The organism is Peribacillus deserti (assembly GCF_016909175.1).
Taxonomy (GTDB): domain Bacteria; phylum Bacillota; class Bacilli; order Bacillales; family DSM-1321; genus Paraperibacillus; species Paraperibacillus deserti.
The window spans coordinates 1-57671 of record NZ_JAFBFI010000009.1; the positions used below are offsets into that span (position 1 = coordinate 1).

Below are 57671 nucleotides of genomic sequence, written 5' to 3' on the forward strand. Positions count from 1 at the left end.
AGGCACGCCGCCAGCGTTCGTCCTGAGCCAGGATCAAACTCTCCGAAGAATGTTTGATATAGCTCTTAAAAGTTTAAAACTTGTTTTTGTATTTTTCTCGAAAGAAAAATACGCTTGGCGTCTTGTTTCGTTCAGTTTTCAAAGAACAATCATTAGTCAGTATTAGTCAGTCGCTCGTAAGCAACTTAATAATCATAACACGTTTAAAGTATCAGGTCAACACTTTTTTTAAGAATTTATTTAACTGATATTCAGCCGCTAAAAGCAGCTCAATAAATATAACACGCGTGAAACAAGAAATCAATATCTTTTTCCTAATTCCTTTTTATTTATATTCAAACGAAATAGAATCACACCTAACCGATTAAAAGAACGGGTATATTGAAATACACAAATCGCTTATTAAAGGGTATTGTTTAAATAGTTATTAATAGATAGGAGTTTCAAAAAATGGATTTAAAACGTATGCTTTCACACGTTTATTGGATTGGAGGTTCTCCTTGCGCAGGAAAGACTACCCTTGCACGGAAACTTGCCACTCAATATAACTTTACCTATTACAAATGTGATGACTGTTATGAAGATCATATGTCCAGGAGCACAGCAGACCAACAACCAGCCATGTATAGGATAAAGGATTTAACATGGAGTCAAGTATGGTCAAGTCAATTTTGTTCTCTAACGGTTGATGTGCAGATGCAGGAAGTCATAACCGTGTATCAAGAACAATTCCAGTTCATTTTTAGAGGACTTATTAAAACTTCCGAGTACTTCAAACGTCCTTGCAGAAGGAGCTGCTTTACTTCCCGAAATGGTTGCACCCTTGCGGGTTAAGCCCGATCAGGCTATATGGATGATCCCTTCGCCTGATTTTCAAATTGAACACTATTCTAAACGGGAATGGATTCACAGCATTTTAAACCAATACAAAGAACCTGAAACGGCCTTTTCCAATTGGATGCTCCGAGACATCAAATTTGCTGAAAAAATCAGTAAAGATGCCGATGCACTCGGTTTGTTAACGAAAAAAGTAGACGGCAGAAGATCCATCAGCCAGAATTATGAAGAATTAAAAAACAAGTTCAAGCTAAACTAAGAATCATTGGAAAAAGTAATATGCAGCTCGACAGAGAAAAAGGAGCTAATAGTACTATCCCCTTTAAACCCAGCGGCAATTGGAAAAACAGGATTACCGAAAACAATTATATAAATGAAAAAAGCATCTCACCAATGCGAGATGCTTTCTTTGTTAACCTCTTAGTGTTGCTCCTGTCTTTTCTTCTACGGCTTTTAGAACTTTGTTGTGAGCCTTTGTAACCTCTTCGTCAGTTAAAGTACGCTCTGGATCTAGATATTTTAGAGAGAACGCAACGGACTTTTTCCCTTGTTCCATACGATCTCCTTCATATAGGTCAAATATCGAGACTTCTTTTAACAATTTACCGCCTGCCTCTAAAATAATCCCGTAAATGTCACCAGCCGCAGTTTCACTGTTCACAACTAGGGCAATATCCCGGGTGATGGATGGGAACCTAGGAATTGATTCGTAGGCAATCGGCTCTGCTTGCGCCTGTAAAATGCTTTGAAGAGATAGTTCAAATACGAAGGTATCCTTTAAATCCATTTCCTTTTGCACAGAAGGATGAACCTGACCTACAAAACCAATCGGCTCGCCATTAAGCTTGATTTCTGCTGTTCGTCCCGGATGCATGCCTGCAATATCTGCGGGAAGGTAGGTTACAGTCCCGGCTAAACCAAGCTCAGTAAACAGGCCTTCAAGCACTCCTTTTGCAACATAAAAATCTACAGGCTTTTTCTCGCCCTGCCATAGTTGTGAATGCCATAATCCTGTTAAAGCACCCGCTAGCTGTTCCTTTTCTATTGGCAGTTCGTCTTCTTCGGTTTTTAAGAATACAGAGCCTGTTTCGTATATGGCAATAGAATCATTTTGGCGCGCAAGATTATATTTCAAGATTTCCAGCAGCTGTGGAGTGATGCTCAGCCTTAACGTGCTTCGCTCTTCACTCATGGGCATAGCCAGGCGGATTGTATCAGCCTTTTCTAACGAATACTGCCCTGCTTTTTCATCCGTTGTCAAGGAATAGGTTACAGCCTGGTAAAGCCCGGCTCCTTCAAGAAAACTTCTCACTCTTCTTCTTTTTAATTGATATGGAGTTAACCCTCCTGGAACTGTTTCAGCCACCGGAAGCGTTACGGGAAGATTATCATACCCATATAATCGGGCTACTTCTTCAATTAAATCTTCTTCAATAGTTATATCCCCGCGCCTCGTTGGAACAGTAACGGTGATTTCTTGGCCTTCAACAACAGCAGCAAACTGAAGGCGCTCGAAAATATCCTTGATTTGAGTTATTTGTAACTCCGTCCCCAGAACTTTGTTTATTTTATCAAGAGTTATGGAAACCACTGCTGGTTCAGCCTGCAGCGAGTCTGAGGTTACTGAGCCTTTTAGCACCGTTCCAGCTGCATACTTCGCCATTAAGTCAGCGGCACGTTCTGCAGACTGGCGTACGCGGTTTGGATCTACGCCTTTTTCGTAACGTGAGCTCGCTTCACTTCGCAGTCCATGATCTTTAGACGCTTTACGTATCACTCCTCCAGTAAAATACGCAGATTCCAATAGAACTGTCGTTGTATCGGAACCAACCTCTGAATTAGCACCGCCCATAACACCGGCAAGAGCAATTGGCTCAGATCCATTTGTAATAACGAGGTGATCTGCCTTAAGAGTACGTTCTGTTTCATCTAAAGTTACAATTTTTTCTCCCTCGGACGCTTTTCTTACAAGGATTTCTTTTGATCCAATCTTATCATAATCAAAGGCATGCAGCGGCTGGCCATATTCAAGAAGAACATAATTTGTGATATCTACAATATTATTATGAGGCCTGATTCCGCTATTCATTAATAAAGTCTGCATCCATAATGGGGATGGGCCAATTTTTACATCCTTAATCACTTTAGCTACATATAAGGGGTTATCTTCCTTTGCCTCTACATTTACAGAAATATATTCTGAAGCATCTTCTGCCGAAGCATGTTCTTCTATTTGAGGCCACTTCACTTCTCTGCCAAGGATGGCAGCCACCTCATAAGCAACTCCGAGCATGCTCATGGCATCTGCTCTGTTTGGAGTAAGGCCCAGTTCTAAAATGGAATCATCCAGTCCAAGCAGCGAAAAAGCATCCTGTCCTACTTCTGCATCGCTTGGGAAAACGAAAATACCAGACGAATAATCCTTTGCAACTACTTTCGGTTCAATACCAAGTTCCTGCAGAGAGCAAATCATCCCATTAGATTCTTCACCGCGGAGTTTCGCTTTTTTTATTTTGAAATTCCCAGGGAGTACAGCACCAACAGTTGCAACCGCCACTTTTTGGCCTTTATCGACATTTGCGGCACCACAAATAATCTGGACTGGATTTTCCTGGCCTAGATCGACCAGACACTTATTTAATTTATCTGCTTCAGGATGTTTTTCCTTTTCCAGAACATGCCCTACTACAACACCCTTAAGTCCTTCACTCTTCTTTTCAACACCTTCTACTTCGATACCGCTCTTCGTAATTTTTTCAGCAAGCTCTTCTGGGCTTATTCCTGAAAGGTCTACATATTCTTGTAACCATCTGTAAGATACAAACATGGCTCATCCTCCTTACTTATTCTTCATGCTTGGAAAATTGTTTTAAAAATCGAATATCATTGGTATAGAAATGACGGATATCATCTACGCCATATTTCAGCATGGCAATACGTTCCGGCCCCATTCCAAAAGCAAAACCTGAGTATTTCTTCGAATCAAATCCAGCCATTTCAAGTACATTCGGATGCACCATGCCTGCTCCAAGTATTTCAATCCATCCTGTTCCTTTGCACACACTGCAGCCTCTTCCTCCGCAGACCTTACAAGAAATATCCATTTCTACCGACGGCTCAGTGAAAGGGAAAAAGCTAGGCCTTAATCGGATTTCACGGTCCTCGCCGAACATTTTTTTTGCAAATACATCGAGTGTTCCTTTTAAGTCGCTCATACGGATGTTTTCATCAATGACCAATCCTTCAATCTGCATAAATTGATGTGAATGGGTGGCGTCATCATTATCACGGCGGTAAACTTTCCCAGGACAGATTATTTTAACGGGACCTTTACTTTGATGCTTTTCCATCGTTCTAGCCTGAACAGGAGATGTGTGGGTCCTGAGCAGAATCTCATCAGTTATATAGAAAGAATCCTGCATGTCTCGCGCTGGATGTCCCTTTGGAAGGTTAAGGGCTTCAAAATTATAATAATCCTTTTCCACTTCCGGCCCTTCTGCAACAGCGTATCCCATACTGATAAACAAGTCCTCTATTTCTTCTATTACTTTTGTTAAAGGATGCTTACTGCCAGAACGAACAGGGTTTCCGGGTAAAGTCACATCAATTTTTTCTGCTGCAAGCTTTTCAGCAATGGCTGCTTCCTCAAGGTTTGCTTGCTTCGCTTCGATGTGCTGTGCGATTGCTTCTCGAACTTCATTTGCCAGTGAACCAATTACCGGGCGTTCCTCCGCAGATAGTTTTCCCATCCCCCGGAGCACTTCTGTAATAGGGCCTTTTTTTCCCAGGTATGAAACCCGGATATCATTTAATTCCTTCAGACTTACTGCCTCTTCAACCTTTTGAAGAGCTTCAGCTTGAAGCTCCTGCAAACGTTCCTTCATTCTAAATCCTCCTTTTTATTATGTAGAGCAATTTTAAAAGAAAATAAAAAAACCCCGTCCCCAAAAAAGGGACGAGGTATTATTCGCGGTACCACCCTTGTTAGCGCATATTTCTGCACTCACTTCATTAGGATAACGGCTTATGCCGATGCATCTTTACACTGCTTAACTGCAGTGGTCCCGATGCCGACTCAAGAGGTGAACTTCACACGGCGCCCCTTAAAAATGCTTACAGTCTCAGGCATTTTCTCCCTAGAAAGGAATTCGCACGGCTACTCTTCTCTGTCAATGTCTTTTTCTTATAAAATTTACACCCTATTATAGTATAAATAGGTATGAGTTTCAAACTGAAATTTTAATACTGTATGCAGTTCATATTTTAATGTTTATCATTTTTTCAGATGATATAGAAGGATGCCTGCAGCAACGGCTACATTTAAGGATTCACTGCGCCCGTAAATGGGGATATATAAATTTTTTTCTGTCTGCGCTAATAACATTTTGTCTACACCTTTTCCTTCATTTCCAACTAGCAAGGCAAAGCTGTCCTGTTTATCTGCCTCTTTAAAGGGATCTGCATCTTCAAGAGAAGTTCCATACACTGGAATGCCTTGTTCTTTCAGCTGCCCGATAAAGCTTGATAAACTGGCCTTTATAATCGGAATATGAAAAAGACTGCCCTGTGTCGAACGAATCACTTTCGGATTATACAGATCAGCAGAACCTTCCCCGAGAACAACCGCATCGATTCCCGCTGCATCCGCAGTCCGTATCATCGTGCCAAGATTACCTGGATCCTGAACAGCATCTATTAGTAAAAATTGTTGACCGGACAATCGCTCAATCTGATAAGTTGGCTGCTCACATACGGCTGCAACACCTTGGGGAGCTTCAGTATCAGAAATGGATTTCATTACATCCTGGGATACATAAACAATATCTACGTCATTTAATTCAAATCCGATAGGCAGTTCTATGTTTTCCTGCAAAATAACTTCTGTTACTAAGTTAGTTTCTTTAAGGGCTTCTTCTACTAAATGAAAGCCTTCTATTAAGAATTTCCCCGTCTTGTCCCGGTCTTTTTTAGTTAAAAGCTTTTTCCATTGTTTGACCTGGGGATTTTTGGAGGATTCAATATATTTCAAGCCTGTCTCTCTCCTTCTAATTAAGAAATGATTTACCTATTATATCCTAAACTAAGTACATAATAAATGGAGCGATGAGAAAAGCTATGAAAGTAATCTTGATTATTTGGAGGGATTTTGATGGATATAAACCTGCGCCATGCGGTTATCCACAATGTTACAGGAAAAAACCAGGACCAATTAGAAGAAACAATTGTCGATGCCATCCAGCGGCAAGAAGAAAAAATGCTCCCTGGACTCGGTGTTCTTTTTGAAATTATCTGGCAGGGCACTCCTGAAAATGAAAGAAAAGAAATAGTTCAGCTGCTAGAAAGCGGATTAAATAAATGAACTTATCATTCTTACAAAAAAACCGTGCTGCAGGAGCTTCACGGTTTTTTAGTTCTATATATGAGGCCCTATAGTATAGAAACACATACTTTAGTGAAAGAGAATAGTGCAAAAGCAAAAAAGAGGATTCCCCATATTTGAGCGGGAATCATAGTATATCGGGCTAAATTGGCTGCATCTCCGGCTTCACGAGGGGTTTTAAAGCTGATATATAAAATCATGAATGCTGATTGGATCGACTGAGTTAGTAAAATTCCAGACAGCAGCATCCCCCCATGATTGATCCAGGTTTCACTCCCTTTAGTAATGATCAGCATTAAGATGGCTATAAAAGACAAACACCAAAAAATGCCGTACACATTTCTTACCCAGAGCAGGAGCGCCACTAATGCTGTTGATCCGATTCCATAGATTACCCAGGCAGCGTGCCCATCTGAGATCAGTGTAAAACACAGCAAAGCAAAGGCAGAAGAAAAAGGATACCCGGCAAAACTAGTCATAACTTTGCCGATCCAGCTTCTTGAACCTGTCATAATGAGTCCTTCTGTATTTGAATATAGCGAGATGCTTCTTACCTTCCCATCAAAAAGGAGGGAACAAAGGGCATGGCCTACCTCATGAATCAGTGTATGAACCACACTCAAATACCTGCCAATAACAGGAATACGGCAAAGAAACAGCGCCCCTAGAATATATGACAGAAACACCATAACCGAACACCTCACATGTTAATCTCTTCCTGCTTTCATCATTGTTTACTTTTTTAGTAAAAATGAAACCTATTAATATCCCTGCTGCTGCCGCTCGTAGTTTACTTTGTTTTTAGCCATATAAGATGTCTCTATATCTGCAAAAGAAAAGCCTAGCAAATGTCCAAGCTTTACATACTCCGTGAACATCTCCTTGTATACCTGTTCCCTTGGATCGGCTTTAAAGGTATTTATACTATTATATACAGTTAGGAACTGACTGGTCATACCGCAGTCCCTGCTCTCTGCTTCATCCATATCAGGCCCAATATGCTCATAGGATTTTGTGATACCGAGCGAAAGAATAAAATGTATGCCGTCTACATATTCCTCTAAAATCACTTCCTTAGGAGAGGACTCTTTTAAGCTCCAAAATTTGAAACATCTTGTTTCGTTCGCCAGCTCCCCAACTTCTACAAGAAGCGCCAATACCTTTTTATCGAAGAGCTCCTCTTTCCTCAGTCCATGCATGGTCTCTATGTGCAGATCAAGTGCTTTTTGCATCGCAAACAATTTATCATAATTCATTAATTTCACCCCGTCTTATTTTACTAGGGAAAACAGTAAAAATAGATGTATTACAGCAAGCATTGGAAAGCCGAACTTAAAAGACAAATGCTTAGTTTTATGCCGATATACGTTCATTCCAAGAGTCGCCCCCAATGATCCTCCTGCTGCAGCCATCAGCCATAGAGTACTTTCGGCTATTCTATACTGATGCCTCTTCGCTCTCTCCTTATCTACCTTCATTGTGATAAGCGAAACCACATTTATTATCAAACCATATAGGGCCAAAATATAAAGCCAGTTCATCAATATCGCTACTTTCTTCCTGAGTTTTAACGGAATAGTAATCCACGCTTATGTTTCCTCAATTTCCCTTGATATTCCCGCAATATTCTTCAATAATCCTGCAATTCTCCATGAATTTCACCCAATAATCTATGATAATCACGCGGGTACATGGATAAAGATCTCCACTTGAATAACAACCATTTCACTAACAGAGAACTACTTTTCGCATCTATTATAAATAAAAAAGGATGCTCTGGGAGCATCCTTTTATAACATCCTGCAAGAGGATTTATTATTGATCAAGGTGTTTTTTAGCGATGTTTGCAAATTCAGCAAATGCGTTTACATCAGTGATTGCAAGCTCAGCTAGCATTTTACGGTTCACGTCAACCTCAGCAAGCTTTAAGCCGTGCATTAAACGGCTGTAAGAAAGACCGTTCATACGAGCTGCTGCATTGATACGAGTGATCCAAAGCTTACGGAAATCGCGTTTTTTCTGACGGCGATCACGGAAAGCATATTGTAGAGATTTCATTACTTGTTGGTTAGCTACTTTGAACAAAATGTGTTTTGCACCATAGTAACCTTTAGCTAATTTTATGACTTTTTTACGACGTTTGCGAGTAACAGTACCGCCTTTTACACGTGGCATGTTATTTCCCTCCTATATATAAATCTCGTTAAATTACTTAATGTTGTCTAGCATGTGGCGAATGCGTTTGAAGTCACCTTTGCTTACAAGGCTGGCTTTGCGAAGCTTACGCTTAGCTTTAGTAGATTTGTTAGCGAATAAGTGGCTTGTGTAAGCGTTAGAACGCTTAAGTTTACCTGATCCAGTCTTTTTGAAGCGCTTTGCGGATCCACGGTGAGTTTTCATTTTTGGCATAAGGGATTCCTCCTCATAACATTACTTTTCGTTTTTAGGTGCTAATAGTATAAACATGCTGCGGCCATCCATTTTCGGATGTGTTTCGATTGTAGAAACATCCTTGCATGCCGCTGAAAAACGGTCAAGAACACGTTGTCCAATTTCTTTATGAGTGATCGCACGGCCTTTAAAGCGGATAGATGCTTTTACTTTGTCACCTTTTTCAAGGAACTTAATGGCATTTTTCAGCTTTGTATTGAAGTCATGTTCTTCAATTGTAGGGCTGAGGCGAACCTCTTTTAAATTAATAATCTTTTGGTTTTTGCGTGCTTCTTTATCTTTCTTTTGCTGCTCAAAACGATGTTTTCCATAGTCCATTATACGGGCTACTGGAGGCTTTGCATTTGGAGCAACCAATACGACGTCAAGATTAACACGCGCTGCAATTTCTAAGGCTTCAAATTTAGTTTTGATTCCTAATTGCTCTCCGTTTTGGTCTATGAGACGAAGTTCGCGGGCACGAATACCCTCGTTTACCATCATGTCTTGTTTGCTAATAATTAGCCACCTCCAAGGTAATTTTGGCGAATACAAGGTTTAAGGTCATTTAAAAGCTGTCCTCATTCACCATGATTGCTGTTGGTTTATCTAAAAAGCAAATAAAAAAGTGCGGATGCTGGAAACACCCACACTGATTAATTAAATAGACAAAGTCAGATAATCATCATGAACCTGTTAACTGCAAAATGCGTCAGTCAGGTGAGAAGCGGGTGCCTCTTCTTTTTCTCAAACACGTATTCAATTCACCTTAGAAAATATATCATGGATCACGTTTATCTGTCAACCATTAAACTATTTTCACAACAGAATTTATATTATCAGATATATAGACCGGTTGCAAGGGTATTTACAAAAATTATTTTCAGACATGGCGCTCATATTATAAACTCACTTACTGTCCATCTCCTTTTTTAATAGCATTATAGCTTCTTCTATACTTAATACCACCAATTTTTTATCTTTCCTCCTCCTTATCGACAATGACCTATTCAGCACTTCTTGATCACCTATGACGATCATATAAGGGATTTTTTGCATTTCAGCTTCCCTGATTTTAAGCCCCATTTTCTCTAATCGGCAGTCTACTTCAATTCTGAACCCGGCTTGCTCAAATTGTTGTTTAATTTGATTTCCGTATTCAGCGTGAACTTCAGAAATCGGAATGATTTTCGCCTGCACTGGAGCCAGCCATAACGGAAATTCCCCGGCATAGTGTTCGATGAGAATAGCCATAAAACGCTCAATCGATCCGTAGATTGCCCGATGAATCATAACCGGCTGTTGCGGCTTACTGTCTTCGCCAATGTACGAACAGCCAAATTTCTCAGGCATCTGAAAATCGAGCTGTACTGTTCCGCACTGCCAGCTTCTTCCAAGGGAATCTAAAATGTGAAAGTCTATTTTCGGACCGTAAAAAGCCCCCTCACCATGATTAACTTGATAAGGTAAACCCTTTGCTTCCAGCACGGATTCTAGAGATGCTTCTGCTTTATCCCACATATCAGCGGATCCCATAAAATCTTCCGGCCTAGTGGAGAGCTCCACTTTGTAACTGAACCCAAATCTAGAATAAAATTCATGAATTAAATCGAGAATGCTGTCAATCTCTGGTTCGATTTGATCTTCACGAACAAAAAGGTGGGCATCATCTTGAGTAAAAGATCTGACTCGAAGTAAGCCATTGAGAGAGCCAGATAATTCGTGCCTGTGGACGAGGCCGAGCTCCGCATATCTAACTGGCAGCTCCCTGTAGCTTCTGCGTTTGCTGTTAAAAATAAGGACAGCTCCTGGGCAGCTCATAGGCTTTATGGCATAATCCTGTTCATCTACACGTGAGAAATACATATTTTCATGATAATGATCCCAATGTCCCGATTGTTCCCAGAGAGATTGTTTCATCATGATCGGTGTCTTTATTTCCTGATATCCGGCTGATTGATGCTTTTTCTTCCATAAGCTCTCCAGCTCGTTTCGAATAACCATTCCCTTTGGAAGGAAAACTGGCATTCCCGGAGCCTCTTCCATTGAAGTGAATAACTCTAATTCCTGCCCTAATTTACGATGATTCTGAATTTCAGCTTGATTTGAATTCATCCCTAATTCCTCCTGTATAAATAGTAGTAAATTCTGTACTTTTATCAGCCAATAAGGCTTTAGAACAAAAAACCGCACCCATCCCTATATAAGGGACGAGTGCGGTCGTGGTGCCACCCTAATTCCACTACACCAAAAAGTAGTGTAATGCTCTGGTAAAATAACGGGTTTATCCGATTATGGCTACTCAAATATTCGCCATAATAGCTCTAAGGCGGTAAATTGAAAACTTTCTCCAGGGCTCTCAGCCTATGGCCCTGTTCTCTGTAGAGAAGACATAAACAATTGTTGTCCTTTTCATCGCTTTTTTATATTCGTTTGTTTAGATCCCTTTTCTATGATCCTCTGAGCGAGGCCAATCGTTATCATATATTCATGCAGCAAAAAAACGCACCCATCCCCCATAAAAGGGACGAGTGCGCCGTGGTTCCACCCTTGTTTCATAAAGAGTAAATCAAACTCTCTATGCTCCGGGACAAATAACGGTTTGGACCGATTATGGATACTGTTAGTTCCCCATAATAGCTCAGAAGGCGGTAAAACACTCTGCTTTCTTCAGGGCTTGCAGCCAATGGCCCTGTTCTCTGGAAAGAAAACTCAAGTGATTGTTGTCCTCATCATTGCTTTTTTATTATATAAATCAGTTACATAGTGTTCTAATTCGATAAACTTATTTTTTTATCTCTTTTGAAATCATTCCTTGGAAGTCGCCAAAGCTCATTGTTTCTGATTTTTGTTCACCATATTTGCGTACATTTACAGCATTTTCTTGAATTTCGTTATCCCCTACCACTAACATATAAGGGATTTTTTGCATTTGTGCCTCGCGAATTTTATAACCGATTTTTTCATCACGGTGATCTAGTTCAACACGAAGGCCTTCCTCCTGCAATTTCTCTTGAATCTGCTTAGCATAATCAAGATGCACTTCTGGAGAAACAGGTATAACCTGAACCTGTACAGGTGCAAGCCATGTCGGGAAAGCACCTTTGTATTCTTCAATTAAGAAGGCTACAAAGCGTTCCATTGTAGAGACTACACCGCGGTGAATAACGACCGGACGATGAGGTTTTCCATCTTCCCCTACATAAGATAAGTCAAATCGTTCAGGAAGCAGGAAATCCAGCTGAACGGTAGACAGCGTCTCATCTTTCCCAAGCGCCGTACGAACCTGCACGTCTAGCTTAGGACCGTAGAATGCCGCTTCACCTTCAGCTTCAAAATAATCAAGGCCAAGCTCATCCATTGCTTCCTTCAGCATGCTCTGTGCTCTTTCCCACATTTCATCATCATCGAAGTATTTCTCTGTATCCTGTGGATCGCGGTAAGACAGACGGAATGAATAATCGTTAATATCAAAATCTTTATAAACAGCTAATACTAGATTAACCACGCGCTTGAATTCTTCTTTAATTTGATCAGGGCGTACAAAAATATGAGCATCATTAAGAGTCATCCCTCTAACCCGCTGAAGGCCGGATAGTGCACCTGACATTTCATAGCGGTGCATCGTTCCAAGCTCCGCAATACGGATTGGCAGCTCACGATAGCTGTGGATCGCATTTTTATATACCATCATATGATGCGGACAGTTCATCGGACGAAGAACCAGCTGCTCATTATCCATATCCATTACTGGGAACATGTCTTCACGATAGTGGTCCCAGTGTCCTGATGTTTTATAGAGGTCCACGCTTCCCATGATCGGGGTATAGACGTGATCATAGCCAAGTCTTACTTCTTTGTCGACAATGTAACGCTCTACGATCCGGCGGATTGTGGCACCTTTTGGCAGCCATAGAGGAAGGCCCTGGCCAACCTTTTGTGAATTCGTAAACAAGCTTAGTTCCTTGCCCAGCTTTCGGTGATCGCGTTCTTTTGCTTCTTCAAGCAGCCTTAAATGCTCTGCTAAATCTTCCTTCTTGAAGAAAGCTGTTCCATAGATCCGCTGAAGCATTTTATTGTCGCTGTTGCCTCTCCAGTAAGCACCGGCAATACTAAGGAGTTTAAATTCTTTAATTTTCCCTGTAGATGGTACATGAACTCCTCTGCAAAGGTCGAAGAATTCTCCCTGTCTATATATAGTAACCGTTTCATCCGCTGGGATCGCTTCAATAAGTTCAAGCTTGTATTCATCCGCAATTTCTTTAAACATTTGTATAGCTTCGTCACGGCTTACTTCTTCACGGACTACTTCAAGATTTTCGTTTACAATTTTCTTCATTTCTTTCTCAATTAAAGTAAGACTTTCAGGCGAAAGCGAATCTTCTGTATCGATATCGTAATAAAATCCGCCTTCAATAACCGGCCCGACTCCAAGCTTTACGTGATTATATAAGCGTTTGACTGCCTGAGCCATTAAATGCGCTGTACTGTGCCGCAATATTTCAAGTGCATCTGTGCTGTCTTGAGTTACAATTTCAATTGAACCATCGTTTTCAATGGGTCTTTTCAAGTCATACAGAATTCCGTTCACTTTCCCGGCCAGTGCTTTTTTCTTTAAGCCTGGGCTTATAGAGAATGCAATATCCTCTGTAGTTGTACCTTTTTCGAATTCCTTTACCGCACCATCCGGAAACGTTACTTTTATCATTTCAGACATACCAGCCACTCCTTCAAATTCTAGGATCGAGAGGCGCCCTTTAGGTGCACCTCATTACGAACACATCTTAAAATAAAATACAAAAAAGCCCGTCCCTGTATACACATACAGGGACGAGCTTTATATACATAGTAAGTATTAACCCGCGGTTCCACCCTAGTTCCATTCTGCTGCAATGAGCAAAATGACACTTGTGACCTTTTAACGGCGGTTCTTCCCGTCAGCTATTACTTGATTTCACAGCCGAAGTTCAAAGGCGGTAAGCACTCTATCCGTATTAGGAAGTTTTCAGCGCTAGCCTTCCCTCTCTGGAAACCGGTTTAGAATACCCATGTCCTTATCATTACTTTTAGATATACAGGTTATTATGTAGGATATTATAGAATGTTATGTAAAGAAATGCAAGGGCACATGGAAATTTTTTTCTAAAGAACTTGGTTTCTGTGGTTTTGCTGTTCAAAGTAGTCTTTCTTTTCTTTTGTAAAGCTTTCTTTGGATTTTAGGACTGATCTTTCTTCAAACACTCTAATGATTGTTTGAATAAGGCCATTCTCAATTTCATCTGTATAAACAAAAAGCTTTTGCGGTGCGATGGAAATAAGAGGAGCAATCGTATTCGAATCAATATATAAGGGGTTTTCCGCTAATAATTTTCTATCGATCAGCCTAAAGAGTTCTCCACTATCCATTTTCTTAAAGGAATCATTATAAAAATAAAGAACTTCGTCATGAATAAGATGCAAAGCTTTTAACTTGCTGGGCTGCGAGACCATAAAATCTCTAAGCGACTGGATAAAATTTTGGTAGTCCTGTTCCATTTTATACTCGTCGATTGCCTGCTCAACATAGGGCATTAGGGAATCTCCAATCCCTTTCAGTCTGAACTTGGCAAAAGAATCAAATGAGAAAGAGACATTACTGAGCAGCATGGTCAGCAGGCTTTCAGCAATTGTTTTCTGATCCATATCCAAAATATGAGACTGCCCTGCTTTGCTGCCTGATTCAATAATAGCTCTTGTTATTTCTACAATTTGATCAATTTCCTCCTGTTCTTCATATAAGAACTTAGATTTAATAATGGTCTCCATCCAGCTATAAATTTTAGAGGTGATAATAAAGGTGTGAAGAGCATTGCTAAGCACCTCTAATAAATCTCCCAATTTTTCATCAGTTACGTTTATCACTAATCCTGTGGCAGGTATATATTGAATAAGTTCATTTACTGTTGTGCCTTGCCGGCCTTTTGAAATGAATCCATAGATTTTCAGCGCATCCGCATCATCTTCAAAATAAATCGAAACCAAAGATACCCCCCCCTAATACAACTTTCCTGTATATGTATATGGGATAAGCCTTTGGTTTAGAAGCCTTATAACGCTATAGAAAAAAGAAAAAGCCATCCCATATGCATGGGGTGGCTTGCTTGATTTCATCGTCTTCTATTAGATCCATCCAGCAGGACCGGCTCAGCTAGATATCTTATACGCTCCATAATTCTGGCTGCTTTCACCTCTTCAATTTCTCCCCGCTGCGAGACAGTCAGGTGATTTTTCATCTGGCTGAAGTCAAAGTTTGAAGTGAAAAAAGTCGGCAGATCTTCGAGCATCCTAAATTGAAGAATCGGACCAAATACTTCATCCCTGCCCCAGCTGCTCATTGTTTCTGCCCCTAGATCATCCAGCATAAGAACGGGTGCTTTCTTAACCATTTCTAATTTTTCACCAAGTGTATGGTCAGAAATGGAGTTTTTAATTTCTCTTAGAAAATCTGGTACATATACGAGTAAGGAGGAGATTCTTTTTCTTGCTAATTCATTGGCGATTGCTCCGAGCAAATAGGTTTTTCCAACTCCAAATTTCCCGTATAAGTAGAGCCCCTTCATTTTGCTGCCGGGTGTATATTTTTCCACAAATTCCGTTGCTTTTTCAAGGGCTGCCAGTCTGTCTCCAGAGCTGAAGTCAAAATCTGCAATCGAAGCTGATAAAATTTCCTTAGGAACATAAAGACTTTGAATTAATTTTTCATGTTTCTTTTTTTCGTCAGCATGCTCTTTGCGCGGGCAGCGGTCATAATTGATATCGATATAACTGCCTCTAAGAACGAGATGGGGGTGATAGCCCTGCATCATATTTATACAGCCTTCAAGAGAAGGGCACTTTCCGCATTCTTTGCTTTGTGTGCTATATTCATACAGCTTCCCCATGCTTTTATCAATCATCTCTTTCGTGATTGTAGAACTGTTTTCATTAAGAAAATGAACAATGTTTGGATCACTGAGAATTTCTTCCGAAAGCTCATTGTATCTTTCCCGGAATTGTCCTCTATTGGCCAATTTATTCAGCGTGTCATTTATACGCTCCATTTATCTTCTCACCCCCGGTCCTGATATTTCTTAAGCTTTTCTTCCAGCTTCCGTTTTCGTTCCTCTATGTCTTTGCCTGTTATTTCAGTGTTTGCCGGCGCAGGCTCTTCATCCTTCAGCCAATCAGGAACAATTTCTGTCCTAATGGGTTTTTTCGCACCAGTTTTCTTCGTTTTTTTATCAGCAGCCCACGATTGATATTGCCTATGCTCACTTTTCGCAAGGTCCATTGCCTCTTTCACTGTTTTAATGCCCTTTCGCGCCCAATGGCCGGCAATCTTTTCTACATATGCTTTTGATAATCTCATATCAGACTTCATCATTACATACTCAATTAGAACATTCGTTACTCCTGGAGTAAGCTGCTGGTTCAGTAAAATATCTTCAATAATCTGCAGATCTGACCTGGATGGTTCGGCACCTCCCGATAAATCGATGAGGCGCTGCCTTGGTGAAACATTTTCTAAATATCGGATATGTTTTTCTTCAGGTGTTTTCGGCTCGGCCGACTGCGTATGCAATTGCGGCGGCTGAACATGGCTTGAGAGCGACGGCAGCTGTGCATTATACTCAATCTGATACCAGTCCCTTGCTCTTTTTCTTAATTCTTCAACATCAATTTCATCGCTGCTGTCAATAACATCGAGCAGAAGATTTTTCATATTTAAAGAATCAATTCCATACAAAAAAGAAAGCTTAGCAATCGTTTCGCGGACTTTGGGAGTGAAGGCTTTTATAGAAATGAACGAATCCTTTAATCCTGAAAACAATAATTCAAAATCAAAGTACCCCTCAAATCCGCTGATCTGTTCTGCAGAACTGCGGGTAATAAATTGCTTTTCTTCTTCAAGTGACATGTCCTCCACAGCATCTTCAGGGAGATAGAGAGATTCCGAATGGTCTGAAATGAAAACCTCATGAAAGGATTTAGTTACATCCTGAAAATGCTCATGAGATATGCATTGGTCACTGAATGTTTTTTTCAGTTTAGCATATTGAATTTTACCTACTTTTTTATAAAGATAGATATTAAGCATGCCATCAGTAAAAAATGCTTTCGGAGAGAGAGGCGGCATTAATTCATAAATAAATGAACTTTCTTCTCCTTCTTTTCTTTTCCACGCCTTTAGTAATCCTATACCCTCTAATTTAGTTCTCGCTTCAAATATTTCTCGTAAGTTTACTGCCATAGTAGACATTAATGCATGATGAGAGGAGGAAGCCGACCATAACCTATTGTCTTCAAGCTCACTCAACAGCGTTAAATAAAGACTGAAGCAAACCGGGCCTATTAAAGGCTGATAGAGTAAAGCCAGCACTTTTCTATCATAAGCATGAATAAGTCCGCTTGCACATACCTCATATCGATCTATAGGCAAAATTTGCTGCCAGTGCTTTTGCATACCACTCAAACCTTTACTGTGTATTGATGAATCACAGGGACTGTGTTTACCGTATTCACAGAAAAAGAGCTAAACAGGTTAGCTCCTGGAATGCGATATAGAGATCCTGACGACTAAAAATCATTTTGGAGGAGAAGCTTACTTTTCTTTATTAATAAGCTCCCTAAGTTCTTCGATAAATACATTAATATCTTTAAACTGACGGTAAACAGAGGCAAATCGAACATAAGCCACCTCGTCTACTTCAGCGAGCCTGTCCATAACCATCTCGCCGACATCTTCACTCTGTATCTCAGAAACCCCCTGATTGCGAAGCTCCTTTTCAACATAGTGAGTAATATCTTCAAGCTGTTTTAATGAAACCGGGCGCTTCTCACATGCTTTAATCAGCCCGCGAAGAATTTTGTCCGTGCTGAATTCTTCTCTTGTACCATCTTTCTTTACAACGATCAAAGGGATCTCTTCCACTTTTTCAAAAGTTGTAAAGCGGAAGCTGCATTGTTCGCATTCTCTTCTTCTCCTGATTGAGCGGCTTTCATCAACAGGGCGTGAATCCAGGACACGCGTTCCATTATATTGGCAATTCGGGCATTTCATACTATCAGCTCCGTATCATCTTATCTACTATTAACCTGAATTTACCCCATCAGCCCGTTCGGTCCCTTAACGGGTTTTTATGTGAGGAGGCAGCTGCGTCAGCCAATAAGATTTTCAATCTAATACCTTTATCTTATAAAAAAGCCCTTTTTTGTACAAGAAAAAGAGAATGGAAAAGACACCAGGAATTTTCTCGGATGGCCAAGGGCTTTTAAGTGTATGAATTCAAATAAACATTTGTGGAAATTAATAAGCTTTTCCTGCGGAAAGGTAAGGAAGCTTCTTATCTAAATTATGATAAAGTAAGACAGCCTGTTTTTTTAAGGACGGAAACATTCCTGTAAGAGATGTTTTATCAGAGGAAATGATGAAATCCACGGCTGTTTCATTAGGCTGCACAGCCACTATTGTAACAACTAAAAAAGAATGTGGAGAAGGCAGCTCTGCAGATATTTCGCCATGGTCCTTTGATATGTTCACAATGCGGCAATTATCGATAGATCGCAGGACTTCTTCTACAGCCGCAAAAGCTTTTGCTGAAGACGCTTTGTAATAGTGAGTACGAAGTTCAGGCAGCCTGTTCTTATCACTTGTTTCACAAACTCTACTGTATCTGGTTAGTAATCCCATTGGTAACCCCCGTGCAAGTTTTCTTTTAGTTTACCTAATTTCAATAAAGTGTTCAAATCACAAGAACTAAGCTGATCAGGGGAATACCTAGATATAAATGGCATCCTTCTTGAGCCAGATGCCTGGCTTAAAAATTTCGATGCAATTAAAAAAGAGATGCAGCATGTACATCTCTTGTCTGTTTATGAGTTATTAAGTATTAAAGTGCTTTTACTTTTGATTGCTTTACCTGTACTGGACCCATGCCCCGAGGCAGTTCAATATTCTCGCGAGTTTGAGCGCCTAAAGCCTCTGCAATGTAATCTGCAGCAATATTAGGATCTAATTCGCCGCAAGTGTAAACATCTATGCTGGCATATCCGTGCTCAGGAAAGCTATGAATAGTCAAATGTGATTCAGATATGATAACCACACCGCTTACTCCTTGTGGAGCAAATTTGTGGAATGCAACCTCACGTACTTCAGCACCTGATTTAAGTGCTGCATCAACGAAGATTTGTTCAATCTGTTCCATATTGTTTAATTTTCCAAAGTCACAACCCCAAAGTTCAGAAATGACATGACGACCCATTGTTTCCATGTTCAAGTTTCCCCCTTTAACATGATTAAGTTTTCCAAAATTCTGCAACATAAAAGAATAACCACCACGGGGGAAAGTTAGTCCGAAGAGGTCCTAACCCTTTAAGTAGCTATCCGCTCACTTCATAAGAAGTTCACGAAAGTTAGTATACTAATTTTATATTTGTTTTGCAATATATCTTTTTAAAAAAAATATATATTTAGGATCTTATAGTCAAAACCTCCCATGCTTCTGTTAATCTATTCCCTCTAAAAATTCAAGGCTATCGTGAAAAGCTCCGCTCTTCCCGATAGCTGGCCGGCTTAAAAATTACTTGGGCCAGCAAGGGGACCAGAAAAAAAAGATTCCTGCCATTGAAGGACAGAAATCTTTTCTGACTGTTAATCTTGCCGCGGGCGGTCCGGGAGCGTCCTCACGTTAACGCATGCGGGTTCTACCCTGACCCCTCGCGCAGGACATTGAATCACCATCCTCGAATTCTCACCGCACGAAGGAAATGCTAATGCATTTTCGAGGATCTCCGCCTGCAGCGAAGATCAGCATAGTGCCAAAACAACAATGAACGTTAACATAAGATTAATGATCAGCCTGCTTTTACTTTAAGCTTAGATCTCAATTGTTCCGCAACATGCATAGCTAAATCCACCACTCTGCAGGAGTAGCCCCATTCATTATCATACCAGGCTAATACTTTGACTTTGTTTTCTCCAATAACCATCGTAGATAGTCCATCAACAATGGCAGAATGAGGATCGGTATTAAAATCTACTGATACTAAAGGTTCTAAGGTAAATCCTAAAATTCCTTTTAAGGAGCCTTGTGAGGCCGTATACAAGGCATCGTTTACCTCACTTACAGTAACATCCCTCTTCAGATCCACTACAAGGTCTACAAGTGAGACATTCGGGGTAGGGACTCTTAATGCCATACCATGCAGTTTTCCTTTTAAATGCGGAAGCACAAGAGAAAGGGCCTTGGCTGCACCCGTTGTTGTCGGGATAATGCTTTGGGCGCATGCTCTGGCTCTCCGCAGGTCTTTATGAGGATTATCTATATTTTTTTGGTCATTTGTATAGGCATGGACGCTGGTCATTAAACCGTTTACAATTCCAAACTGCTCATCTAATACTTTTACAAGCGGAGCCAGGCAGTTGGTGGTACAGGAGGCATTAGATATAATCTGATGCATATCAATATCAAGCTTCTCTTCATTTACACCCATTACAATTGTAATGTCTTCATTTTTGCCCGGAGCCGTTAATATGACCTTAGCTGCACCAGCATCCAGGTGGGCTGCTGCCTGCTCTTTTGAATTAAATTTACCTGTTGCTTCAATAACTATATCAATTTGCATTTCTTTCCAGGGAAGCAATTTAGGGTCACGATTATTTAACAGGAGAACTTTCTTTCCATTTACAAGAATGCTGTCCTCTTGGGAAATTACTTCTCCTTCGAATTTTCCATGAGTAGTGTCATACTTTATTAAATGAGCTAATGTTTCAGCAGGATAGCTGGCATTAATCGCGATAATTTCAAGTTCATTCTCTAAAATAGCCTTTCTAAAGACCATTCTTCCAATTCGCCCAAATCCATTGATTGCTACTCTAGCCTTCATATATTCCGGCTCCTCCCGAATTAAGTTATACTTATTAAGTATCTAGTCATGATTAGTATAACATAAATGACTTTAAGTGTGATAATGAAATAGTTGATATTCCATGAGTTTTTTTGGTAATGAAAAGAACTCCAAGAATTAGTCTTGGAGTTTTTCTTCACCTATTATTCCCCACTTCTTCAACAGTTCTCTTACTTGTTTTTTTGATTGTTCTCTAGTTCCTTCATTATGAATAACAGCATCGGAAAGTGCCAATTTTTCCTCAATAGGCAGCTGGGCGTTTATTCTCGACAAGGCTTCCTCTTTTGTGAAATTGTTTCTTTTTATAAGGCGTTCGAGCTGTATATCGTATGGCACATACACCAGTACAGCGGCATCTACCATATGTGTAAGATTGCTTTCATATAATAATGGTATATCCATAAATACGGTTTGCTCGCCTGCTGCAAAGGCTTCCTCTTTTCTTTCAATCATCCAGGCCCTAACTGCAGGATGGACAATACTGTTCAGCGTTTTCCTCTTCTCCTGGTCATTAAAGATAATGGATCCCATTAGCGGTCTATCTATGGTTCCATCAGACAGTAAAATGCTGCTGCCAAAAGCAGATATGATCTGCTTATACGCATTTTGTCCTGGTTCTACCACTTTTCTAGCCGCAGCATCGGCGTCAATGACCGTAAAGCCCAGCTCTTTTAAATAACTGCTGACCATGCTTTTTCCGCTTGCAATGCCGCCTGTTATCCCAATCACTCTATTCATAATCATCCATCCTATTTTTTCTAGTGGCACCAAGCAGGGATGCAGCCCGCCAGGCGCTTATGCTGTTTACTCTAATGTCTGGCATGCCGGACAGATATGAGTGCCTCTGCCGCCCACTGTCAGCTTCATCAAAGGAGTGCTGCATATATTGCAATTTTCCCCTTTTCGGCCATAAACATTTAACTCCAGCTGGAAGCTGCCTGTTTTACCCTGTGAATTTACATAAGAACGAATGGTGCTGCCGCCTTTTTCAATTGCTTCGGTAAGAGTGAGAACAATTTCTTTATGAAGTCTCTTAATTTCATCATCATTTAAATGAGAAGCAATCCTTTCAGGATGAATACCTGCTCTGAAAAGAGCTTCATCTACATATATATTACCTATGCCGACAACAACATTTTGGTCGAGCAGGACAGGTTTGATCTTTCTGCTTGTTTTTGCCAGGCGGCCGCTTAAATATTCTACCGTGAATTCGTTTGATATCGGCTCAGGACCTAAATGGAGAAGCGGAGGATGCAGAAGCTCTTCTCCCCGCTTAAAGAGGTGCATCGTTCCAAATTTACGTACATCTCTATATCTCAGCTCCGAGCCATCTGAAAACATGAAAATCACATGTGTATGTTTATCATAAGGTTCTTCACCCGGAAACAGGCCGTATTTGCCCTCCATGCGAAGATGAGAAACAAGGGCATAATCATCCAGGCCGAAGATTAAAAACTTGCCCCGCCTTCCCACATCACGAATCGTCTGCCCCCGAAGAGCATCAATAAACTGCTGCTGTTCTTCAGGTGCTTTAATGATCTTTGGCCAATGTATTTGGATATTTTCAATTGTTTTTCCTGTTACTAATTCGATCAGTGTTCTTCTAACTGTCTCGACCTCTGGGAGCTCGGGCATGTTGATCCCCCTTTTGTTTTATTTTGCGTCAAACCAGGTTGGGCCATATGCATAATCTACTTTTAAAGGCACGTGCAATTCAACCGCATTTTCCATTTCCTCAGGTACAATCCTCATTAAAATTTCTAATTCTTCTTTAGGTGCTTCAAAAATCAATTCATCGTGAACCTGCAGAAGGAGCTTGGTTTGCAGCTTCTCTTCCTTCAATCTTTCACTCATATTAATCATAGCCTTCTTAATGATGTCAGCTGCACTTCCTTGAATGGGTGTATTCATTGCTGTTCTCTCTGCAAAACTTCTTATATTAAAGTTCCTGCTTGTGATTTCTGGAATATATCTTCTCCTCTGCAGCAGGGTTGTTACAAATCCTTTTTGTTTAGCTTCTTGGATACTCTCGCTCATATATTCTTTCACTTTAGGATAGCTTTCCAGGTAGCGGTCAATAAACAGGCCGGCTTCTTTCCTTGTAATGCCTAGGCTCTGGGAAAGCCCATAATCACTAATGCCATACACAATTCCAAAGTTTACAGCCTTTGCATGACGGCGCATATTTGAGGTGACTTCCTCTTCAGACACATGGAAAACATCCATGGCCGTTTTAGTATGAATATCCATTCCTTTATGGAATGCGTCACTCAAACGCTCATCGTCAGCAATATGGGCAAGGACTCTCAATTCAATTTGCGAATAATCGGCGGCAAAGATAATCCAATCCTTTTCAGAAGGCACAAAAGCCTGCCTTAGCTTTCTTCCTTCTTCGAGGCGGATCGGAATATTCTGCAGATTGGGATCCGTCGAGCTTAACCGGCCTGTCTGGGTGAGGGCTTGGTTAAAGCGTGTGTGAACCTTATGTGTTTCGGGATCTACCACTTTCAGTAATCCTTCTATATAAGTGGATTGGATTTTGCCGAGCTGTCTGTAATGAAGAATTTCTCTTACAATTTCGTGTTCATTCTCTAACTTTTCCAATACATCTGCAGATGTGCTATATCCGGTCTTCGTTTTCTTTGCTGACGGAAGCTGCAGCTTTTCAAAGAGAATCACTCCGAGTTGTTTAGGTGAATTAATATTAAACGCTTCGCCAGCTAATTCGAAGATTTTCCCTTCTATAGCCTTAAGTCTTTCTGAAACTTCGATACCCATTTCATTTAAGCGCTGCAAATCTATTTTCACACCCTGCAGCTCCATGTCTGCAAGTATTAAAGACAGAGGCAGTTCAAGGTCCTTGAAAAGCTCGTACTGACTGTTTTCTTTTAAGGCATCTAAAATTGGTTCAGCAAGTGCTTCAATGGCTTTAGCCTTTCGTCCTAAATGGCCAGCCAGCAAGGCGGTCTCAGGCACCTTTCGCTTGGCACCTTTTCCATAAAAGGCGTCATCAGACTGAATTTGCGAGTAATTATGCCGCATGGCGATTTCCGCAATATCTAAAGAGCTTTCAGCAGGATTTAAAATATACGATGCAATCAATAAATCAAAAGAGATGCCATTTAAATCGATCCCTTTTCTGCCAAGACTTACAATGGAACGTTTGGCGTCGTACACAGCTTTCTTCTTCGTCTCATCAGCTGCCCAATTTTTAAACAGTTCAGAAGCGAACGCTGCTTCCAATGGAATAAAATAGTTTCCTTTTTCATTGACTATCGAGAGGCCTAACGGATCTGTGCGGCTGTAATTTTCTCCTAAAATCTCAACATATAGTATATTCTCATCAGCAAAAATGTCTGATGTAATTTCACTTAGTACGGTTACTTCAATATCCTGCAGCACCTCTGCCTGTCCGGTATCAGGAAGATCCATTTTTTCAAGGAGGGAGTTGAAGCCAAGTTCTTTATAGATGTCAGCAACCTTTCCATGATTAGGTCCAGAATACTCTATATCTTCAACGCTTACCTCAATAGGTGCTTCCCTTGTAATGGTAGCAAGCCGCTTGGATAATACTGCCATATCCTTATTTGCTTCAACTTTTTCCTGCAGTTTCTTTCCACTGATTTCAGGTATAGAATCAATCACATTTTCTACTGTCCCAAACTGCTGCAAGAGCTTAAGTGCAGTCTTTTCGCCTACACCAGGTATACCAGGAATATTATCGGAAGCATCTCCCATTAACCCCTTAAGGTCTATAATCTGAGCCGCAGTAATGCCATATTTCTCCTGGATATGCTCTGGAGTGTATTCTTCTATTTCGGAGATTCCTTTTCTGGTAATTGCAACCGTTGTTTTATCAGACGACAGCTGGGTAAGATCTTTATCACCCGAAATAACCTTTACCTTAAACCCTTCTTTTTCAGCCTGGACAGCAAGAGTACCGATAATATCATCCGCTTCAAAATTCTCCAGTTCATATTGTGAAATTTGAAAGGCATTAAGCAATTCCCTAATGAAAGGAAATTGTTCAGACAGCTCAGGCGGGGTCTTTTGCCGGCCTCCTTTATATTCTGTAAAGTCCGCATGCCTGAATGTGGTCTTTCCCGCGTCGAAAGCCACAAGCATATGAGTTGGCTGCTCTTCCTCCAAAATCCTCGATAGCATCATCGTAAAACCATAAACTGCGTTAGTGTGGACACCTTTATTATTATTTAACAGCGGCAATGCAAAAAAAGCACGATATGCAATACTATTGCCGTCTATTAATACTAATTTTTTCTCCAAAGAATGCTCCTCCTTTTTATCAAAGCGGACATAATACTTCAAACTACGCTTAAAACCTATTAACCATATGTATCAAAAGCATAAAAAAAGCCGTTATTTTTCCCTCTCTATTCTAACATGAGAATATTACGAAAGAAAAATAACGGCAGCTTATATGAATGCAAGAAAGGCGAAAAGACGGAAACGGGGTAGTTTCCGCCTTTTCTAATGGCTCCTTGGATGAAGGGGTCTTTCACAAATGATTCTACCTTTTCTATGTAAAGAAATGATGGGATAAATGTAAAAGGATTGTAAAAACCTTAAAAACCCCTTCAATCAAGGCTGTGCTTATACTTGAATTTTTGATTAAATAACACGGTAAACTCGGTGCCATCACCAGGCTCGCTTTTCACCTGGATATTGCCTTGATGAGCCTCGACCAAATGTTTCACGATAGCCAGTCCAAGGCCCGTTCCGCCAAAATTTCTGCTTCTGGCTTTATCAATACGATAAAACCTTTCAAAAATTCGCGGGAGCTCTTCCTGCGCCATTCCTATTCCTGTATCTTTTACGCTCACTTTTGCATATTTTTTATCTTCCTCCAGGCTGACTTCAACGGATCCGCCGGGAGGAGTGTAAGAGATGGCATTGCTGATAAGATTGATTAGTATTTGTTTTATTCGATCATAATCTCCTTCTATTTCAATCGCGTCTCCAGAGCTGTTATTTGAGAGTTTAATTTGTTTCAAAGCGGCACGCTGTTCAAAAATTGGGAGTGTCTCTTGTAATAATTTAGTTAAGTTCAGGTTTTGAATGGATAGAGAGAAGCCCTGCTGCTCAATTTTAGATAAATCCAGGAGTTCCTGGATAAGCGTCTGCATACGGTCACTTTCTTTTAATACAATGGAAAGGAAATGCTTTAAAGATTTTTCATCATGAAGGGCTCCATCCAGCAATGTTTCTGTAAATCCCTTTATAGAAGTTATTGGTGTTTTTAATTCATGAGAAACATTTGCCACGAAGTCCTTCCTTACCTGTTCAAGCTTTTTAAGCTCCGTGATATCATGAAAAACGAGCAAGATTCCTTTCCATTCATCCTGGCTGCCAATAATGGGTGCTCCGTATACCTCAAAATACTTTCTTTCAAGATGAACCGGCAAAACCAGATGTTTTTTTAGACTTTGTTCAGTCATAAAAATCTGCTCAATCATTAATATGACTTCTTTATGCTGAACGACCTCGTAATAAAGACGATATAAGAAGTAGAGGGGGTCAACACCAAAAAAATTCCGATATGTTTTATTGATCAGCGTGATATAACCTCTGCTGTCAATTAGGAGCACACCGCTCCCCATATTCTCGACGAGAGTTCCCAAGCGGTCCTGCTGCATCTCCCTGAGATTTTCCATCTCCTGCAGGTTCCTGGCTAATATGTTAATGGAATTGCTCAGCATACCGGTTTCCGATGAATGTTCCTCGTACGTTCTAACCCTGTAATTGCCCTTCGCAAGCTCAATAGCTGCACTAGTCGCAGCTTCAATCGGCTTCGTATACCTGGAAGTTATACTGGCAGCAAGAACCAGGAGCACAACTAAAGCCGTACCCAGGCTAAATGCAAGAATGAGCCACATTTTCTGGTTTGCTTTCTTTAATGTATCGATTTGATTGCTGAGAATCACAAACCCTGCAGCTTCGCCGTCTGATTTCAGCTTCTTCCAATAGTAATGCTGATCATACCTTCCTTCATATACGGAGTAGCCTTCATTCGGAGCATGCACGCCCGAATTTTCTTTAACAATGCGGTCAATGGTTTGGGAATGTGCAGCCTTATTATTTTCCTGTGTTACGTCGGTACTATATTGCACGCTTCCATCTTGGTTGACTACAGTAATATTTGAATCAAGCATTTCTTTTAAGCTGTTAATTTTTCCGCTCTTTACCGCAGAGGAGACTCCATCGTTTTCCTGAATATAGCTTGAGACAAACTTTGTCTCCTTTTGAAGACGATCATTGTAAGTATCTATGTAATAATTTTTAAATAGCTGCCCAAGGACTATTCCAAGTCCAAGAAACACGGCCAATAATAACATAACTAAGGCCAAAAAGAGCCCTGAGCGGTATTTGCTCATTCTCCTTTTGGCTCCTCTAGCTTATATCCAAGGCCTCTGATTGTTTTAATATAGACAGGCTTTTTTGTATTCACTTCGATCTTATCTCTAAGATGGCTTATATGAACATCTACAATTCTAGTATCGCCTGCAAAATCATAGTTCCACACAGCACTTAACAGCTGGTCACGGGTTAGTACTCTTCCTTTATGTTTAGCTAAGTATAATAACAATTCAAATTCCTTCGGAGTCAATTCCAGCTGGTTTTCTTCAAAATAAGCTTCATAACGGTCAGGATATATTTGTAATCCGCCCAGCTTTAAAAGTTCCCCATCGTCATTGTCAATCTGTTCAGCTTTTTCTGCCTGAATTTGAGATCTCCGCAGGATCGCTTTAATTCTCGCAATCACTTCTCTTGGACTAAAAGGTTTAGTCATATAATCATCTGCGCCTAACTCAAGGCCCAGTACTTTATCAAATTCATCATCTTTAGCGGTCAGCATCAGAATGGGAACATTGACCTTTCTCTGCCTTAGCTGCTTGCATACTTCTATTCCATCAAGTTCAGGCAGCATCAGATCCAGAATAACAAAATCCGGTGCTTCTGATAAGGCTTTGTTGATTCCTTCCTGCCCATCCATAGCAGTTAAAACCTCAAACCCCGATTGTTCAAGGTTATACTGAAGGAGAGTTACGATTGATTCCTCATCATCCACTACAAGTACTTTTTTGCTCATAAATTCCTCCCAAAGAAAATAAATTCCCCTTGTACCAATTAGTGTGAGCCATTTGTACATTCCTATTATAAACAATTAACTTCAAACTACAAAGGACAATTCCCTGGGTCCCGTTTATTTATGAAAAAATAAAAAAAGCTTGGAGAAATGAAGCATTCTGCAAGCTTTTTTACGAAGTGTCAGGACTCTTAAAAGTTTTCTAAAGCATTTCCATCTGTTCCATCTATAAAAGCTGGGGGACAGACAACAAAATGGCCATCGATTACAGTTTCGTCCTCCTCGTTCTCCCCTCGAACAGATATAGTAACTGTCTTATTTGTATAATCAATATAGGCAACCTCGAGAAGAAACTTAACTGTTCCATAATGATAAATAGGTTTTTGAAAGTTCAACTCCTGCTTAAGGATATGACTTCCAGGCCCGGGTAAATATTTTGAGACTGCAGAAGTTAAAATTCCAGTCAGCATAATAGAAGGAACTATAGGCTTTTGATATTTCGTTTGGGAAGCATAATCATGCTGTATGTATAGTGGATTCGCATCGTTTGTAAGTCCCAAATATAATAATAAATCTTTGTCTTCCATTTTTTCGGTAAGCGTAAGTTTCTCTCCGACTTTGATTTCATCAATGACTCTACCAAGTTTTCTTTTCTTACCTAGCAGCATGTAAACACACGACCTCCAAAAATTAATTAAAATAGCCAGCCTAACGTCATCTTCATAACTTATTTCACCTGAATATACCCGGCACTCGAACTGTTTTAAATCAGGATAGAAGTTAAAAAAAGAGACCGGCTTTATTTTTTGTAACAGCCGGTCCCCCTTAAGGAAACTTACAATCAGATATTATACCAAAACATTCATTACATTACGTACGGAATCAACGGATTTTTGAAGTGCAGCTTTTTCGTCTTCTGTAAGCTCCAGCTCAAAAATCTGTTCAATTCCATTAGCCCCAAGGACTGTAGGTACTCCAAGGTAAATACCTTCGAAGCCATACTCCCCCTCAAGGTATGCAATGCTTGGCAGTACTCTGCGCTGGTCTTTAAGGATTGCTTCAGTCATTTCAACCAGCGATGCTGCTGGTGCATAGTAAGCACTTCCGTTGCCTAAAAGGTTTACAATTTCAGCGCCGCCTTTGCGTGTGCGGTCCACGATCGCATCCAGACGATCCTTAGGAATTAACGTTTCTAATGGAATTCCACCAGCATAGGAATAGCGCACTAGCGGAACCATATCATCACCGTGGCCGCCTAGTACGAATCCAGTGATATCTTTTACAGAAAGATTAAGCTCCTGGGCGATAAAAGTACGGAAGCGTGCAGTATCCAGAACACCAGATTGGCCGATCACACGGTTTTTAGGGAATCCGGATTCTTTGAATACCGTATAAGTCATAGCGTCTACAGGATTTGTAAGCACAATAATCGTGCTCTCAGGAGAATATTTAACAATTTCATGTGTGACAGATTTCATAACCTTTTGGTTAGTCTGAACTAAATCATCACGGCTCATGCCTGGTTTGCGTGCAATACCAGCAGTAATGATTACGATTTCTGAATCCTTTGTATCCTCATAGCTGGAGGTTCCAGTTACGTTGGCATCAAATCCTTGTACAGGGCTCGCTTCAAGCATATCAAGAGCTTTACCCTTAGTAGGATTTTCAGCCTGTGGAATATCAACTAAAACCACATCTCCTAATTCTTTTTGTGCAAGCAAAAATGCAGTCGTTGCACCAGTAAAGCCTCCGCCAATTACAGAGATCTTTTTGCGTCTTAAAGTCATGTGGTTTCCTCCTCAAATTCATAGGTATACAGGATTGGCAGGCAGAATTCCTGCCTGCCTCCTGACCGTTTGATTATCCCAGGTTTTTGATTAGTTCGTCAGCGAATTCAGAGCATTTTACTTCTGTTGCCCCATCCATTAAACGTGCAAAATCATACGTAACAACCTTAGAAGAAATGGTTTTTTCTACTGAGCTGATAATCATTTTAGCCGCTTCAGTCCATCCAAGGTGTTCAAGCATTAATACACCAGATAAAAGAACGGAAGAGGGATTTACCTTATCCTGGCCAGCATATTTTGGTGCCGTACCATGAGTTGCTTCAAAAATAGCATGTCCTGATTCGTAGTTGATGTTTGCTCCTGGAGCAATACCAATGCCGCCAACCTGCGCTGCAAGTGCATCGGAAATATAGTCTCCATTTAAGTTCATAGTAGCTACTACATCAAACTCTTTTGGACGTGTAAGAATCTGCTGTAAGAAGATGTCTGCAATGGAGTCTTTTACAATAATTTTGCCTTCAGCTTCAGCATCAGCCTGTGCTTTGTTTGCAGCATCTGTTCCTTCAGCATCCTTAATGCGGTCATACTGAGCCCATGTGAAAACTTGATCGCCGAATTCTTTTTCAGCTAAATCATAGCCCCAGCTTTTGAAAGCACCTTCAGTAAACTTCATGATATTACCTTTGTGTACAAGAGTCAGAGATTTACGGCCTTCTTTAATTGCATAATTGATCGCAGCGCGGACTAATCGCTCAGTTCCTTCTTTGGAAACTGGCTTAATGCCAATTCCTGAAGTTTCCGGGAAGCGGATTTTGTTCACGCCCATTTGTTCTTTTAAGAATTGGATTACCTTTTTAACTTCTTCAGAACCTTCTTGGTATTCGATACCAGCATAGATATCTTCAGTATTTTCACGGAAAATAACCATATCAGTATCTTCTGGACGCTTAATTGGTGAAGGAACACCATCGAAATAGCGTACAGGACGAAGGCATGTAAATAGATCCAGTTCCTGGCGAAGCGCAACGTTTAGTGAACGGATTCCTCCGCCTACTGGTGTAGTTAGTGGCCCTTTAATTGCGATTATGTATTCGCGGATTACATCAAGAGTTTCAGACGGAAGCCATTCTCCTGTTTGGTTAAATGCTTTTTCGCCTGCAAGAACTTCTTTCCAAACGATTTGTTTTTCACCATTGTATGCTTTTTCAACAGCAGCTTCTAATACACGGGAAGCAGCCGCCCAGATATCTGGCCCGATTCCATCACCCTCGATAAAAGGAATGACTGGATTGTTAGGCACATTTAAAGTACCGTTCTCTACAGTGATTTTTTGCCCTTGAGTCATTATAAATTCCTCCATTTTCAAAGTCGAAGGTTAGATGACTACTAGTCATCTAACCTTTCATATTCTCTTTCTATTTTTAATTTACTATATATTTAAATATATAGAAAACTTTTCGCACTTTACCAGCCTATCTTAATTCAATTGGAACATATTTCTGCATATCCGGTCCAGTATATTCAGCACGAGGACGGATGAGGCGGTTATTATCATACTGCTCCAGGATATGTGCAAGCCAGCCAGAAGTTCTGCTCACAGCAAAGATTGGCGTAAATAAATCATGGTCAATTCCAAGGCTGTGGTAAACAGATGCAGAATAGAAATCTACGTTTGGCGGAAGAGGCTTTGAAGTAGTAACCAACTCCTCAATCCTGACAGACATGTCATAGTATTTAGACTGGCCAGTTAATTTCGTTAATTTTTCTGACATTTCTCTTAAGTGCTTCGCACGCGGATCCCCTTTTCGGTAGACCCTGTGGCCGAAGCCCATAATTTTTTCCTTATTTTGAAGCTTTTCACTAATATAAGATGTAACATTTTCAACAGAATCAATTTCTGTAAGCATTTTCATAACAGCTTCGTTTGCCCCGCCATGAAGAGGTCCTTTTAGAGCACCGATAGCAGCAGTAATACCGGAATAGATGTCTGATAGAGTAGCTACACATACACGTGCAGTAAAGGTAGAAGCATTTAATTCATGGTCAGCATGCAGGACAAGCGCTTTGTTAAAGGCTTCAACTTCAATAGAAGATGGTTCCTTCCCGCTGAGCATATATAAGAAATTGGCTGCGAAGCTTAAATCTGTACGCGGCGCTACAGGTTCAAGACCTTTTCTTACGCGGGAAAACGCTGTCACGATTGAAGGAATTTGAGCCTGGATTCGGATGGCTTTACGGTAATTCGCTTCAGGATCCATTACGTCAGCTTCTTCATCATATAGAGCTAGCAATGAAATTGCAGAACGAAGAGCGGCCATCGGGTGGACGTCTTTTATAGGATACATTTTGAAATGGTCGAGCACTTCTTTAGGAAGCTCAGCATTTAAAGCCAGCTGCTGAGTTAATTCCTCTAACTCGCTTTGATTTGGAAGGCGGCGGTGCAAGAGTAAGTATAAAACTTCTTCAAAACTAGCATTTTCCGCTAAATCATCAATATCATACCCAACATATGTCAAAGTATCATCAATGATGGAACTAATAGAGGAAGTTGTTGCTACTATTCCTTCAAGACCTTTAGTTGCTGTCATAAAAACCTCTCCTTTTTAGAAAAATTTCCCCAATATATAAAAATATATAAAGACTATTTTCGGCAAAATATCTCTCCTATGTACTTTTATGCAATAAGGCTGCAGGCCTGGCACTAAAATTCTCATGACCTAAGGACATAGTAAATATTTAATATTTTACCCCTTCAGCATCCTCCCGAAACTCCTGGCTGAGCGCTTGCTCATTTCTCTGCCGAAAGTTCCTATTATATAAAACTATTAAGTAGGCGCTTACATATTTTATTATAAACAATTATCAGATATTTGTGAACGAAAACGCCTTAAATAAATAATTAATTATTTTATTAGAATAAAGAAGCAGCTTTAAAATTCGCTTTTCCCTTGATTCTTTTCAGAAGGGTGAGCTGCCCTATTTGAACAGCTCTATAAACCTCATACATATATAAGCAATCCCTGCACCAATCAATGGTCCTACTGCCACCCCTTTAAAAAGTGATACTGCTATAATTGTTCCGAATACCAGGGCTGCTGTAAGGTGAGGATCCTCGGCGAGAAGGACCAGCCCGTTTTTTGCAATGAGTGCTACCGCAATGCCTGATCCTAATGCAATCCAGGCATAAGGGGACTTTAAAGCTTCCCCTAATTCTTTAAATCCAATGGATCCAGTGGCTACAGGCACCAATACCGCAATGGTTATTACGGTAACTCCCCAATTTATTCCCTTTGCCTGAAGATGCGGGAATATTTTAGCATCTAATCCGGCTGCTTTTACAAGCAATAAGAAGCCTGCTGAAAATACCAATGAGTAGTTCCTGGCTATTAACCCAATACTCAGAAGCAGAATTAAAAATAAAACCGGACTCCAAAACATCATACTCCTCCTTTCATAAACATTTTCATAATATAATTTTTACCGGTAGAGTCTGCAACTCATCCTATATTTATACATTTTAGCTATTAATGGAAAACTATTAGCTTTGAACCCTTTCTTTTTTAAACATCCGCAGATAAAATAAAATTAACAGAAACACAATATGATTAAATAGAACAACCCGCTCGCCTGCGGAAGGAGGAATGTCTTTGAACCCTGCATATATCTATAGATTTGTTCGTTTTTGCATCACAGCAGCAGCTGTTATAGCTGTAATTATGGCAATGCTTTATCTGTGGAAATATACATATCCTTTCATCATCGCTTTTTTCGTTGCCTTTTTAATCAATCCGCTTGTTAACATTTTTCAGCAAAAAGGTAAGATGCCCAGAGGGTTATCCGTCCTGCTCGCCTTGCTGGCCATTATCAGCTTGCTTGCTGGGATGATTACTTTATTAATTACCGAAATAGTTTCAGGAGCCAATTATCTGGCAGAAGTTGTACCTCAGCACATAGAAACTCTTATCGACTACATAGAATCGCTTATTGCTACAGTAATACTGCCTCAATACAATAAATTCACTGCTTACTTTAACAGCCTTGATTCAGGGCAGCAGGACACCGTAATGAATAATATCCAAATTGCAGGCAAAAAGATAGCTACCTCTGCCGGAGATTTTATTCAGGGGTTTTTCCAAAACATCCCAGCTATCTTAGGCTGGTTTCCAAATGCAGCGACAGTTCTTGTCTTTTCCCTTCTGGCTACCTTTTTTATCAGTAAAGACTGGTACAAATTATCTCAGTTAGGAAACAGGGTTTTGCCTGCAAAAGTGAGAATCAGCAGCAGAAGAGTATTTCTCGATTTGAAAAAAGCCTTATTTGGTTTTATCAAAGCGCAGTTCACCCTGATTTCCATTACTACTGTTATTGTATTAATCGGGCTGCTTGTTTTACGCGTTGATTACGCCATCACAATTGCTCTGGTCTGCGGAATTGTTGATATACTCCCATACCTTGGAACGGGAGCCGTGTTTGTTCCCTGGATTCTTTTTGAAGCTATTTCAGGCGATGCGGGCCAGGCCCTTGGACTCGGGATTCTTTATCTGGTGGTTCTCGTCCAGCGGCAAGTTATGGAGCCTAAAGTACTTTCTTCAAGTATCGGACTTGATCCGCTCGCAACACTTATTGCCCTATTTATTGGATTTAAAACAATTGGCTTCCTTGGTTTAATTGTCGGACCGGTTATTTTAGTCGTTCTTTCTACACTCCACAGGGCAAACGTATTTCAAGACCTATGGGCATTTATAAAAGGCGACGAGCCATCTGTTTAAGGACCATAAAAAAAGAACCTTGGCTGTAAAAGCCAAGGTTCTGTCAGCGTATAATATTAATTCTTCCTTTATTTATAGAATTGCGCAGATATTTTTTGATCAAAGGCTTAATTAAGGATCTTAGCGGCGGCAGAAGCAGAAATAATCCTAAAAAATCGGTAATAAAACCAGGTGACACAAGCAGACAGCCGCCAATCAGGATGCATGCTCCGTCAATGATTGATTCACCCGGAATTTTTCCATAGCTCAAATCCTGCTGTACTTTTCTAATCGTTTCCAGCCCCTGTTTTTTAGCAAGATATGATCCGGCAATCCCAGTCAATATGATAAACAGAATAGTCGGGAACACCCCAGCTGTTTTACTAGCCAGCAAAAAAGCGCCTATTTCCAATGCGGGTACAACAATAAAAATAGCCAAAAGAATTTTCATCTAAAATCCCCCTGTTAAAAAAGGCTTCATTTATACAATTGTAACATGTACAGCTTATATACATAATTAAATATAGAAATATAAGAATAGGGTGACAGGCAAAGCTTTAAGTTTCTTTGCCTGTCACCCTTTTTAAACGAGAAGATTAAAGTACTTTTGTATGTCCTTCGTAGATCGTTCCGCGGCGGGCATCTACAGTTACACTCTGGCCATCTTTTAAGATAGATGTAGCCTGTTCAGCTCCAACGATAACTGGAATGCCCAGGTTTACTCCTACAACCGCTGCGTGGCTTGTTAAGCCTCCCTCTTCAGTAATTAGGGCAGCACATCTTTCAATTGCAGGCATCATATCCCGATCAGATCCATAGGTCACTAGTATACAGCCATCAGTCACTTTGCTGTTCGCTTCTTCAGCGTTTCTTGCTATTACTACCTTACCCTTAGCAGATTTTCTTCCAATCCCTTGAGCTTTAATCGTTGCATCGCCCAATACATGAATTTTCATTAAGTTAGTGGTTCCTGTTTCCCCAACCGGTACACCAGCTGTGATGACTACAAGATCTCCATGGCTTACAATTCCAGATTCAATGCTTTTTTCGATAGAGATATCAAGCATTTCATCAGTAGAAGCAGCTGCCTGCCCAATTTGAGGATAGACGCCCCATACAAGAGCCAGCCTTCTGGATACTTTATCGCTGGAAGTCACTGCAATGATTGGTGCCTTAGGACGGTACTTAGAGATCATTCGCGCTGTATGACCGCTTTCAGTTGGAGTGATAATGGCTCCAGCTTCTAAGTTTAATGCAGTATATGCTGTCGACTGACCAATCGCATCCGTTACATTATTCTCATTGTCTTTGCTTCGTGCAGCAACAATTTCTTTATAGTTTAAAGCCGTTTCTGTATGGGAAGCAATATTATGCATCGTTTCTACAGCTTCAACAGGATAAGAACCGGCAGCAGTTTCGCCTGAAAGCATGATCGCATCGGTGCCGTCAAAGATGGCATTTGCAACATCGCTCGCTTCAGCACGAGTCGGGCGCGGGTTTCTTTGCATAGAATCCAGCATTTGTGTTGCAGTGATAACTGGTTTGCCTGATATATTACATTTTCGGATTAATTCTTTTTGAACAAGAGGAACCTCTTCTGCCGGAATTTCAACCCCTAAGTCTCCACGGGCAACCATCAGACCATCTGAAACTTCTAAGATCTCATCGATATTTTCCACGCCTTCATGGTTTTCAATCTTTGGTATGATCTGAATGTGTGAAGCATTATGCTGTTCTAATAGTTCACGAATTTCAAGTACATCTGAAGCACGTCTTACAAAAGAAGCGGCAATGAAGTCGACACCCTGCTCTATTCCAAAGATAATATCCTGTTTATCCTTTTCAGTGATTCCTGGCAGTTTAACAGAAACTCCTGGGACGTTTACACCTTTTTTATTTTTCAGAACACCGCTGTTTAAGACTTTTGTCTGGATTATTCCTTCTTGCTTTCTAACATCTATGACTTCTAAACCGATAAGACCATCATCTAGAAGGATTTTAGAGCCTGCACGAACATCATCCATTAATCCTTCATATGTTATAGAGAATCTCTCAGCTGTGCCCGTCACTTCTGTCATAGAAATTTCAGCAGTTTCACCTGATTTGAGCTCAATAGCGCCATTCTCCATATTATGAGTTCTGATCTCAGGCCCCTTCGTATCTAATAAGATAGCCAGCTGCTTCCCAGTAGTCTCAGACACCTGACGGATTGTTTTAATTCTTCCGCCATGTTCTTCGAAGTCTCCATGAGAAAAATTCAGTCTGCAAACATTCATGCCGGCTTCTGCCAGAGCAGTTAACTTTTCTACACTTTCACTAGCCGGTCCTATCGTACATACGATTTTAGTTTTACGCATGTTTCTTTTTACCTCCCAATAATAATTGCTCATAATTTCTATACCTTAAATAGATAACTCTTTGGAAAGATCAAACATTCCTTGATCAATTGTGTGTTTTTTCTGAGTCAGAGCTTCGATAATATCATAGTCAACAAGCCTGTTTTGTTCGATTCCTACAGCACGCCCGCCTTTCCCCTCTAACAGCAGTGCGACAGCCTGCGCGCCCAGCCTGCTTGCAAGAACACGGTCTGCAACCGTTGGAGAGCCGCCTCTTTGGATATACCCTAACACAGATACCCGGGTTTCGAACTCTGTAAGCTCCTCTATTTGCTTTGCAATCTCCACAGCACTTCCTACACCTTCGGCTACTATGATGATGCTGTGTTTTTTTCCTCTATCCTGGCCGCGTTTCAAGCGGGCAACAACATGATTGATATCTTCAGCTGATTCAGGTATAAGGATGGATTCAGCACCCCCGGCAAGACCCGCCCAAAGAGCGATATCCCCAGCATCCCGTCCCATTACTTCAATCACATAGGTTCTTTTGTGGGATGTTGCTGTATCCCTGATTTTATCGATAGCATCTATAACCGTATTGATAGCTGTATCAAAGCCGATTGTAAATTCAGTTCCAGGTATATCGTTATCAATCGTGCCGGGAACTCCTACACAAGGAAAACCTCTTTCAGTCAATGCTTTGGCTCCCATGTAAGAACCATCACCCCCGATGACTACAAGGCCATCTATGCCATGCTTCTTTAGCTGCTCAATCGCTTTTTGCTGTCCTTCTTCCGTTTTCATTTCCGGACAGCGGGCTGAAAACAGCATGGTTCCTCCCCGGTGGATAATATCACCAACTGACCCAATTTCAAGCTTTTTAATGTCACCTTTAATCAGCCCTTCGTAGCCGTGGTATATACCAAAAACTTCAACTTCATGAAAGATCGCTTTTCTTACAACCGCGCGAACCGCGGCATTCATACCAGGGGAATCTCCTCCACTGGTTAATACACCTATTCTTTTCAAGAAAATCACCCCAATTAATAAATAACAGCTGCGGCAATTCAGGCTGATGCCCAAATCTAATGCCTGTTTGTCCCGTATATCCTGTGTATGTATTTAAAGGATCCAGGCCCTGGCAATAAACGGATCCTTAAAAGAGATTTAACACTAAATGGCCGGTACTGGCAGATAAAATTCTAATATAAAAGTAGTATAGACATATTATGCCAAACCTATTTTATAAAATTAGAAAAACCGGTATACACCACTGCTAAGGACTAAAGAGCAAACCAGCAGTTTTCTTACGCTATAAGAAGGAAAACCATCTAACTACCCTATCTATACGAGGGAGGAAAGAACCTGACCGGCTATTCTTATAAGCAGCCAGATATCATAACCTTAGTTTGTGAAATAACATACATATTATAAAATATAAATAACAGATATACAAAATAACAGTTTAACAAAATTTCCGTAAAAATAAAAGAGAACGTGCACAAAAATGCTGCACGTTTATTTTACCCCTGTATAATTCTGCGAAAACGAATATTCACCGATTCTTTTGAATTTTTGATATCGATGCTCAACCAATTCATCCTTCTGAAGGTTCTGCAGCCCCCTAAGCGCTTTTAGAAGAGCTGCTTCAATAAGCCCTGCCTGTTCGAGAATATCTTTATGGGCTCCACCAGTTACTTCTGGGATTATTTCATCTATTATACCCAGCTCTTTCAAATCAGGTGCCGTAATTTTCATAGTTTCTGCAGCTCTCTTTGCTAATGAAGCGTCCTTCCAAAGCAAAGCAGCTGCACCTTCAGGAGATATAACAGAGTATGTGGAATTTTCGAGCATGAGAATGCGGTCACCGACTCCAAGTGCCAGTGCTCCCCCACTTCCTCCTTCTCCAATGACGATACATACAATCGGAACCTTGAGTCCGCTCATTTCATAGATATTTCGGGCAATTGCTTCGCTTTGTCCGCGTTCTTCTGCTGCTTTACCGGGATAAGCGCCTTTCGTATCTATAAAACATACAATAGGACGGTTAAACTTCTCAGCCTGCTTCATAAGCCTAAGAGCCTTTCGGTTCCCTTCAGGATGGGGCATCCCGAAGTTACGTTTAATGTTTTCCTTTGTATCCTTGCCTCTCTGATGGCCTACAATAGTAACAGGAATTCCCTGGAACTTACCAATTCCCCCGACGATGGCTGCATCATCACCAAAGTATCTGTCTCCGTGGCATTCAAAGAAATCTGTAAAGATGTGTGATACATAATCAAGAGTAGTAGGCCTGCCAGGGTGCCTCGCTACCTGAACCCTGTCCCAAGGCTTCATATTGTTATAGACCTCGGATTGCAGGTTAGAAAGCCTTTTTTCAAGTTTCTCGATTTCTGAGGACAGGTCGACATCCGCCTCTTTTGTTATTTTTCTCAGCTCATCAATTTTCCTTTTAAGTTCTACTATTGGCTTTTCGAACTCCAATTCTCCTACCAATTCAGCTCACCACCCGGCGAATGTATGTCTAAAATATTTGCAAGCGTTTCTTTCAGCTCCTGCCTATGGATCACTCCATCCAGCTGGCCATGCTTTAATAGGAATTCGCTGGTTTGAAAATCTTCCGGAAGCTCCTCCCGGATTGTCTGTTCAATAATACGCCTGCCTGCAAAGCCAATTAAAGCTCCCGGCTCCGCCAGATTATAATCACCCATAGAGGCGAAGCTTGCCGAAACTCCTCCCGTTGTAGGGTGAGTCATAATGACAATATAAAGGCCGCCATTCTCACTAAATCTCTTAAGCGCTACGCTCGTTTTGGCCATCTGCATAAGGCTTAACACACCTTCCTGCATACGGGCGCCCCCTGAAGCAGTAAAAATAACAAAAGGAACACCAAGTTCATCAGCCTTTTCCACTGCTCTAGTAATTTTTTCGCCGACTACAGAGCCCATACTCCCCATACGGAAGCTTGCATCCATAATAGCTGCTGAAACAGAATGGCCGTTAATTTTCCCGGTTCCTGTTACAACCGCCTCGTTTAAGCCGGATTTTTCCATGTCTGATTTAATTTTTTCTTCATATCCCGGAAAATCAAGGGGATTGATTGTAACGATATCTTGATCAAGCTCTGTAAAACTTTTCTCATCAAAAAGGCTTTTAATTCTTTCTGATGATTTCATTGGATGGTGGAATCCGCAATGCATGCAAACCTTAAGATTTTTAAGCAGCTCCTTCGTGTACATGATTTTTTTACACTTAGGACACTTTGTCATAATCCCTTCTGGTACATCTTGTCTTCCTCGCTCTGAAGGGATGGTAGCATACTTTTTCTTTTTAGATTTTGAAAATAAATCCTTTATCAATGATGAAACCTCCCCTAAACTTCCAGCCGCATTTCTAAAAGCATCAGCGAATATTTTGCCTGAAGCTCATGTTTATGGCAATGCTCGTCCGTGGATGATCTTGACGAAGATATTTAAAAACAGCCATCACTTGGTAATTTATATTCTCCTTACTTTCTTAACCCACTTAAATAAATGCTGTTGACATCCTGCCCTTGCTTGTTTTTAAGAGCATGAAGCAAATCCACATAAAGCTTTTTTTGCGCCATCCGGCTTGTTTTGCCTGATGATTTTTCATAGCTGTTAACAACAATCCAGATACGCTCTAATAAATGATTCGGGTTTAATTGAAAGATTTTTTTAAAGAATATTTCATCATCCCAATCATGGCTTTCCGCCCATTGAATCATTTCCTCCATTTTTTCAGGCGGCGTTTTCTGCATCAACCCTTGGAGACATGCCTGTTCTAATAATATTTTAGTTTCTCGCAAATTGTTCCTGGTCTTTTCATCGAGTAGAAAAAAAGCTCCAAGCAATTCAACCAATCGATGTTCTTGAAAGACTTTAATAAATGTTCCTTCACCGCGCCTGGTTTCAATCAGGCCGAGCAGTTCTAGTGACCTTAAAGCTTCTCTTACGGAAGAGCGCCCTACTTGTAGGCGCTCAGAAAGTTCCCTTTCAGAAGGTATCTTATCTCCCGGCAGCAAGCCATCGTCCTGGATCATGAGCCTCAGCTTTTCGACAATATCCAAATAAATCTTTGGTTGTGTACTTTTAGCAGAAGCCGCCCGGTTATCATTCATCTTTGCCAATTGCAGAAAGCATGCGCGTTTTAGCCTTAATGTCTTCCGGGTCGACTTTTAGCCGTGCTACACCCGTTTCCATCGCTGCCCTTGCAACAGCAGCAGCTACTTCCGGAGCCACTCTTGCGTCAAATGGTGCCGGGATTACATAATCAGGCTGCAGTTCATCATCACTGATAAGGCCTGCGATGGCCTCTACTGCCGCTACTTTCATTTTTTCGTTTATATGTGTAGCTCGAACATCAAGAGCACCTCTGAATATACCGGGGAAGGCTAATACGTTGTTCACCTGGTTTGGAAAATCAGAGCGGCCAGTGCCCACCACTTTTGCGCCAGCCTGTTTGGCTTCTTCGGGCATAATTTCCGGCACAGGATTGGCCATTGCAAAGATGATAGGATCAGGATTCATGCTTTCTACCATTGCTTTCGTTAATGCTCCAGCGACAGAAACCCCCACAAACACATCAGCACCTGTAATGACTTCTTCCAGGCTGCCGCCCCGCTTTTCCCGGTTTGTAAATTTCGCAACTGCATCCTTTACATCGTTCATTCCAAAAGGACGTCCTTCATAAATGGAACCTTTGGAATCGCACATAATGATATCTCTTACTCCATATGAATAGAGCAGCTTAATTATAGCAATTCCAGCAGCACCAGCACCGTTTGCAACTACTTTAATTTCAGACATTCTTTTTCCTGTAATTTTCAAGGCATTTACCAGGCCGGCTGCCGTAACGATTGCTGTACCGTGCTGGTCATCGTGAAAAATAGGAATATTTGTTTCTTTTTTAAGACGCTCTTCAATCACAAAACAATTAGGCGCTGCTATATCTTCTAGGTTAACACCGCCAAAAGTTGGTTCTAGCAGCTTTACCGTTTCAACAATTTTATCAACATCATTCGTATTTAAACAGATAGGAAAAGCATCTACCCCGGCGAAGCTCTTAAAGAGCACCGCTTTGCCTTCCATTACCGGCATGGCAGCTTCCGGGCCTATATTGCCCAGTCCCAGCACAGCCGTACCGTCTGTAACAACAGCTACAGTATTTCCCTTCATCGTATATTCATATACTGTTTCGGGCTTATCATATATGGCTTTACAAGGCTCTGCTACACCTGGAGAGTACGCCAGACTTAAGTCATTTGCGTTTTTTACAGGTACTTTAGAAACCGTCTCTAATTTGCCCTGGTTTACTCTGTGCATGTGCAAGGCTTCTTCTCTTAATGTCAACTGGATTCACTCCTCAGATCATAAAGAAGTCGAATATGATCTTTTGTATTAAAGTGGTCTGACCACGTTTTCTCTTGTTTAATATAACATATCTTTATTGCTTGTAAAGGTTTAGCTTTACTTTAACACTACATTTTCACTGCCTACTAAACGGCCTAGCTGCTTTAAACATTCCTCACTGGCAATAACCCAATGATCCATAGGGAGCTGTACATACCGTTCTTCTTTTTCGTAATAAAGAACGACCTTTGTGTTTCCCTTGTAATTCTGCAGAAGCTTCTTAATCCGGGTTAATAACTCTTTGGTGTGTTTCGTTTTTTCGACTTTAATATACAGCCTGGAAGCTTCATCCTTAGATAGTGACTCCAGCTCTTCTATAGAGTAAGAATCCTGAATAATAAGCTGTTTTTTTCCATCCTTGGCTTCAACTGATCCATGCAGCATGAACACATTTCCCTTTTTGTAATGAAGGGATTTGTTTCTATAAACATTTGGGAATACAACACACTCCAGGCCGCCCGTTTCATCGCTAACAGATAGAAATGCCATCGTTTCGCCTTTTTTCGTCCGGATGGTCTTTACCTCCGTTACATAAACAGGGATATAGGCCTTTTTCATTTCCCTCTCCACAGCCTCGTGAATGGAAATAGACCCGAAGTCCTGAAAAAGCTTTTTAAATGGAGTAACGGGATGGTCTGATAAATAAAGGCCGAGCGCCTGTTTTTCCAATTCAAGCTTGTCCAGGGTACGAATGGGTTCAACTCTTAAATATTTTGGCTTTAAGGTGAACTCACTATTTGCAAAAAGATCGAATTGGTCGTCATCCGGATTAACCAGCTCGTTATGCTCCAGTGCCACATCAAGACTTGCAAGCAAAGTAGCTCTGTCTTCCCCAAACTCATCAAAGGCTCCTGAATGGACAAGCACCTCTAAAGATTTGCGGTTAACTGCTTTAGATGAGACGCGCAGACAAAAGTCAAAAAGATCCTCGAATGATTTTTTCCTTCTTGACTGAAAGATATCGCGGAGCGCAGCAGCCCCTATTCCCTTTATGGCGGCTATGCTATAACGGATTCCCTGTTTTTCCGCCTTAAAAGCAAAATGGCTCTTATTAATAGAAGGGGGCAGCACAGAAATGCCCTTTGATTTTAACTCTCTGATATACTGGGCAATTTTATCTTCATTCCCAATCACCGATGTCAAAAGAGCAGCCATAAAGTACTGGAAATAATGAGCTTTTAAATAAGCAAGCTGATAGGCAATGAAACTATAAGCTACTGCATGGCTTCTGTTAAAGCCGTAATTCGCGAATCGGACAATTAAGTCATACACTTCATTCGCTGTTTTTTCTTCATATCCCTGTTTACTTGCACCTTCAACAAAATGGGCTCTTTCCTTATCTAAAACATCTTTTTTCTTCTTTGACACAGCCCTTCTTAATAAATCCGCTTCCCCCAGCGAAAATCCTGCCAGTTTAGCGGCAATCTGCATAATTTGCTCCTGATATACGATAACTCCATAGGTTGGAAGTAAAATGGGTTCTAGATCTTTATGAGGATATTCAAGAGGCTGAATTCCATGTTTCCGTTCAATGAACAGCGGAATATTTTCCATCGGTCCCGGCCGGTACAAGGCATTTACCGCAACAATGTCCTCAAAGCGAGTCGGTTTAAGCCTGGTAAGCACGTTCCGCATTCCCTCTGATTCAAGCTGAAAGACTCCGGTGGTTTCACCTTTTCCCAAGAGATCAAAAGTCTGCGGATCTTGAAGCGGCAGCTCTCCAAGATGAGGACGTTTCCCAGTCCCCTTCTGGATCATATCAAGAGTATTTTCAATGAGTGTTAAGTTTCTAAGTCCAAGGAAGTCCATTTTCAATAATCCAAGCTCTTCCAGGTTCTCCATTGGAAACTGTGTAAGATGAATGGTTTCCTGTCCTTCCTGGATAGGGATCAGCTCTGTCAGCGGCATATCCGAAATAACAATTCCAGCTGCATGTGTGGAGGTATGCCTTGGGAGTCCTTCCAGTTTCAAAGCTGTTTGGAACAAATTCTGGTTAAATTCATTTTCACTTATAAAGTTTTGTAATAGCTTTGATTCCTTTAATGCTGCCTCAAGAGTAATCCCAAGCCTGCTAGGGATCATTCTTGACAGCCCTTCCAGCTCTTTCTGATTTAACCCAAAAACTCTCCCGACATCTCTTAAGGCAGCTTTGGCGGCCATTGTCCCAAATGTAATAATCTGGGCAACATGAAGTTCACCATATTTATTAGCAACATAGGATATCACTTCATCTCTTCTGGTATCCGGGAAATCAATATCTATATCAGGCATGGATATACGCTCAGGATTTAAAAATCTCTCAAATAAAAGACCATGCTCTACTGGGTCAACATCTGTAATCTTGAGTACATAAGCAACCATGCTTCCGGCTGCCGAGCCACGGCCAGGACCGGTTAAAATGTTCTGCTGTCTGGCAAATCTCATAAAGTCCCAAACAATCAGGAAGTAATCACTGAAATTCATTTTCTTGATAATTTCAAGCTCGTATCTTAGTCTATCACGATGTTCAGCTGAAGGATTCCGGTATCTTTCGCTAAACCCTTCTTCACAATATTTCTCGAGCATTTTCTCAGAGGTGCTTCCCTTTTCTAACGTGTATTTAGGAAGCAGCTTTCGATTAAATTCTATTAGAACATTACAGCTTTCACTAATTCGGATTGTATTTTCAAGAGCCTCTGGCAGATCGTGAAAAAGAGCAGCCATTTCAGCCTTGTCTTTTAAATAATTTTCATTCGTTTCTAACCTGCGCCGATTTTCATCACTTAGTTTCTGGCCGTTTTTAATGGCCAGAAGCACCTCTAAAGCCAAAGAATCCGGCTTTTCTAGATAATACACAGGATTACTGGCTAAAAGTTCGGTATCAGTTTCATTGGAAAGCTCCTGCAGCATTCTGTTCAGCTTCTCTTCTTCATTCAATCCGGTTCTTTGCACTGTAAAATAGAACGACTTGTCTTCAAACATGGATTTAAACGTGGATAGGTGCGTCAAGGCATTTTCTTTCTCGTCCTTCAGCAGCAGGTTTTCTATAATTCCTTCCTTGCCCGGAGTTAAGGCGATGAGTCCTTCCGAATAGGCCTTCAGCCATTTTAGAGGAAGTCCTTCAGGAGATTTTGTTTTAATCGCACTGCTGATTTTAAGAAGATTTTGGTATCCCCTGTTATTTCTAGCGAGCAGCACTAGAGGATAAGCACCTATATCTTCGTGCAAAATATCCGCTGTCAATCCAATAATCGGCTTTATTTTCTGCTTAAGGCACTCTTTATAAAAATCAATAACACCATACATCGCGTTTCTGTCTGTAAGCGCAAGGGCCTCATAGTTCTTAGCTTTCGCATTTGAGACCAGGTCCTTGATACTCGCAGTGCCTGATAACAGGCTATATGCACTCTGTACGTGAAGATGAATAAAAGCCATTTATTTCCCCACCCTTAACAAGGCTTTTGACTCTTTAATTATAGAGGTTAACTGGAAAAAAAGAAAATATGTTCTCATATCGCTCTCAAGCTGAATTATTTCTTTCCAACATAACTTAGCAGGATTGTCCATATATAAGTAGTAACCATATTAAACTTAAGGGCTGATCACTATGAAAGAAGCTTTTTTTCCCGCATTTGTTAACAGTTACTTTATTTCTCTCGGCGTTTTGCTTGGGGGAGCTTTAATTGGGGGGCTGGGCGCTTTTTTTACGGAACAGCCTCCCCTGACCGTTGTCTATAGACTGGCAGATTCTTTAAGAATATGGGCTATTATTGCAGCTATCGGGGGAACTTTCGATACTGTCTATTCCTTTGAACGCGGGATATTTCACGGCGAGACAAAGGATATTGTCAAACAAATTCTGCTCATTCTTTCCGCCCTAGCCGGCGCTCAGACCGGAGCCTCCGTCATAAACTGGCTGACGCAGCAGAATATATCACAATGAGAATACCCCCATATTTCAAATTTCCCCTCTGGCAGCGTTTCTTTGCCGGAGCAGCCGCAGGCGGTATCATCAGCTGGCTCATCTTCTTTTATATGCACAGCATCATGCAGGAAAAGCTTATCCAGAAGCTCCATAAACAGGGCGAATATATCAAGGATTTAGAGGAAGAAAATGCCCTTTGGGAAGAAGACTATAACAAACTTAATGACAAAAATCTGGAGCGGCTTACCATACAGGAAGTAAAGGTAACCGTCACCAATTTTAACCTTTATAAGCTCGACCGCCTGGGGGTAGCGGAAGCCGTAGAAAAAATCCAGGACGACCTGAACTCCACCCTCTTATCCAAGGATTTAGAAACCGTCTATGAAGCCAGGTCTCTTCTAAAAAAATCAATAGAAAATAAAGTTTTAGAAATTAACAAAAAGAAATACATGCTTGAAGTCTCGGAAGTCCTGTACTATACGACCCTCAAATTAGAGGTTAAATTGAAACAGGTAAAATAGAACAAGACAGAAGCCTTATGCTTGGAGTTGAGAGTGAGGTGCTGCAAGTAAGAATTCAGATTAGCAGGATCATTTTCACCTGGAGGTAATGGGAATAGAGGGTCATATTCAATTTATTCAGGAGAGTAAGCTTGCTGGCACTTCATATCCTATGCTGATAGTAGTAATTCGATTAAGTCAAACATCCAGCGGTGAAATTATTTGATAGAGATCGGTTTTATATTTGCTAGAACAGTGCGCGAAAATAGCCTGCTATCGCTCATAACCTTTGCTTTTGCCACTAGTTTACCAGCATCTCATTTATTTCAGGGTTAAAATAGGGGCGGTGTTAATTATTTCACAGAACGGGTTGCTTATTTCGCGGGACGCCGCAATTATTTTCGTATATGATGCCCTTAGTTTCTTTTTGTGGTGTCATTTTTTCGTATAGGTTGAAATGATTCATGCTGCCTGAAAAACTGCTGCAGGCTGACACAGCCCACTTATCATAACACAGGCACCCGCATGCAATGGCCGGGTGCCTTACCTGTTAGTCCGTGTATTCTTTGCAGACTGCAATTAAATCGCTGACCACTAAGTCTACCTCATCCCAGGAATGGATGGATGCTCCGGAGGCCAGCGGATGACCGCCCCCGTTGTATTTCTTAGCGATACCGTTAATGACCGGACCTTTTGAGCGGAGCCTTACGCGGATATTGTCCTCTTCTTCAATAAAGAAGGCCCATGCTTTCAAATTCTTTACACCGCCTAGCGAACTTACCAGCTGTGATGCCTCTGAGACCTTTACCTGGAATTGATCTAAAATATCCTTCTTGATTACAAGCTTCCCCACTCCCTCAGGACTGAGTTCAAAATGCTGCAGAACATATCCTTGAAGTCGTACGACATTTTCCGGAACATCATACATATCGTTAAACAATTCGGTTCTATTAAAATTATAGGTGATCAGTTCACTTACATAACTGAAGGTTTTATCGGATGTGCTTGGATATAGAAATCTCCCAGTATCTCCAACAATACCCGCAAAAAGAAGCCGAGCGCCTTTCTCTGAAAGCTTTAATCCTTTATCTTTTCCAAATAAATAAAACTCATAGATCATTTCACTGCAGGAGCTTGCGTTCGTATCCACCCAAAGCATGTCGCCATAACGATCTTCATTAGGATGATGGTCTATTTTAATGATTTTGGCTCCGAGTGTATAGCGGTTATCACAGATTCTGGCTTCGTTTGCTGTATCGCATACAATTACGAGGGCGTTAGTATACGTTTCATCAGAGACTTGGTCCAATCCAGCTAAATATGAAAGGGACTCTTCTTCTTTGCCAACTGTATAAACCTTTTTTTCCGGAAAGGATGTTCTTAAAATTTCTGCAAGACCGCATTGTGATCCATACGCATCCGGGTCTGGCCGAACATGCCTATGAAGGATAATGGTGTTATATGATTTAATGGTTTCTAATATTTCAGCTTTCATTTACAATCTCCTTTATTTTCAGCTCTGTTGCTAGTTTGTTGATTTTAACGAAAGGCACTTGTTTTTACGCGGGCGGTCCGGGAGCCACCTCTCTCGTTTACGCCTGCGGGGTGTCCCTTGACCCAATTATTGTCAGGAATTACCATCCTCAAATTCTCAACGCACGAAGGAAATGCAAACGCATTTTCGAGCTTCTCGCGCCTGCAGTGAAGATCAACATAGTTCCAAATTCAGCAATAAACTTTAACATAGGCTTATATTCAAATATGTCAATTTAAGCAACAAGCATCATATATGCTAGAATTTGAGGCCTTTTACAGGTAAAATGAATGGGACTACTTTCACATTGGAGGAGTGCACATTGCCTGTATTAGTTGTACTAATTGTTATTACCTTTTCTTTCTATCTCTACTTCAAAATTAAATATGTACGCACGCAAAAGCCTGCCGAGAAAAAATGGACAGCTACTAAGTCATCAATGGCTCTTGGACTTTTCGTTGTGCTGTTTGGCATAAACCAGCTCTTTTTATACACAGGGACTGTTACTTACATTGTTGCCGGGGTATTTATTCTGCTCGGAGTAATCAACGTCTGGGCCGGTTATAAATCCTATAAACATTATCTGCCTTATGTAATTAAAGAAGCAGAGGAAGGCTATAAAAATTAAGCCGATTTCTTGCAGCTCGTTTTCTTTATCGGCAGTACATCCAGCAATAGAATAATTAATACAAGAAAAGGCCGCCTCTGCTGCGGCCTTTTTTGATAAGTACTTATGTCCGGTCAAACAATTGGCACATCATCATCGCTTTGCCAACTAATCTACCTTCATTATATACCTCAATATCAATCTTTCCAAATTTTCTTCCAATTTCAAGAACCCGTGGATGGATTTCAATCATGCTGTCCATTTGTACAGGCTTGATAAAATAGATCGTCATATTTTCAACGACAAGGTCTCCTCTTTTAAAAGCACGCATCGTTCGGTTGGCTGCCTCTGTGACTAGTGCAGTAAAAACTCCATAGGAAATGGTGCCAAGATAATTCGTCATCTGCGGTGTTACTTCACACCGATAGATGTCTTCTCCCTTTACACGATTTCCTGCAGAAACTAGCTGGCTTGTGATCACGTCATCAATCGTTTCGCCGACCTGAGGCTGCCTTTGAATCATTTGCAGTGCCTTTAATACATCCTGTCTGCTGATAATTCCGAGCAGCACCTGATTTTCATCTACTACCGGAAGCAATTCTATTCCTTCCCATACCATCATATGGGCACTGGAAGCCACGCTGGTCTTCCCTCCAACAGACATGGGAGTTTTCGTCATTACCTTGTCAATCGGAACATGCAGTTCGACTCCGATAATATCCTTTGAGGTAACCATCCCTTGAACTTTAAAAGAGGAATCAACCACAGGAAAACGGCTATGGTTCGTACTTTTATTCAGTTCATGCCATTTGCTGACGGAATCTTCTAAGGAAAGGTAGGCCGTGTCGGCCAGAGAAGTCAGGATATCTTCTACCAGGAGGATTTCCTTTTTTATAAGCTGATCATAGATTGCTCTGTTAATCATAGTAGCTACGGTGAAGGAATCATAGCTGCTTAGAATGATGGGCAGCTCCAGTTCGTCTGCCAATTTTTTAACATGGTCCTCTGTATCAAATCCGCCTGTAATTAATACGGCTGCCCCAGCTTTTAACGCCAGCTCCTGAGCATTTACCCTATTTCCTACGATTAATAGGTTGCCTGCACCCGTATATTTCATCATTGCATCTATTTTCATAGCTCCAATAACAAATTTATTAAGCGTTTTGTGGAGGCCGTCTTTTCCTCCAAGCACCTGTCCGTCTACTATATTAACGACTTCCGCAAACGTCAGCTTTTCTATATTCTCTTTCTTTTTACGTTCGATTCGAATGGTTCCGACACGTTCTATTGTACTAACGTAGCCCTTATTTTCTGCGTCTTTAATAGCCCGGTAAGCGGTTCCTTCACTTACTCCCAGTGCTTTGGCAATCTGTCTCACCGATATTTTATCTCCAACTGGGAGATCATCGATATATTTAAGAATTTGCTCGTGTTTTGTTGCCAACCTTTTCACCCTTTTTAGGTACTTATTAACACCCATTATAGAATGAAAAGTCCTTCTATTCAATTAACCTATTGATAATCGTGCATTCTTTTGTAGCTTTGGCCTTTTTTTCCTGCAGCTGTTTTTCTTTTCTTAGGTGAGTAAAGGATTCCTGATAAATTCCCAGCCGCTGCACATAAAGCGAGAATAAGCCACATTCCGCTGTAGACACTTATCAGGCCCTCTCCATTTAAAGCAAGTCTCGGCACTTGATAATAAAGCATAACTCCGCACAGCAATAAACAAAGCAGATATCTTTGTTTCATCTTAAGCCCTCTTCTCTCAAAAGTTATGACAAGCTATATACATTTAATATATGCACGGCACCCAGAAAAATTGACCCAGGATCTCAGGGTAAAAAAAAGAGTGCCTTCTAATTGGCACTCCCGTACACCTTATAATTCAATACTCTCTCCAGGCTGCAGCACTTTGCCATTTTGCCCTTCAAGCAGATCGATAAATCTATGTGGATCCTGTTCAATCTGCGGGAACGTGTTAAAATGCATCGGAACCACCTGTTTTGCTTGAAGAAACTTCGCCGCCAAAGCTGCATCTTCAGGTCCCATTGTATAATTATCCCCAATCGGAAGAAATGCCAGATCAATCGGGTGCCTTTCTCCAATTAATTTCAAATCTCCAAATAACCCTGTATCACCAGCATGGAATACCGTTTTCCCCTCAGCCATCAATAAGACTCCTGCTGGCATACCCAAGTAAATGATTTCTTTATTTTCAGTGGTAAATCCAGTGCCGTGAAACGCTTGAGTGAGTTTTACCCTGCCAAAATCAAATTCATAAGCTCCCCCAATGGACATTCCATGGGTCCTTACACCCTGCCAGCTTAAATATGTACTTAATTCAGCGTTTGCAATCACTAATGAATCATGTTCTTTTGCAAGCTGGACCGTATCTCCCAGATGATCGCCATGACCATGTGTTAAAATAATCACATCCGGCTTAACATCCTCCACCTTAAGATCGGTTTGCCCATTGCCTGTAATAAATGGATCAAACAGAATGGTTTTTCCTTTCGTTTCAACCTTAACTACGGAGTGACCATGAAAAGATACTTTCATTATTACATCCCCTTTCTTTGTAAAAAGAAACATACGCTGTAATCCTTTTACGTATACCCCCATTTTACCATTGTCTAACAGTTTACATTCTAAATTAGGACTGTTACTCTCATAATGAAAGCAAACTTTTTCCACTGTGTTTTTACATATAAGTTATTGTTTTTATTCTTGAAGGAGGTACATACAAATGAGCAAGAGAATTGATAAATTTCAGGAGTGGTTAAAATCAAAGGATATTCCTTTTGGTTTTATTACTTCTTCAGATAATGTGTTTTACTTAAGCGGATTCCGCAGCAATCCGCATGAACGATTGCTTGCACTTGGAATATTCCCAGATTCTGAACCCTTTTTAGTCTGCCCTTTGATGGAGAAGGAAGATGCTAGCAATTCCGGCTGGAATTACGAAATTATCGGTTATACGGATATTGAAAATCCATGGGACATGATCCGAAAAGCTGTTGAAAAAAGAGATGTTTCCGTGAACTCTATGGCCATAGAAAAAGAGCATATGAATGTTGAACGTTATGAACAGGTTCAGGAGCTGTTCTCAGAGCCTCAGCTTATTTCAGCAGAAGAAAAGCTGCGTGAACTTCGTATGGTGAAGGACGAAAAGGAATTAGAAGTGATTCGGGAAGCAGTAAGGCTTGCGGACTTTGCTGTTGAAATCGGAGTGAATGAAATTGCTGAGGGTAAAACCGAATTAGACGTGCTTGCGGCAATCGAATTCGAGCTAAAAAAAGCGGGTATCAATGAAATGGCCTTTTCCACTATGGTGTTAACTGGGGCAAACGGTGCTTCTCCGCATGGCACTCCGGGGCAAACAAAAATCCAAAAAGGCGATTTAGTTTTATTTGATCTTGGTGTCGTCTATCAGGGATATTGTTCAGATATTACGAGAACCGTAGCATTTGGTGATATTTCAGAAAAACAAAGAGATATATACGAAACAGTACTTAAAGCAGAGCTCGCTGCTGTAGAAGCCTGCAGACCTGGTGCAACATGTGCCGAACTTGATTTAACGGCTAGAAATATCATTCGCAATCATGGATATGGAGAGTACTTCCCGCATAGGCTGGGACACGGATTAGGCATAAGTGTCCACGAGTATCCATCGCTTACAGAAACTAACAGCCTTGTGCTAAAGCCTGGCATGGTCTTTACGATTGAACCGGGAATTTATGTTCCTGGTGTTGCTGGAGTAAGGATTGAAGATGATATCCTTGTAACCGAAAATGGCTATGAAGTGTTAACCCGATTCCCAAAAACTCTGCAATATGTAAGATAATAAAAAAAGGCTGGCTCTTAGAAAATTAACGAGTCAGCCTTTTATCAACTTATATTTCAAATCCGTCTTCTCTCTGTGTTTCTTTGCTATGATAACCGCTTTCGTAAGCATCCGTAATTTGGTCAGTTACCTGTCTGATCCCGTCTTCCTCAAATATAAAAGACTGCTGAATTGTGTCCCGGCTCATATCCTCACCCTCCTTTTCAGCTTATTCTTAACGAAATGGCCTCGGTATTTACTAGGGAATTATTGTATAATAAAGCTACAGCGGGCAGAGTCCAATATAGCGATATCTATCATTCATTCCTAACAAGGGAGGACAATACTATGGCGCTTATGTATAATAAAATTTTAGTGGCCTTGGACGGTTCAAAAGAAGCTGATTGGTCATTTAAGAAAGCCATTGATATTGCAAAAAGGAATCAATCCCAGTTAATACTTGCACACATTATTGACAATCGTTCTTTTCCTACTGTAGAAGTGTATGACACAACCATATCGGAACAAGCGGAAAGCTATGTAAATAAATTTATGGATAAGTACAGACAGGAAGCAGTGGAAGCCGGCGTCCCTTCCGTTATACTTGCGATTGATTATGGATCACCTAAGGTTAAAATACCTAGGGAAATGGCTTTAGAATATGGAGTGGATCTAATTATTTGCGGAGCAACTGGTTTAAATATGGTTGAACGATTCTTTATTGGAAGTGTCTCTGAACATATTACCCGCTACGCCCCCTGCGACGTGTTAGTAGTTAGAACTCATTTACATGACTAAACATTCAAAAGGCCCGCTTCTTTTATGGAAGCAGGCCTTTTTTCTATAAGATTTGCGGCTCTTTATTTGCAGACAGAATATCTTTAGCTTTTTCGACTGCAGCTTTGACCTGTTCAAAGCCTGTTCCTCCTGCACTATTCCTGCGTTTCACCGCTTCTGCCGGACTGAGTACAGAATAAATATCTTGTTCAAACAAGCCAGACGAGGACTTGAGTTCTTTCATAGATAAATCCTTCAGGAAACAGCCTTTTTCTATACAATAAAGGACAAGCTTTCCTACTACCTCATGAGCTTCTCTAAAGGGAACGCCTTTTGAAGCAAGATAATCCGCTAGCTCAGTAGCATTTGAAAAATCCTGCTCAGTCGCCTTTCTCATCGTTTCTTTATTTACTTTCATCGTTGCAATCATACCGGAAAAAATCTTAAGGGAACCTGATACAGTTTTCACCGTATCAAACATCCCCTCTTTATCTTCCTGCATATCTTTGTTGTATGCCAGCGGAAGACCTTTCATCACGGTAAGGATTCCTATTAAATTCCCATAAACTCTGCCTGTTTTGCCGCGGATCAGCTCAGCCATATCCGGATTTTTCTTTTGGGGCATTATGCTGCTTCCCGTCGAAAAGGCATCGTCTAATTCAATAAACTGAAATTCCTGGCTCGACCATAAGATAATTTCTTCGCTCAAACGCGATAAATGCATCATTAGAGCACTGCTGTTACTTAGGAATTCTATGATAAAATCTCTGTCACTCACCGCATCCAGACTGTTTTCGTATATCGTATCGAACCCTAAAAGCGAAGCCGTATACTCACGGTCAATTGGAAAAGTGGTTCCGGCAAGAGCGCCTGCTCCAAGCGGTGAAACACTGATTCGTTTTAGACTTTCGGTGTACCTTTGTTTATCTCTTTCAAGCATCCAAAAATAGGCCATTAAATGATGCCCGAACGAAATCGGCTGTGCTCTTTGCAAGTGGGTATATCCAGGAATAATGGTTTCCACGTGCATTTCTGCCTGATGAACAATCGCTTCCTGAAATTCTGTGATTAGATGAATAATGTTTTTCGCATGCTTCAATAGATACAGATGCATATCCGTTGCTACCTGATCATTCCGGCTCCGTCCTGTATGGACTTTTCCTCCTGCAGAACCGACTTCATCAATCAGCATGCTCTCTAAATTTAAATGGATATCTTCCATTTTTACTGAGTAAGCCAGCTCACTGTCTATCGCCTTGCTTTGCAGCTTTTCTAATCCTGATTTGATCTTGATTCCTTCCTCAGCAGGAATGATTCCGCATTTCACCAGCATCTGGACATGTGCCAGACTTCCCTGAATATCTTCTAAAACCAGCTCTTGGTCGAACTCGATGGAGGCGCCGAATTCATCTACCCACTCTTCAGCTGATTTAGTAAATCTTCCGGTCCAGAGTTTCTTCACACGGTCACCTTCTTTTGATTGACTATGCTGTTCACCTTTGTCGGAAGCCCCCATAAAGAAATGAAACCTACAGCTGCCGCATGATCAAATTCATCTTCTGATGTATAAGTCGCAAGTTTTTCATTATAAAGAGAAAACTCGGATTTACGTCCTTCCACAATTGCGTGGCCTTTAAATAATTTTACACGCACTGTTCCGGTAACTGTTTTCTGAGTTTGCTGAAGAAAGGCCATTAATGCATCTTTTAATGGTGAGAACCATAATCCTTCATAAATCAGCTCAGTTAATTTTTTCTCGATGACTGGTTTAAAATGGGCTACCTCTTTTACTAGAGTAATATCCTCCAATTCCTTATGCGCTTTAATAAGAGTCAGTGCTGCAGGACATTCATATACCTCACGTGATTTAATTCCTACTAATCTATTTTCTACATGGTCGATTCTGCCCACCCCATGCTTGCCTGCCAATTTATTTAACTCAAGAATGAGGTTCGCTACGGTGTATGACACACCATTAAGCTTCACTGGAACACCATTTACAAAGTCGATCTCAACAAAGTCAGGTGCATCAGGTGCATTTTCCAGGCTCGCTGTAAGATCATATGCTTCTTCTGGCGGCGCTGCCCACGGATCTTCCAGCACTCCGCACTCATTGCTTCTGCCCCATAAATTTTGGTCAATCGAAAACGGACTATCCAAATTAACTGGAATCGGAATATTGTTTTGGATGGCATAATTAATCTCTTCTTCACGGGACCAGCGCCATTCACGTACGGGAGCAATAACCTTTAAATTAGGATTCAGCGCCTGTATGGAAACTTCAAAACGTACTTGATCATTTCCTTTACCCGTACATCCATGCGCAACAGCCACTGCGTTTTCCGCTTCTGCGACTTCAACCAATTTTTTGGCGATAAGCGGGCGTGATAATGCAGACACCAGCGGATATTTACCTTCATATAGAGTATGAGCCTGGAGTGCTGCCAGGGCATATTCGTTTGCAAACTCTTCTTTAGCGTCAATCACATATGACTTAACTGCTCCAACCTGCAGTGCTTTAGTTTTTACAAATTCAAGGTCTTTTCCTTCGCCAACATCAAGACAGCATGCTATCACATCAAACCCTTGTTCTTGAAGCCATTTTATCGCAACAGAAGTATCTAATCCTCCTGAATAAGCCAATACAATTTTATCTTTAGACATATATATTTTCCTCCTCAAATGAATAAACATTCAATAACATTTATTTTTATACATTTTAATAGTAATCACTTTATCAGCTTTTTTCGATTTTGGCAATGCATATCACTTATTTTTATATGATTTTTTATAGGCCGTTGTGAAGGAATTTAAAAAGGAGTGCAGTATTTAATAAAGAATGTATTAAAGGGGGCGTATCAGTGAAGAATAGCTTTATTTTTGATTCGAGACTTGGCATCCGTATACCTGACCCTCAGAAAGCTAGGGAGACCTGCAGCCGGGAGGAGATGGAGGATCTTCTTTTTCAGTGGGAACTTATCAAAGGAGCTGTTCCCGACAGGATAAAGGAAATAGAAATGCAGATACATGTAAAACAAGAACAGCTATCGAGAGAACCAGATTTTGAAATTTCCTGCAGGTTAAATACAGAGATTTCAGAACTCGCCTCTATTATTAATAATCTATGGCTGTGTTACAGAGCTGATGCATGGGCTGCAAAGCTGCATCATTAAGCATAAGGCTGCATATCTTATGCAAAAAAAGGCAGTCCCTGATCTGGACTGCCTTTCTCTTATTTCCTTAGCTCACGAATAATATGGCCGAGTTCCGGCAGAATCAGCTTATTCATGGCTAGCCGGACAGCACCGGTGCTTCCTGGAGCAGCGAAAATCACTTTATTATGAGCAATTCCCGCAGCGGCCCTGGATAGGATAGCGGAAGAACCTATATCCTCCTGATAACTGAGCATCCGAAAAATTTCTCCAAACCCAGGCATTTCTTTTTCGACCATTTCCTCTACGGTTTCAATGGTTACATCCCTTTTGGCCATTCCGGTGCCGCCATTTATCAGGATGGCGTCTATACTTTCCATCTCTAATCCGCGTACGATGGCGTCATGGATCTGGTCCTTCTCATCTGTGACGATTTCATACTGGTCTGCTTTATGGCCGGATGAAGTTAATAGTTCAATCATCGTTTGTCCGCTTTTATCATTTTCCTTTGTTCTAGTATCACTCACAGTTATCACTTTGCAAGAAACACTTTGCGGTGCTTCTTTCTTATGTAAAATATGGCTCATCTTACGCCTCTTTTCTCTGATAAATGGCGGTATTGATAAAAACGGTGAGAAAATTCCGACACATTTCTAGTTATCCTATAATTAGCTGTTCCTCCGATGGCGATGCTGACCAAGGGCAGCCCTTTAATCAACCTTTTACGGAACATTGAAATAGAAAGTGCTTTTAGAATCTGCCTTATAGGCTGCTCCAGCCAGGATGCATTCGTTAATTCGTCACGTCCCTGATAAAAAAAGGTATCACTCGTTTCCATATCTTGAAGCATTTCTTCCCAGACATGCTTTTGCATTCTCTTAGGCATCATTCCGGCATGGAAAGCCTTAAGTGTCAGCATTAGCTCAAAAGGAGTATTTACTTCATTGCCATAGGTCATAGAGATAAGCTGAACCAGCCTCAAGTTAATAAGTGTGATTGCCGGAAGGTCACTTCCCAGCAGAAGAGTATCCCCTGTTCCTGTCAGGCCTCCCTGAGTGACAGAATATAATCGGTGGCGCGCAATCTGAGTATCAGCCATATAAATCAGCTGATCAATACTCAAACCTTTTAAATCGTTAAGAGTACTTATGTCAGGGTTAAATATTCTGGCCGATGTCAATATACTTTCTCTTGCTTCCATCTGCAGCTGAGATCCCTGGACAAAAGCGTTCAAATGAAAGAGCCAGTTATCCACTTTAGAAAAAACCTGTTCTCTAATCGATTCCGGCAGCAAAGAAAATGCCTGCTCAATCCACTTATCATACAGAGCCTCAAAATGCCCTGGCTCATATTGATACAATTTATCCTCCCAATCGGCTATCTCATCCCACACT

The 57671-nt window shown here is 40.9% G+C and carries 55 protein-coding genes and 5 other annotated features (1 of these 60 running past the window's edge); of the genes, 10 read left to right on the forward strand and 45 right to left on the reverse strand.

Annotated features, from left to right (window positions below):
- The first annotated feature begins 450 nt into the window (after positions 1 to 450).
- Positions 451 to 834: a nucleoside/nucleotide kinase family protein gene (locus JOC77_RS21275; RefSeq protein WP_239558714.1), complete on the forward strand. Its 384-nt coding sequence runs from the start codon at positions 451 to 453 to the stop codon at positions 832 to 834.
- Positions 824 to 1096, forward strand: a complete 273-nt coding sequence (locus tag JOC77_RS21280) for a hypothetical protein (RefSeq protein ID WP_239558715.1) — start codon at positions 824 to 826, stop codon at positions 1094 to 1096. Before JOC77_RS21275 ends, JOC77_RS21280 begins: the two co-directional genes overlap by 11 nt.
- Before the next feature lie 153 nt (positions 1097 to 1249).
- Here the strand turns inward: JOC77_RS21280 and pheT are convergent, their stop codons facing one another.
- From pheT to JOC77_RS10880, 3 genes are all read right to left on the reverse strand, one after another.
- Entirely contained in the window at positions 1250 to 3664 is a 2415-nt protein-coding gene (gene pheT, locus JOC77_RS10870; RefSeq protein WP_204543034.1) for a phenylalanine--tRNA ligase subunit beta, read from the reverse strand.
- A gap of 16 nt (positions 3665 to 3680) precedes the next feature.
- A complete protein-coding gene (gene pheS, locus JOC77_RS10875; protein ID WP_204543036.1) occupies positions 3681 to 4721 on the reverse strand; it encodes a phenylalanine--tRNA ligase subunit alpha in 1041 nt (346 codons plus the stop codon).
- Positions 4722 to 4785: 64 nt separating this feature from the next.
- Positions 4786 to 5019 (reverse strand) — a binding site (T-box leader).
- A gap of 91 nt (positions 5020 to 5110) precedes the next feature.
- Complete coding sequence (locus JOC77_RS10880; RefSeq protein WP_204543038.1) at positions 5111 to 5866, reverse strand: TrmH family RNA methyltransferase; 756 nt, start codon at positions 5864 to 5866, stop codon at positions 5111 to 5113.
- Between the two features lie 120 nt (positions 5867 to 5986).
- Between JOC77_RS10880 and sspI the strand changes: the two genes are divergently transcribed.
- Entirely contained in the window at positions 5987 to 6196 is a 210-nt protein-coding gene (sspI, locus tag JOC77_RS10885) for a small acid-soluble spore protein SspI (protein ID WP_204543040.1), read from the forward strand.
- 68 nt (positions 6197 to 6264) lie between these two features.
- Here sspI and JOC77_RS10890 read toward each other — a convergent pair whose 3' ends face one another.
- The 25 genes from JOC77_RS10890 to JOC77_RS11010 form a co-directional block, all read right to left on the reverse strand.
- The gene (locus JOC77_RS10890; protein ID WP_204543042.1) at positions 6265 to 6906 is read right to left on the reverse strand and encodes a M50 family metallopeptidase; all 642 of its coding nucleotides are present in this window, start codon (positions 6904 to 6906) and stop codon (positions 6265 to 6267) included.
- Positions 6907 to 6978: 72 nt separating this feature from the next.
- Positions 6979 to 7473 carry a dUTP diphosphatase gene (locus JOC77_RS10895; RefSeq protein WP_204543044.1) on the reverse strand — a complete coding sequence of 165 codons (495 nt, stop codon included), beginning with the start codon at positions 7471 to 7473 and terminating at the stop codon, positions 6979 to 6981.
- Positions 7474 to 7488: 15 nt separating this feature from the next.
- Positions 7489 to 7758: a DUF1294 domain-containing protein gene (locus tag JOC77_RS10900; RefSeq protein ID WP_204543440.1), complete on the reverse strand. Its 270-nt coding sequence runs from the start codon at positions 7756 to 7758 to the stop codon at positions 7489 to 7491.
- A gap of 274 nt (positions 7759 to 8032) precedes the next feature.
- Positions 8033 to 8392 (reverse strand): 50S ribosomal protein L20, encoded by a 360-nt coding sequence (rplT, locus tag JOC77_RS10905; RefSeq protein WP_204543046.1) that lies wholly within the window; start codon positions 8390 to 8392, stop codon positions 8033 to 8035.
- 33 nt (positions 8393 to 8425) lie between these two features.
- A complete protein-coding gene (gene rpmI / locus JOC77_RS10910; RefSeq protein WP_204543049.1) occupies positions 8426 to 8626 on the reverse strand; it encodes a 50S ribosomal protein L35 in 201 nt (66 codons plus the stop codon).
- A 21-nt stretch (positions 8627 to 8647) separates the two neighbouring features.
- Positions 8648 to 9151: a translation initiation factor IF-3 gene (infC, locus tag JOC77_RS10915; protein WP_204543052.1), complete on the reverse strand. Its 504-nt coding sequence runs from the start codon at positions 9149 to 9151 to the stop codon at positions 8648 to 8650.
- A gap of 112 nt (positions 9152 to 9263) precedes the next feature.
- Positions 9264 to 9396 (reverse strand) — a sequence feature (ribosomal protein L20 leader region).
- Positions 9397 to 9556: 160 nt separating this feature from the next.
- Complete coding sequence (gene thrS / locus JOC77_RS10920) at positions 9557 to 10762, reverse strand: threonine--tRNA ligase (RefSeq protein WP_204543060.1); 1206 nt, start codon at positions 10760 to 10762, stop codon at positions 9557 to 9559.
- A gap of 88 nt (positions 10763 to 10850) precedes the next feature.
- Positions 10851 to 11072: a binding site (T-box leader), on the reverse strand.
- Positions 11073 to 11167: 95 nt separating this feature from the next.
- Positions 11168 to 11392 (reverse strand) — a binding site (T-box leader).
- Between the two features lie 40 nt (positions 11393 to 11432).
- On the reverse strand, positions 11433 to 13364 hold the full coding sequence (gene thrS / locus JOC77_RS10925) for a threonine--tRNA ligase (protein WP_204543068.1): 1932 nt from the start codon (positions 13362 to 13364) through the stop codon (positions 11433 to 11435).
- A 106-nt stretch (positions 13365 to 13470) separates the two neighbouring features.
- Positions 13471 to 13717 (reverse strand) — a binding site (T-box leader).
- 72 nt (positions 13718 to 13789) lie between these two features.
- A complete protein-coding gene (gene ytxC / locus JOC77_RS10930) occupies positions 13790 to 14668 on the reverse strand; it encodes a sporulation protein YtxC (protein WP_204543070.1) in 879 nt (292 codons plus the stop codon).
- Positions 14669 to 14793: 125 nt separating this feature from the next.
- Entirely contained in the window at positions 14794 to 15726 is a 933-nt protein-coding gene (gene dnaI / locus JOC77_RS10935) for a primosomal protein DnaI (RefSeq protein ID WP_204543078.1), read from the reverse strand.
- A gap of 8 nt (positions 15727 to 15734) precedes the next feature.
- Positions 15735 to 17129, reverse strand: coding sequence for a replication initiation and membrane attachment family protein (locus JOC77_RS10940; protein ID WP_204543088.1), 1395 nt, complete (start codon positions 17127 to 17129; stop codon positions 15735 to 15737).
- 138 nt (positions 17130 to 17267) lie between these two features.
- Complete coding sequence (nrdR, locus tag JOC77_RS10945; RefSeq protein WP_204543096.1) at positions 17268 to 17726, reverse strand: transcriptional regulator NrdR; 459 nt, start codon at positions 17724 to 17726, stop codon at positions 17268 to 17270.
- Positions 17727 to 17972: 246 nt separating this feature from the next.
- On the reverse strand, positions 17973 to 18356 hold the full coding sequence (locus JOC77_RS10950) for a hypothetical protein (protein ID WP_204543098.1): 384 nt from the start codon (positions 18354 to 18356) through the stop codon (positions 17973 to 17975).
- Between the two features lie 199 nt (positions 18357 to 18555).
- Positions 18556 to 18936, reverse strand: coding sequence for an adenosylmethionine decarboxylase (gene speD, locus JOC77_RS10955; protein WP_204543100.1), 381 nt, complete (start codon positions 18934 to 18936; stop codon positions 18556 to 18558).
- 583 nt (positions 18937 to 19519) lie between these two features.
- Positions 19520 to 20551, reverse strand: coding sequence for a glyceraldehyde-3-phosphate dehydrogenase (locus JOC77_RS10960; protein ID WP_204543102.1), 1032 nt, complete (start codon positions 20549 to 20551; stop codon positions 19520 to 19522).
- Between the two features lie 138 nt (positions 20552 to 20689).
- Positions 20690 to 21310, reverse strand: a complete 621-nt coding sequence (coaE, locus tag JOC77_RS10965) for a dephospho-CoA kinase (protein ID WP_204543104.1) — start codon at positions 21308 to 21310, stop codon at positions 20690 to 20692.
- Positions 21311 to 21376: 66 nt separating this feature from the next.
- Positions 21377 to 22207: a DNA-formamidopyrimidine glycosylase gene (gene mutM / locus JOC77_RS10970; RefSeq protein WP_204543106.1), complete on the reverse strand. Its 831-nt coding sequence runs from the start codon at positions 22205 to 22207 to the stop codon at positions 21377 to 21379.
- Between the two features lie 18 nt (positions 22208 to 22225).
- On the reverse strand, positions 22226 to 24856 hold the full coding sequence (gene polA / locus JOC77_RS10975; RefSeq protein ID WP_204543108.1) for a DNA polymerase I: 2631 nt from the start codon (positions 24854 to 24856) through the stop codon (positions 22226 to 22228).
- Positions 24857 to 25167: 311 nt separating this feature from the next.
- Positions 25168 to 26964, reverse strand: a complete 1797-nt coding sequence (gene pnpS, locus JOC77_RS10980) for a two-component system histidine kinase PnpS (protein ID WP_204543117.1) — start codon at positions 26962 to 26964, stop codon at positions 25168 to 25170.
- Complete coding sequence (locus JOC77_RS10985; protein WP_204543119.1) at positions 26961 to 27680, reverse strand: response regulator transcription factor; 720 nt, start codon at positions 27678 to 27680, stop codon at positions 26961 to 26963. Before JOC77_RS10985 ends, pnpS begins: the two co-directional genes overlap by 4 nt.
- A gap of 188 nt (positions 27681 to 27868) precedes the next feature.
- Positions 27869 to 28345 carry a MaoC/PaaZ C-terminal domain-containing protein gene (locus tag JOC77_RS10990; protein WP_204543121.1) on the reverse strand — a complete coding sequence of 159 codons (477 nt, stop codon included), beginning with the start codon at positions 28343 to 28345 and terminating at the stop codon, positions 27869 to 27871.
- A gap of 180 nt (positions 28346 to 28525) precedes the next feature.
- Positions 28526 to 29464, reverse strand: coding sequence for a malate dehydrogenase (gene mdh, locus JOC77_RS10995; protein WP_204543123.1), 939 nt, complete (start codon positions 29462 to 29464; stop codon positions 28526 to 28528).
- 73 nt (positions 29465 to 29537) lie between these two features.
- Complete coding sequence (gene icd, locus JOC77_RS11000) at positions 29538 to 30809, reverse strand: NADP-dependent isocitrate dehydrogenase (RefSeq protein ID WP_204543125.1); 1272 nt, start codon at positions 30807 to 30809, stop codon at positions 29538 to 29540.
- Positions 30810 to 30936: 127 nt separating this feature from the next.
- Positions 30937 to 32052 (reverse strand): citrate synthase, encoded by a 1116-nt coding sequence (citZ, locus tag JOC77_RS11005; RefSeq protein WP_204543147.1) that lies wholly within the window; start codon positions 32050 to 32052, stop codon positions 30937 to 30939.
- Between the two features lie 388 nt (positions 32053 to 32440).
- The gene (locus tag JOC77_RS11010) at positions 32441 to 32902 is read right to left on the reverse strand and encodes a DUF441 domain-containing protein (RefSeq protein WP_204543149.1); all 462 of its coding nucleotides are present in this window, start codon (positions 32900 to 32902) and stop codon (positions 32441 to 32443) included.
- A 209-nt stretch (positions 32903 to 33111) separates the two neighbouring features.
- Here JOC77_RS11010 and ytvI point away from each other — a divergent pair, with 209 nt between their 5' ends.
- Positions 33112 to 34233, forward strand: coding sequence for a sporulation integral membrane protein YtvI (gene ytvI, locus JOC77_RS11015; RefSeq protein ID WP_204543151.1), 1122 nt, complete (start codon positions 33112 to 33114; stop codon positions 34231 to 34233).
- A 43-nt stretch (positions 34234 to 34276) separates the two neighbouring features.
- Here ytvI and JOC77_RS11020 read toward each other — a convergent pair whose 3' ends face one another.
- The 8 genes from JOC77_RS11020 to dnaE form a co-directional block, all read right to left on the reverse strand.
- Positions 34277 to 34663, reverse strand: coding sequence for an FxsA family protein (locus JOC77_RS11020; protein ID WP_204543153.1), 387 nt, complete (start codon positions 34661 to 34663; stop codon positions 34277 to 34279).
- A gap of 145 nt (positions 34664 to 34808) precedes the next feature.
- Positions 34809 to 36569 carry a pyruvate kinase gene (gene pyk, locus JOC77_RS11025; protein ID WP_204543155.1) on the reverse strand — a complete coding sequence of 587 codons (1761 nt, stop codon included), beginning with the start codon at positions 36567 to 36569 and terminating at the stop codon, positions 34809 to 34811.
- Positions 36570 to 36614: 45 nt separating this feature from the next.
- Positions 36615 to 37577 (reverse strand): 6-phosphofructokinase, encoded by a 963-nt coding sequence (gene pfkA / locus JOC77_RS11030; RefSeq protein WP_204543163.1) that lies wholly within the window; start codon positions 37575 to 37577, stop codon positions 36615 to 36617.
- Between the two features lie 489 nt (positions 37578 to 38066).
- On the reverse strand, positions 38067 to 39044 hold the full coding sequence (accA, locus tag JOC77_RS11035; RefSeq protein WP_204543165.1) for an acetyl-CoA carboxylase carboxyl transferase subunit alpha: 978 nt from the start codon (positions 39042 to 39044) through the stop codon (positions 38067 to 38069).
- Positions 39038 to 39907 carry an acetyl-CoA carboxylase, carboxyltransferase subunit beta gene (accD, locus tag JOC77_RS11040; protein WP_204543167.1) on the reverse strand — a complete coding sequence of 290 codons (870 nt, stop codon included), beginning with the start codon at positions 39905 to 39907 and terminating at the stop codon, positions 39038 to 39040. The genes accA and accD overlap by 7 nt, the downstream gene beginning before the upstream one ends.
- A 149-nt stretch (positions 39908 to 40056) precedes the next feature.
- On the reverse strand, positions 40057 to 40689 hold the full coding sequence (locus JOC77_RS11045; RefSeq protein ID WP_204543169.1) for a FadR/GntR family transcriptional regulator: 633 nt from the start codon (positions 40687 to 40689) through the stop codon (positions 40057 to 40059).
- Positions 40682 to 41920 (reverse strand): NADP-dependent malic enzyme, encoded by a 1239-nt coding sequence (gene ystJ, locus JOC77_RS11050; RefSeq protein ID WP_204543171.1) that lies wholly within the window; start codon positions 41918 to 41920, stop codon positions 40682 to 40684. The genes JOC77_RS11045 and ystJ overlap by 8 nt, the downstream gene beginning before the upstream one ends.
- Positions 41921 to 42037: 117 nt before the next feature.
- Complete coding sequence (gene dnaE / locus JOC77_RS11055; RefSeq protein ID WP_204543173.1) at positions 42038 to 45394, reverse strand: DNA polymerase III subunit alpha; 3357 nt, start codon at positions 45392 to 45394, stop codon at positions 42038 to 42040.
- 172 nt (positions 45395 to 45566) lie between these two features.
- Here dnaE and ytrH point away from each other — a divergent pair, with 172 nt between their 5' ends.
- Entirely contained in the window at positions 45567 to 45902 is a 336-nt protein-coding gene (gene ytrH / locus JOC77_RS11060) for a sporulation membrane protein YtrH (RefSeq protein WP_204543175.1), read from the forward strand.
- Positions 45899 to 46405: a sporulation membrane protein YtrI gene (ytrI, locus tag JOC77_RS11065; RefSeq protein ID WP_204543182.1), complete on the forward strand. Its 507-nt coding sequence runs from the start codon at positions 45899 to 45901 to the stop codon at positions 46403 to 46405. Before ytrH ends, ytrI begins: the two co-directional genes overlap by 4 nt.
- Before the next feature lie 529 nt (positions 46406 to 46934).
- On the opposite strand, the gene JOC77_RS11070 is transcribed toward ytrI, so the two are convergent.
- Entirely contained in the window at positions 46935 to 47879 is a 945-nt protein-coding gene (locus JOC77_RS11070) for a DHH family phosphoesterase (protein ID WP_204543184.1), read from the reverse strand.
- A gap of 361 nt (positions 47880 to 48240) precedes the next feature.
- Here JOC77_RS11070 and JOC77_RS11075 point away from each other — a divergent pair, with 361 nt between their 5' ends.
- Positions 48241 to 48546 (forward strand): YtpI family protein, encoded by a 306-nt coding sequence (locus JOC77_RS11075; protein WP_204543186.1) that lies wholly within the window; start codon positions 48241 to 48243, stop codon positions 48544 to 48546.
- A gap of 103 nt (positions 48547 to 48649) precedes the next feature.
- Here the strand turns inward: JOC77_RS11075 and JOC77_RS11080 are convergent, their stop codons facing one another.
- The 3 genes from JOC77_RS11080 to JOC77_RS11090 form a co-directional block, all read right to left on the reverse strand.
- Positions 48650 to 49969 (reverse strand): CBS domain-containing protein, encoded by a 1320-nt coding sequence (locus tag JOC77_RS11080; RefSeq protein WP_204543188.1) that lies wholly within the window; start codon positions 49967 to 49969, stop codon positions 48650 to 48652.
- A gap of 68 nt (positions 49970 to 50037) precedes the next feature.
- A complete protein-coding gene (locus tag JOC77_RS11085) occupies positions 50038 to 50274 on the reverse strand; it encodes a hypothetical protein (RefSeq protein ID WP_204543190.1) in 237 nt (78 codons plus the stop codon).
- Between the two features lie 129 nt (positions 50275 to 50403).
- Positions 50404 to 51084 carry a metal-dependent hydrolase gene (locus JOC77_RS11090; protein WP_204543192.1) on the reverse strand — a complete coding sequence of 227 codons (681 nt, stop codon included), beginning with the start codon at positions 51082 to 51084 and terminating at the stop codon, positions 50404 to 50406.
- A 187-nt stretch (positions 51085 to 51271) separates the two neighbouring features.
- Here JOC77_RS11090 and JOC77_RS11095 point away from each other — a divergent pair, with 187 nt between their 5' ends.
- Positions 51272 to 52369, forward strand: a complete 1098-nt coding sequence (locus JOC77_RS11095; RefSeq protein WP_204543194.1) for a M24 family metallopeptidase — start codon at positions 51272 to 51274, stop codon at positions 52367 to 52369.
- Between the two features lie 49 nt (positions 52370 to 52418).
- On the opposite strand, the gene JOC77_RS11100 is transcribed toward JOC77_RS11095, so the two are convergent.
- Positions 52419 to 52556, reverse strand: coding sequence for a hypothetical protein (locus JOC77_RS11100; protein ID WP_204543196.1), 138 nt, complete (start codon positions 52554 to 52556; stop codon positions 52419 to 52421).
- A gap of 140 nt (positions 52557 to 52696) precedes the next feature.
- On the opposite strand from JOC77_RS11100, the gene JOC77_RS11105 reads away from it, so the two are divergent.
- Positions 52697 to 53146 carry a universal stress protein gene (locus JOC77_RS11105; RefSeq protein WP_204543198.1) on the forward strand — a complete coding sequence of 150 codons (450 nt, stop codon included), beginning with the start codon at positions 52697 to 52699 and terminating at the stop codon, positions 53144 to 53146.
- A 43-nt stretch (positions 53147 to 53189) separates the two neighbouring features.
- On the opposite strand, the gene argH is transcribed toward JOC77_RS11105, so the two are convergent.
- Both argH and JOC77_RS11115 read right to left on the reverse strand, forming a co-directional pair.
- Positions 53190 to 54587 carry an argininosuccinate lyase gene (gene argH, locus JOC77_RS11110; protein WP_204543200.1) on the reverse strand — a complete coding sequence of 466 codons (1398 nt, stop codon included), beginning with the start codon at positions 54585 to 54587 and terminating at the stop codon, positions 53190 to 53192.
- Positions 54584 to 55789 (reverse strand): argininosuccinate synthase, encoded by a 1206-nt coding sequence (locus JOC77_RS11115; protein ID WP_204543202.1) that lies wholly within the window; start codon positions 55787 to 55789, stop codon positions 54584 to 54586. Before JOC77_RS11115 ends, argH begins: the two co-directional genes overlap by 4 nt.
- Positions 55790 to 55986: 197 nt before the next feature.
- On the opposite strand from JOC77_RS11115, the gene JOC77_RS11120 reads away from it, so the two are divergent.
- Entirely contained in the window at positions 55987 to 56298 is a 312-nt protein-coding gene (locus JOC77_RS11120; RefSeq protein ID WP_204543204.1) for a hypothetical protein, read from the forward strand.
- 59 nt (positions 56299 to 56357) lie between these two features.
- Here JOC77_RS11120 and JOC77_RS11125 read toward each other — a convergent pair whose 3' ends face one another.
- Positions 56358 to 56864, reverse strand: a complete 507-nt coding sequence (locus tag JOC77_RS11125; protein WP_204543206.1) for a MogA/MoaB family molybdenum cofactor biosynthesis protein — start codon at positions 56862 to 56864, stop codon at positions 56358 to 56360.
- Positions 56861 to 57671, reverse strand: the 3' portion of a protein-coding gene (locus tag JOC77_RS11130; RefSeq protein WP_204543208.1) for an EcsC family protein. 26 nt of this gene lie beyond the right edge of the window; the window shows 811 of its 837 coding nt (coding positions 27-837); its start codon lies beyond the right edge, outside the window — the gene reads right to left on this strand; it ends in the stop codon at positions 56861 to 56863. The genes JOC77_RS11125 and JOC77_RS11130 overlap by 4 nt, the downstream gene beginning before the upstream one ends.

Excerpts from the sequence above, each read along its gene's own strand:
- JOC77_RS21275 (WP_239558714.1), top strand. The coding sequence starts at position 451 with ATGGATTTAAAACGTATGCTTTCACACGTTTATTGGATTGGAGGTTCT.
- pheT (WP_204543034.1), bottom strand. The coding sequence starts at position 3,664 with ATGTTTGTATCTTACAGATGGTTACAAGAATATGTAGACCTTTCAGGA.
- pheS (WP_204543036.1), bottom strand. The coding sequence starts at position 4,721 with ATGAAGGAACGTTTGCAGGAGCTTCAAGCTGAAGCTCTTCAAAAGGTT.
- sspI (WP_204543040.1), top strand. The coding sequence starts at position 5,987 with ATGGATATAAACCTGCGCCATGCGGTTATCCACAATGTTACAGGAAAA.
- JOC77_RS10890 (WP_204543042.1), bottom strand. The coding sequence starts at position 6,906 with ATGGTGTTTCTGTCATATATTCTAGGGGCGCTGTTTCTTTGCCGTATT.
- JOC77_RS10895 (WP_204543044.1), bottom strand. The coding sequence starts at position 7,473 with ATGAATTATGATAAATTGTTTGCGATGCAAAAAGCACTTGATCTGCAC.
- JOC77_RS10900 (WP_204543440.1), bottom strand. The coding sequence starts at position 7,758 with ATGAACTGGCTTTATATTTTGGCCCTATATGGTTTGATAATAAATGTG.
- rplT (WP_204543046.1), bottom strand. The coding sequence starts at position 8,392 with ATGCCACGTGTAAAAGGCGGTACTGTTACTCGCAAACGTCGTAAAAAA.
- rpmI (WP_204543049.1), bottom strand. The coding sequence starts at position 8,626 with ATGCCAAAAATGAAAACTCACCGTGGATCCGCAAAGCGCTTCAAAAAG.
- infC (WP_204543052.1), bottom strand. The coding sequence starts at position 9,151 with ATGATGGTAAACGAGGGTATTCGTGCCCGCGAACTTCGTCTCATAGAC.
- thrS (WP_204543060.1), bottom strand. The coding sequence starts at position 10,762 with ATGAATTCAAATCAAGCTGAAATTCAGAATCATCGTAAATTAGGGCAG.
- thrS (WP_204543068.1), bottom strand. The coding sequence starts at position 13,364 with ATGTCTGAAATGATAAAAGTAACGTTTCCGGATGGTGCGGTAAAGGAA.
- dnaI (WP_204543078.1), bottom strand. The coding sequence starts at position 15,726 with ATGGAGCGTATAAATGACACGCTGAATAAATTGGCCAATAGAGGACAA.
- JOC77_RS10940 (WP_204543088.1), bottom strand. The coding sequence starts at position 17,129 with ATGCAAAAGCACTGGCAGCAAATTTTGCCTATAGATCGATATGAGGTA.
- nrdR (WP_204543096.1), bottom strand. The coding sequence starts at position 17,726 with ATGAAATGCCCGAATTGCCAATATAATGGAACGCGTGTCCTGGATTCA.
- JOC77_RS10950 (WP_204543098.1), bottom strand. The coding sequence starts at position 18,356 with ATGGGATTACTAACCAGATACAGTAGAGTTTGTGAAACAAGTGATAAG.
- speD (WP_204543100.1), bottom strand. The coding sequence starts at position 18,936 with ATGGAAACAATGGGTCGTCATGTCATTTCTGAACTTTGGGGTTGTGAC.
- JOC77_RS10960 (WP_204543102.1), bottom strand. The coding sequence starts at position 20,551 with ATGAAGGCTAGAGTAGCAATCAATGGATTTGGGCGAATTGGAAGAATG.
- coaE (WP_204543104.1), bottom strand. The coding sequence starts at position 21,310 with ATGAATAGAGTGATTGGGATAACAGGCGGCATTGCAAGCGGAAAAAGC.
- mutM (WP_204543106.1), bottom strand. The coding sequence starts at position 22,207 with ATGCCCGAGCTCCCAGAGGTCGAGACAGTTAGAAGAACACTGATCGAA.
- pnpS (WP_204543117.1), bottom strand. The coding sequence starts at position 26,964 with ATGAGCAAATACCGCTCAGGGCTCTTTTTGGCCTTAGTTATGTTATTA.
- JOC77_RS10985 (WP_204543119.1), bottom strand. The coding sequence starts at position 27,680 with ATGAGCAAAAAAGTACTTGTAGTGGATGATGAGGAATCAATCGTAACT.
- JOC77_RS10990 (WP_204543121.1), bottom strand. The coding sequence starts at position 28,345 with ATGCTGCTAGGTAAGAAAAGAAAACTTGGTAGAGTCATTGATGAAATC.
- mdh (WP_204543123.1), bottom strand. The coding sequence starts at position 29,464 with ATGACTTTAAGACGCAAAAAGATCTCTGTAATTGGCGGAGGCTTTACT.
- icd (WP_204543125.1), bottom strand. The coding sequence starts at position 30,809 with ATGACTCAAGGGCAAAAAATCACTGTAGAGAACGGTACTTTAAATGTG.
- citZ (WP_204543147.1), bottom strand. The coding sequence starts at position 32,052 with ATGACAGCAACTAAAGGTCTTGAAGGAATAGTAGCAACAACTTCCTCT.
- JOC77_RS11010 (WP_204543149.1), bottom strand. The coding sequence starts at position 32,902 with ATGTTTTGGAGTCCGGTTTTATTTTTAATTCTGCTTCTGAGTATTGGG.
- JOC77_RS11020 (WP_204543153.1), bottom strand. The coding sequence starts at position 34,663 with ATGAAAATTCTTTTGGCTATTTTTATTGTTGTACCCGCATTGGAAATA.
- pyk (WP_204543155.1), bottom strand. The coding sequence starts at position 36,569 with ATGCGTAAAACTAAAATCGTATGTACGATAGGACCGGCTAGTGAAAGT.
- JOC77_RS11045 (WP_204543169.1), bottom strand. The coding sequence starts at position 40,689 with ATGAATGATAACCGGGCGGCTTCTGCTAAAAGTACACAACCAAAGATT.
- dnaE (WP_204543173.1), bottom strand. The coding sequence starts at position 45,394 with ATGGCTTTTATTCATCTTCACGTACAGAGTGCATATAGCCTGTTATCA.
- ytrH (WP_204543175.1), top strand. The coding sequence starts at position 45,567 with ATGAAAGAAGCTTTTTTTCCCGCATTTGTTAACAGTTACTTTATTTCT.
- ytrI (WP_204543182.1), top strand. The coding sequence starts at position 45,899 with ATGAGAATACCCCCATATTTCAAATTTCCCCTCTGGCAGCGTTTCTTT.
- JOC77_RS11070 (WP_204543184.1), bottom strand. The coding sequence starts at position 47,879 with ATGAAAGCTGAAATATTAGAAACCATTAAATCATATAACACCATTATC.
- JOC77_RS11085 (WP_204543190.1), bottom strand. The coding sequence starts at position 50,274 with ATGAAACAAAGATATCTGCTTTGTTTATTGCTGTGCGGAGTTATGCTT.
- JOC77_RS11090 (WP_204543192.1), bottom strand. The coding sequence starts at position 51,084 with ATGAAAGTATCTTTTCATGGTCACTCCGTAGTTAAGGTTGAAACGAAA.
- JOC77_RS11095 (WP_204543194.1), top strand. The coding sequence starts at position 51,272 with ATGAGCAAGAGAATTGATAAATTTCAGGAGTGGTTAAAATCAAAGGAT.
- JOC77_RS11100 (WP_204543196.1), bottom strand. The coding sequence starts at position 52,556 with ATGAGCCGGGACACAATTCAGCAGTCTTTTATATTTGAGGAAGACGGG.
- JOC77_RS11105 (WP_204543198.1), top strand. The coding sequence starts at position 52,697 with ATGGCGCTTATGTATAATAAAATTTTAGTGGCCTTGGACGGTTCAAAA.
- JOC77_RS11115 (WP_204543202.1), bottom strand. The coding sequence starts at position 55,789 with ATGTCTAAAGATAAAATTGTATTGGCTTATTCAGGAGGATTAGATACT.
- JOC77_RS11125 (WP_204543206.1), bottom strand. The coding sequence starts at position 56,864 with ATGAGCCATATTTTACATAAGAAAGAAGCACCGCAAAGTGTTTCTTGC.